This is a genomic window from Nocardioides nematodiphilus, from assembly GCF_020216525.1.
Lineage (GTDB): Bacteria > Actinomycetota > Actinomycetes > Propionibacteriales > Nocardioidaceae > Nocardioides > Nocardioides nematodiphilus.
In genome coordinates this window covers 1-57,429 of record NZ_JAIWOY010000009.1, presented here as the reverse complement: position 1 = coordinate 57,429, position 57,429 = coordinate 1, and the positions used below count along the sequence as shown (strand labels likewise).

Here is a 57,429-nt window from a genome sequence, read left to right as displayed (position 1 = left end):
GCGCTCGCGGGACGCGGGGGAGACGTGGCAGGCCCTCGGGGGTGACGGCGGCGGGCTCCCCGACCGGTTCTACGTCGGCGTGATGCGCGACGCGATGTGTGCCGAGGACGCCGGCCCCGGCACTGCGGCGGGCATCTACTTCGGCGCTCGCAACGGCGCGGTCTGGGGATCGAGCGACGCGGGGGAGTCCTGGCGGATGCTCGCCTCGGACCTGCCGGACGTGATGGTCGTCAGGGCTTCCGCGATCGGGTGAGATCACTACACTCGGGCCATGGCGAACACTGTCGTGGTCGGTGTTGACGAGAGCGAGACCGCTGTCAAGGCGGCGCGGAAGGCCGCCTGGCTGGCCGCGTCGGTCGGGGCGAGCCTGACGGTGGTGACGGCGTTCGACGACGAGGCGCTGCCCGAGCCACCCGCCGACATCGCTCCGATGAGCGTCAACGACATCGCCGCCCAGATCGCGCAGCACGTGATCGCTGGCCTCCGCGGCGAGTTCGGCGAGCTGGAGATGACGGCCCGGGCCGAGTACGGGAAACCGGCGAAGGCGCTGGTCGCCGTCGCCGAGGAGGTCGACGCCAGCATCATCGTGGTCGGCAACAAGAGGGTGCAGGGCCTGGCGGCCATGCTGGGCAGCATCGCCCGCGACGTCGCCCACCACGCGCCGTGCGACGTGTACATCGCCCACACCGTCGAGCGTTGAGACACAGGGTCGGCCCAGTGCGGCTCGCGCCGTAGGCTTGACCCATGCCCACCCTTCGCTCAGCCACCTCGACCTCGGGCCGCAACATGGCCGGCGCGCGTGCCCTCTGGCGCGCCACCGGCATGACCGACTCCGACTTCGGCAAGCCGATCATCGCGATCGCCAACTCGTTCACGGAGTTCGTGCCCGGCCACGTCCACCTGCGTGACCTCGGCAAGATCGTGGCCGAGAAGATCGTCGAGGCCGGCGGCGTGGCGAAGGAGTTCAACACGATCGCGGTCGACGACGGGATCGCGATGGGCCATGCCGGCATGCTCTACAGCCTGCCGAGCCGCGAGCTCATCGCCGACGCGGTCGAGTACATGGTCGAGGCCCACATGGCCGACGCCCTGGTCTGCATCTCCAACTGCGACAAGATCACCCCCGGCATGCTGATGGCCGCGCTCCGGCTCAACATCCCGGTCGTCTTCGTCTCCGGCGGCCCGATGGAGGCCGGCAAGACCACCGCGATCGAGGGGCTCGTCCACTCCAAGCTCGACCTGGTCGACGCGATGGTGATGGCCGTGAACGAGGACGTCTCCGACGAGCTGCTGGATACCGTCGAGCGCTCCGCGTGTCCGACCTGCGGCTCGTGCTCGGGGATGTTCACCGCCAACTCGATGAACTGCCTGACCGAGGCCCTCGGCCTCGCTCTGCCCGGCAACGGCTCCACGCTGGCCACCCACTCCAAGCGCCGCGCCCTGTTCGAGAACGCCGGCACCACGATCGTCGAGCTGTGCAAGCGCTATTACGACAACGACGACGAGTCGGTGCTCCCGCGCAACATCGCCACCCACGAGGCCTTCGAGAACGCCTTCGCTCTCGACGTGGCCATGGGCGGCTCGACGAACACCGTCCTGCACCTGTTGGCCGCCGCCCGCGAGGCCGGCATGACCTTCTCGGTGGACGACATCGACGCTGTCTCGCGCCGGGTCCCGTGCCTGAGCAAGGTGGCGCCCAACAGCCCGAAGTACCACATGGAGGACGTCCACCGCGCCGGCGGCATCCCCGCCCTGCTCGGTGAGCTCAACCGCGGCGGCCTGCTGAACAAGGGGGTCCACTCCGTGCACAGCGACTCCCTGCAGGAGTGGCTCGACGCGTGGGACATCCGTGGCGGTCAGGCCTCCGAGACGGCCCTCGAGCTGTTCAAGGCGGCGCCGGGCGGCGTCCGGACGACCCAGGCCTTCTCCACCGACAACGAGTGGGCCTCGCTGGACGTCGACCAGGCGGACGGCTGCATCCGCGACGTCGAGCACGCCTACACCAAGGACGGCGGCCTCGCGATCCTGAAGGGCAACATCGCCGAGGACGGCTGCGTGGTGAAGACCGCCGGCGTGCCGGAGGAGATCTGGCAGTTCACCGGCAAGGCGATCGTCTTCGAGTCGCAGGACGCCGCCGTCGAGGGCATCCTCTCCAAGACCGTGCAGGAGGGCCACGTCGTGGTCATCCGGTACGAGGGCCCCAAGGGCGGCCCCGGCATGCAGGAGATGCTCTACCCGACCTCCTACCTCAAGGGCCTCGGCCTCGGCCAGAAGTGCGCGCTGCTCACCGACGGCCGCTTCTCCGGCGGCACCTCGGGCCTCTCCATCGGCCACGTCTCCCCGGAGGCGGCCGGTGGCGGTGTGATCGCGCTGGTCGAGGACGGCGACACCATCACGATCGACATCCCTCACCGCTCCATCCGGCTCGAGGTCTCCGACGAGGTCCTCGACCAGCGCCGGATCGAGCAGGAGAAGCGGGACAAGCCGTACACGCCGCTCGACCGCGACCGCACGGTCTCGGCGGCGCTGCGGGCGTACGCGTCGATGGCGACCGCGGCCTCCGACGGCGCCTACCGCCGCGTCCCCGAGTGATCTAGGGCGTGACGCTGCAGAACGTCCGGACGCCCTCGCGCTGGACGGCCCTTCTGGCCGTCCTCGCGGGGGTGCTCGCTGTCGTGGCACCGCTCACCGTGCTCGTCGCCGGTCACGCCGACGGCGATCCGAGCCTCGCCCGCGCGGTGCCGGTCGCGGCCGATCCGACCGCGTCCGGTCACCCGACCGCTCCGGCCCAGGCACCGGCGACGCTCCCCGGTGGCCGGCAGACGATCTTCGGCGGCGGCCGGTTCCTGGTCGCGTACTACGGCACCGCGGGCACACCGGCGCTCGGCGTCCTGGGCCAGGGCTCGCCCGCGCAGATGCAGCACCGGCTCGCCGCGGCGGGCAGGGCGTTCGTACGCCCGGGGCGCCCCGTGCAACTGGTCTACGAGCTGATCGTCAGCATCGCCGATGCCTCACCGGGCAAGGACGGCGACTTCAGCCATGACCTGAGCCGCGCGCAGGTCGAGCCGTACCTGCGCGCCGCGCACCGCAACCATGCCCTGCTGCTGCTCGACATCCAGACCGGTCGCTCCGACTTCCTCACGGTCGCGCAGCGCTGGCGCTGGGCGCTGCAGGACCCGTGGGTCGGCCTCGCGCTCGACCCCGAGTGGCGGATGAGCGGCCATGACGTCCCCGGCCGGGTGATCGGCCACGTCGCCGCCGGCGAGGTCAACCGCACCTCGGCCTGGCTCGCTGCCCTCGTGGCCCGGCGCCACCTGCCGCAGAAGCTCTTCGTCCTGCACCAGTTCCGCACGGACATGATCCGCCACATCGACCGGATCACGCCCCGTGCGGGTCTGGCGATGGTGCAGCACGTCGACGGCTTCGGCACCCCGCGGGAGAAGCGCTCGACGTTCCATGCCGTGGTCCGGCCGCAGCGCTTCACGCTCGGCTTCAAGCTCTTCTACCGGGTCGATGTCCACCGGATGAGGCCTCGTGAGGTGTTCGCGCTGCGGCCGAGGGTGCGGTTCGTCAGCTTCCAGTGAGGACGGCTCAGGCGAGCTGCGCGTCCTCCACCCGGGCCTCCTCCTCGGTCTCGGCGATGTGCCGCTCCGTCTCCTCCGGGCTCAGGCGGTAGCGGTACGCCAGCACGTAGACGACCACCGACAGCACACCCATCAGCGCCGCCGAGGTCTCGAAGTTGAGCAGGCCACGGTTGCCGGCGCCCGGCTCCGGGAAGCTGCCGAGGTAGGAGATGACGGTGACCCCGATCAGCCACGGCAGCACCCAGGCGGCGCCGGACTTGAAGGCCATGTCGGGCAGGTGCACCTGACCGGCGAGGGTGAAGACGCCGAGCAGCACGAAGCCGATCAGGACCGCGACCATCAGCTTCCAGTCGACGTCCCAGCCGGACCAGTAGACGATCATGTTCGAGGCCCAGAACGCGAGCAGCGGGATGGCGTGGCCGCCGGCCAGGCGGAACGGACGCTCGCGCTCCGGCTGCTGGGCGCGCATCGCGGCCAGCACCAGCGGGCCGGACGCGAACGACATTACGGTCGCCGAGGAGATGAAGCCGACCAGCTGCTGCCAGCTCGGGAACGGCAGGAAGACGATCAGGCCGACGAAGAACGTGACGATCAGGCTCAGCATCGGCACGCCGCGATCGGTCGTACGGGCCAGGAAGCCCGGGGCGTTCCCGTTGCGGGCCATCGCGTACGAGATGCGGGAGGTGATGGTGGTGTAGATCAGGCCGGTGTCGCCGGGGGAGACGATCGCGTCGGCGTAGAGCAGCACCGCCAGCCAGCCCAGGCCGAGCAGGGTCGCGATCGCGGCCAGCGGCCCGAAGTCGTTCTCGAAGGAGAGGTTGGCCCAACCGTGGCCGATCAGGGAGGGCTTGAGCGCGCCGATGAACGCGACCTGCAGCGCCACGTAGATGACGCCCGTGATGAGCACGGACCCGATCACCGCGATCGGGACGTTGCGGCGGGGGTTGTCGGTCTCCCCGGCGAGCTCGATGCCCTGGCGGAAGCCGAGGAAGCTGAAGACGATGCCGCCGGTGGCGATGGCGCTGAAGATGCCGTGGATGCCGCTGGGGGCGAAGCCCTGCGAGTGGAAGTTGCTGCCGTGGAAGGCGGTCACCAGGAAGGCGATCACCACGACGGTGATGATCGCGAGCTTCCACCACACCAGGACGTTGTTGAGCCGGGCGAACCACTTGATGCCGAAGTAGTTGACCACCACGAACAGCGCCATCAGGACGACCGCGGCGACGTACCCGATCCCGGTCAGGGTGTGGACCGTGACCTCGGCGTCGGTGCCGCAGGCGGAGACGCAGTGCGGCTTGGTGAAGTCGGCGTACTTCGTGGCGTACTGGAGCGCACCGAGCACCTCGATCGGGGCGGTCGTCGCGACCGCGACCCAGGTGATCCAGCCGGCGGTATAGCTCGCGAACGACCCGAATGACAGGTGCGGGTAGCGCACCACCCCGCCCGACAGCGGGAACATCGTGCCTAGCTCGGCGTAGACCAGCGCGATCAGCAGGATCATCAGGCCGCCGAGCGCCCAGGAGATCGTCGCGGCGGGTCCGGCCTGTTGCGAGGCGTTGAGGGCGCCGAAGAGCCATCCCGACCCGATGATCGAGCCGACGCTGGCGAAGAGCAGGCCGACGATGCCGACGTGCCGTCGCAGCTGCGGTCCGTCCTCGGCGGGTTCCGTGGGTGTGGTGGTGGAGGCGGTGCTCATGTGTGGCGCGGTACCCGCGAGGTCGTCGGGCATACCCCCAGGGGTGATCGGTCGCGGGCGCACGGGGACCTGACGTGCGCCCCCGATCCCACCGATGACAGGCTGGGGCGGTGCTGTCGGAGATGTTGCGGAGCCTGCTCGCCGTCGGTCCCAGCAACGGCGCGCACCGGATAGCGCTGCGTGCGGCGCTCTCCGTGGTGCTTCCGCTGCTGGTGCTCGACGTGACGGGTCACCTCGCGTGGACGATGTACGCCGCCTTCGGCGCGTTCACCTCGCTGTACGGGCGCGAGCGGGTCGCCGGTCATCGCGTGCGGCTGCAGCTGGTGGCCGGCGCCTGGATGACGGGCTGTGTCACCGTCGGCGCACTCATCGCCTCCTCCGACCACCGGGGCTGGTTGGCCGTGCCCGCCGCCGCAGCGGTCGCCGCCGCGGCCGCCTACCGCTCGACGGTCGACGGCTGGCACCCGCCCGGCTCGCTCTTCCAGGTCTTCGGGATCGCGGCGGTCGCGTCGATACCGGGCGTTCCGGCGGACGTCCTGCCGGCGTTCCTGGTCTCGGCGAGCACCGCGCTGTTCGCCGTGCTGCTCGGGAACGCGGGGGTGTGGCTGCGACGGGTGCGGCGCAGCGATCTCATGGCAGCGAGTGCTCCGATCGGGGGGTCGGTGACCGGTGCAGGCCGCTCGGCGCTCCTCGCCGGCCTCGGGGTGCTGCTCGCGGGCAGCGTGGCCAACGGCCTGTCGATCGGGCGGCCCTACTGGGCGATGGTGAGCGCCGTGGTCCCACTCGCCGCCCAGGCCCTGTCCGCGCAGGTCATCCGCGGCGTGCATCGGCTCGTCGGGACCGCGGTGGGTCTGGTGGCCGCCTGGCTCCTGCTGGCGCTGGACCTGCGGGGCACCGCGGCGATCCTTGCGGTCGGGGTCCTGCAGGCGCTGGCCGAACTGGTCGTGGGGCGCAACTACGCACTCGCCCTGCTCTTCATCACGCCCCTGGCGCTGATGATGGGAAACGTGGTGCACCCGGTGCCGACCGGCCCCCTCCTGACCGACCGGGCGGTCGAGACCGTCATCGGCGTGGCGGTGGGGGTGGCCATCGGATGGGTCGTGCGACCGCGGGTGAGGCCGGCGCGTTCGTTTCGTGTGACGTAGGTCTCAGGTCGGTCGTCCGGATGCCGACCTCTCCTTCGTAGGACGGCGGACACCGCCGAGAAGGAGAACCCGAGATGACCATCATGGAAGACACCGCGCTGCACACCCGCGTCCTGCAGCTCGCCGCGCTCGTCGGCACCCCCGAGGGCCTGGCCGCCGTCGAGAACGTGCACCCCGACCTCGGGCACGTCAACGGCGTGTACGACGCCAACGGCGAAGCCGACCCGGCTGCGGTGATCCTCGCCGACCTCGAGCACCTGGTCGGCCCGGAGCGCCTCGTCGGCGTGCTGGATCTGCTGGTACGCCAGCGCTGCTCGCCCGAGGACGCCGAAGGCTACGCTCGCCTGCGTGCTTGAGCCTCAGCCCCACGATCCCGCGCACTTCGAGCTCGACGCCAACGGCCTCCCGGTCGGCCTGAGGGTCGAGGGCTGGGAGCCGCGCCCGGCGCCCGAGCGCATCACGCTCGCCGGGCGCTACGTCCGCCTCGAGCCGCTCTCGTCGGCGCACTACGCCGAGCTCTTCGCGACGCTGTGCAACGACGATGACGACGAGCGCTGGACCTACCTCGGCACGCGACCGGTCAGCCTGCCCGAGCTGTGGATGCTCCTTGCCGCCCGGCTCGAGAGCGACCCGGTCACGTACGCGATCATCCCGCTCGAGGGGGAGGGCGCCGGCATGCCGTGCGGACTCTTCACGCTCTACGCGATCAACCAGGCGGACGGCTCGGTCGAGCTCGGCTCGGTCCTCTTCGGGCGGCACCTGCAGCGCTCGCGGGCGGCCACGGAGGCCGTCCACCTGATGCTGTCCTACTGCCTCGACACGCTCGGCTACCGCCGCTTCGAGTGGAAGCTCAACAGCCTCAACGAGCCGTCGCACCGCGCGGCCCGCCGCTTCGGGTTCACCTACGAGGGACGCTTCCGCAATGCCCGGGTGCAGCAGGGGCGCAACCGCGACACCGACTGGTACTCGATCATCGCGGAGGAGTGGCCCGAGATCCGCGCCCGGCAGGAGCGCTGGCTCGACCCGGCGAACTTCGACGCGAGCGGTCGCCAGCTCTCCGCGCTGCGCTGAGAGCCGCGCCACATACTGGGATATCCGTCTCACATGACGGGATCCGCGGGGAACTCGGATGACGAGGGGCGCCCTGGTGGCTAAGGTGTGAGCATGCTGCACAGCATTCTTGTACGCACGCGACGCGCCTGACCTGGCTGATCGGTCGACGCGTCTCCCTCCGCTGCCCTCGGGCCGGAGGGTTTTTTATTGCAAGGAATGTCGAGCAGTGCCTGAGTGCGGAACACAGATGAGGAACGAGAGATGAGCGAGCAGCAGATCACCGGGGCCCAGAGCCTGGTGAAGTCGCTGGAAGCCGCGGGGACGGAGACCATCTTCGGCTACCCGGGTGGCGCGATCCTTCCGGCGTACGACCCGCTGATGGATTCCACGATCCGCCACATCCTCGTACGCCACGAGCAGGGCGCCGGACATGCCGCCGAGGGCTACGCCTCGGCCACCGGCCGGGTCGGCGTCTGCATGGCGACCTCCGGGCCGGGCGCGACCAACCTCGTGACCCCGATCGCGGACGCGTACATGGACTCCGTCCCGATGGTGGCCATCACCGGCCAGGTCCCGGCCAGCCTCATCGGCACCGACGCCTTCCAGGAGGCGGACATCCGCGGCATCACGATGCCGATCACCAAGCACAACTTCCTGGTCACCGACGCCGCCGAGATCCCGCAGCGCATCGCCGAGGCCTTCCACCTGGCGAGCACCGGCCGACCGGGCCCGGTCCTGGTCGACGTCGCCAAGAACGCGCTCCAGGCGATGACCACCTTCCGCTGGCCGACCGAGCTGCAGCTGCCGGGCTACCGCCCGGTGACCAAGCCGCACGCCAAGCAGATCCGCGAGGCCGCGCGCCTCATGCTGGCCTCGAAGAAGCCGGTCCTGTACGTCGGTGGCGGCACCATCCGCTCCGGCGCCCACCGCGAGCTGCGCAAGCTGGCCGAGCTGACCGGCATCCCGGTCGTCACGACCCTGATGGCGCGCGGCGCGTTCCCGGACAGCCACCCGCAGCACCTGGGCATGCCGGGCATGCACGGCACCGTCTCCGCCGTCGCCGCCCTGCAGAAGTCAGACCTGATGATCAGCCTGGGCGCCCGCTTCGACGACCGCGTCACCGGCGACCTCAAGACCTTCGCCCCGAACGCGGCGGTCATCCACGCCGACATCGACCCGGCCGAGATCGGCAAGAACCGCTACGCCGACGTGCCGATCGTGGGCGACATCCGCGAGGTCCTCGTCGACCTCATCGCGGTGCTCGAGGCCGAGCAGGCCGCGGGCCGTGTCGGTGACTACGAGGCCTGGGTGGCCTTCTGCGCCGGCATCAAGAAGCAGTACCCGCTGGGCTACGACGCCCCGACCGACAGCGGGCTGGCGCCGCAGTACGTCATCGAGCGTCTCGGCAAGATCGCCGGCCCGGAGGCCATCTACGCCGCGGGCGTCGGCCAGCACCAGATGTGGGCCGCTCAGTTCATCGGCTACGAGCACCCCAACACGTGGCTCAACTCCGGCGGCGCCGGCACTATGGGCTACTCCGTGCCGGCTGCGATGGGCGCCAAGGTCGGCCGGCCGGACGCGACCGTCTGGTCGATCGACGGCGACGGCTGCTTCCAGATGACCAACCAGGAGCTCGCGACCTGCGCGATCGAGAACATCCCGATCAAGGTCGCCCTGATCAACAACGACAACCTCGGCATGGTCCGCCAGTGGCAGACCCTGTTCTACGAGCAGCGCTACTCCAACACCGACCTGCAGAAGCACGGCGGGGGCACAGGCGCCGTCAAGCGCATCCCCGACTTCCCGAAGCTCGCGGAGGCGTACGGCTGCGTGGGTCTGTCCTGCGAGTCCGCCGAGGACGTCGACAGCGTCATCGAGAAGGCCATGTCGATCAACGACGCTCCGGTCGTCGTCGACTTCCGCGTCCACAAGGACGCCATGGTCTGGCCGATGATCGCCGGTGGCGCCAGCAACGACGAGATCCAGTACGCGCGTGACCTCGCGCCCAAGTTCGACGAGGACGACCTGTGAGCACCGACGGCAAGCACACCCTCAGCGTTCTCGTCGAGAACAAGCCGGGCGTCCTCGCGCGGATCGCGGCCCTCTTCAGCCGGCGGAGCTTCAACATCGAGAGCCTCGCCGTCGGCCCGACCGAGCACGCCGAGATCTCCCGGATGACGATCGTGGTCAACGTGCAGGAGACCCCGCTCGAGCAGGTCACCAAGCAGCTCAACAAGCTCGTCGAGGTGATCAAGATCGTCGAGCTCGAGTACGACGCCTCGGTGCAGCGCGAGTTGCTCCTGGTCAAGGTCAACGCGACCACCGAGACCCGCGGCCAGGTCCTCGAGGCCGTCCAGCTCTTCCGCGCCAAGGTGGTCGACGTGGCCACCGACGCGGTGACCATCCAGGTCATCGGCAACGCCGGCAAGCTCAGCGACTTCCTGCGGGTGATCGAGCCCTTCGGCATCCGTGAGCTCGTCCAGTCGGGCATGGTCGCCATCGGCCGTGGCCCGCGCTCCATCTCCGAGCGCTCCCTGCGCCCGGTCGTCACGCCTGCCCCGCCTGCCGTCGGCTGACGGCTCCGCCGTCCAGCGGCTGCGCGCCGTAGGCCAGAATGACGTCCTAGACCCAAGAGAACACAAGAAGGAGAAGCCCCCGTGGCTGAGATCTACTACGACGACGACGCCGACCTGAGCCTGATCCAGGCCAAGAAGGTCGCGGTCATCGGTTACGGCAGCCAGGGCCACGCCCACGCGCTGAACCTGCGCGACTCGGGCGTCGACGTCCGCATCGGCCTCCAGCCGGGCTCCAAGAGCACCGCCAAGGCCGAGGACGAGGGCTTCAAGGTCCTCACGCCGGCCGACGCCGCGGCCGAGGCCGACGTCATCGTCATCCTCGCCCCCGACCAGCACCAGCGCGGCCTGTACGCGAACGAGCTGGCCCCGCACATCACCCCGGGCAAGACCCTGGTCTTCGGCCACGGCTTCAACATCCGCTTCGGCTACATCGAGGTCCCGGAGGGCGTCGACGTCGTCCTGGTGGCCCCGAAGGCCCCGGGTCACACCGTGCGCCGCGAGTACGTCGCCGGCCGCGGCATCCCGGACATCATCGCCGTGGAGCAGGACGCGTCGGGCCAGGCGTGGGAGATCACCAAGTCCTACGCGAAGGCGATCGGCGGCACCCGCGCCGGCGTCATCAAGACGACCTTCACCGAGGAGACCGAGACCGACCTGTTCGGTGAGCAGGCCGTCCTGTGCGGCGGGGTCTCGCAGCTCGTCCAGTACGGCTTCGAGACCCTGACCGAGGCCGGCTACCAGGGCGAGATCGCCTACTTCGAGGTCCTCCACGAGCTCAAGCTCATCGTCGACCTCATGTGGGAGGGCGGCATCGCCAAGCAGCGCTGGTCGGTCTCCGACACCGCCGAGTACGGCGACTACGTCTCCGGCCCGCGCGTCATCGACCCGTCGGTGAAGCAGCACATGCAGGAGGTCCTCGCGGACATCCAGAACGGCAACTTCGCCAAGCGCTTCATCGCCGACCAGGACGCCGGCGCGCCGGAGTTCCTCGCCCTGCGCGAGAAGGGTGCCGCGCACCCGATCGAGAAGACCGGCCAGGCCCTGCGCAGCCACTTCTCGTGGAAGCAGCAGGACGCCGACTACACGGACGGCTCCGCCGCCCGCTGATCGTCTGATCGATGGCCCGTCCCGCTTGGGGCGGGCCATCGGCCATTTACTCGTCGATCCGAATGAGCACGACCGTGTCGCCGTACGCCTGACCGGCCTTGCGCTGACCCATCAGCTTGCCCATCACCTTCGTGATCGGCACCATCGCGCCGTACTTCCTCTTCCCGGCGGCGGTCACCTCGTCGAAGAGCGGGCCCGCCTGGACCATCTCCGCGGTGCCGGTCAGCACGGGGGAGCCGTCCTTGAGCTTGCCGCTGGCGGAGCAGGCCTGCACGGTGACGCGCGGGTCGTTCGCCAGCCGCTTGGTCTTGCCCGAGCCCATCGCGGTCCAGAATCCGATCCGCCCGTCGCTCACCCGGTTGACCCACACCGGGGTCACCACGCCCTCGCCCGTACGCCGGAACGTGGTCAGGGCGATGGTCTTCTCGTCAGCGATGCTCATGCTGCCGACGGTAGGACGGTTTGCCGTCCCTGGGAATGAATGCGGGCCGATCGGCCGTTGGCCTCCACATGCGCATCGAGATCTGGTCCGACGTCGTCTGCCCCTGGTGCTACATCGGCAAGCGCCGCCTGGAGTCCGCCCTGGCCGGCTTCCCGCACCGCGACGACGTCGAGATCGTGTGGCGCTCCTACCAGCTCGACCCGGGCGCGCCGACCGAGCCGACCGAGACCGCCCAGCAGATGCTCGGGCGCAAGTACGGCATGAGCCCCGCCCAGGCCGCCGCGGCGCAGCAGCGGGTGATCTTCCAGGCCGCCGAGGAGGGCATGCACTGGAAGCACGAGCAGTCGATGCACAACAACACGCGTGACGCGCACCGCCTCATCCATCTCGCCGCCGAGGTCGGCGGCCCCGCGAAGCAGGGGGAGCTGAAGGAGGCCCTGCTGCACGCCTACTTCGGCGAGGCCGAGGTGGTCTCCGACCACGACGTCCTGCGCCGCATCGCGACCGGCGTCGGCCTCGACCCGACGCGCGTCGACGAGGTGCTCAGCACCGACGAGTTCGACCACGACATCGATGCCGACGTCGCCCAGGCGGCCGCGTACGGCGCCACCGGCGTGCCGTTCTTCGTCGTCGACCAGAAGTTCGGCATCTCCGGCGCCCAGCCGACCGAGGTCTTCACCCAGGTGCTCGAGCGCGCCTGGGACGACGCGCACCCCGTCCTCGAGTCCGTCGTCGCGAGCGCCGATGGCGAGGCCTGCGGCCCGGACGGCTGCCCGGTGTGACAGAGGTCAACTGATTTAGGGCACAAGGTCCGCACTTAATTGGCCTCGCGATCTATGCGGTAAGCCTTACCTAAGGTAGCGTCGCCTTCGTGCTTCCTACCTTCGTCATCGGTCTCCGTGAGGGGCTCGAGGCCGCGCTGATCATCTCGATCCTCGCGACCTTCCTGCGCCGTAACGGCGCGAGCCTGCGCGGTCTGTGGATCGGGATCACCGCCGGCATCGGGCTCAGCGTGGCCGTCGGCGTCGTCCTGCGCGTCATCGAGCAGGGCCTCCCGCAGGCGAAGCAGGAGGCGATGGAGACGATCATCGGCGCCGTCGCCGTCTTCTTCGTCACCGGGATGATCTTCTGGATGCGCACGCACGCGCGGACCATGAAGAAGGAGCTCGAGTCCGCCGCGGGCGACGCGCTCAGGAGCGGCACCACCACCGCGCTCGCGGTGATGGCGTTCCTGGCGGTGCTGCGCGAGGGCTTCGAGACGTCGGTCTTCCTGCTCGCGACCATCCAGAGCGCCGGCAGCGCGCCGCTGGCCATGCTCGGCGCCCTGCTCGGCATCGTGGTCTCGGTCGGCCTCGGCTGGGGGATCTACAAGGGCGGTGTGAAGCTCAACCTCCAGCGCTTCTTCTCCATCACCGGGTTCTTCCTGATCCTGGTCGCGGCCGGGCTGGTCCTCAACGCGTTCCGTACGGGCCACGAGGCCGGCTGGGTCACCGTCGGCCAGGGTCGCACCGTCGACCTGTCCTGGCTCGCCCCGACGGGCTCGATCCGCTCGGCGGTCTTCAGCGGCGTCTTCGGCATCCCGCAGGACCCGCGCGTCATCGAGGTGATCGCCTGGGCCGCGTACCTGGTGCCCCTGATGCTGATCACGTTCACCCCGGCGCGGCTGCGCCCCGGCCACGCCCTCGCGCAGCGACTGCGCGCGGTCGGCGCGATCGGCGCCGTCGCAGCCGCGATCATGCTTCCGCTGGCCGTCTCGACGCCGAAGGCCGAGGTCCCGCCGGCCGCAGTGCTCACCAGCGGTGTCGCCGACTTCGCGGTCCACGGCGACTCGGCAGTGGTCGCCGTCGACGGGCAGCGGCTCACCCTCGCGCGCAACGGCGCCGGCGACACCTGGAGCGCGGCCCCGTCGACGGACCGTCCCGAGACGATCGATCTGACCGCGCTGATGAAGCTCACCGGCAACCGGATCCCGGTCGGCCTCGACGCCCACCGGGCACCCGGTCCCTACGACGCCGCCTGGTCCGGCGACCAGCAGGTCGTCGCCACCACCTATCGCGACCGCCTGATCGACCTCCAGACCACTGGCGACCTCGTCCTCACGCTGACCGGGGGCGGCCTCACCTCGCCGCGCACCTTCACCGTCGACAGCTCGATCTGGCAGATCGACCCGGAGTTCGCCGCCGAGGCGCACGCGGCCGTCGCCTCCGCGCGGACCAGCGCCCACGACCGTCTCCTCTGGACCCGTTGGGTCCCGGTGGCGCTGGTCGCCACCGCGCTCCTCCTGCTCACCCAGCTTCTTCGCTCCCGCATCGCCCGCCGCCCCGTCTCGGTGCCGGCATCCGTCACGGAAGGAACCACCACCCATGTCGACAGCCTCACGTAAGGCCGCCGTCAGCATCGTCGCTGCGCTCTCCCTCGGCTCGCTCGCCGCCTGCGGCAGCAGCAACAGCGACGACAAGGCCTCGGGCACGGGTGGCGACGCGACCCAGGCCGCGTCCCAGGGCGGTCTGAGCACCGTCGACGTCGTGCTCGCCTCGGGCGCGAACGGCGACACCTGCACCCCCTCGGTCACCGAGGTCCCGGCCGGACCGGTCACCTTCTCGGTGAAGAACGAGTCGGCCACCGGCATCACCGAGTTCGAGCTGCTGCAGGACCAGAAGATCATCGGCGAGAAGGAGTCCCTGGCTCCGGGCCTCCCGGCCGCGTCGTTCACGCTCACCCTCGGCGGCGGCAGCTACCAGCTCTACTGCCCGGGTGCCGCGACCGAGGCCATCGACTTCAAGGTCACCGGCCAGGCCAGCGCTGCGCCGACCGGCAGCGCCGCCACCCTCCTCGCCGATGGCGCCAAGCAGTACGGCGAGTACGTCACGACCCAGGTCGAGGCGATGGTCGCTGCGGTCGAGAAGCTGCAGAAGGACGTCGAGTCCGGCGACGCGTCGGCCGCCCAGATGCAGTACGGCGTCGCACGCCCGTTCTACGAGAAGATCGAGTCCGACGTCGAGGGGTTCGTCCTGCCCGGCACCGCGGCGACCGACAACAGCGGCAACCTGGACTACCTGGTCGACATGCGCGCCTCCAACCTCGACCCGGCGGTCGGCTGGCACGGCTTCCACGCCGTCGAGCGCGACATCTTCGCGGGCAGGATCACCGCCCAGACCAAGAAGCTGGCCGCCGAGCTGACCGTCAACGTCAAGAAGCTCGCAGAGCTCTCCAAGACGCTGACCTACAAGCCCGAGGACCTCGCCAACGGTGCGGCCGGCCTCCTCGAGGAGGTCCAGGCCAACAAGATCAGCGGCGAGGAGGAGAAGTTCTCCCACACCGACCTGGTCGACTTCGCCTCCAACGTCGAGGGCGCCCAGCAGGCGTTCGCCTACCTCAAGGACGGCCTCACCGAGGTCGACGCCAACCTCACCGACACCATCGGGAAGCGCTTCGAGGCGGTCAACACCATGCTCGACACGTACCGCGACCCGCACGGCGTCGGCGGCTACGTCCGCTACACGCCGCAGCTGAAGAAGACCGACGCGAACAAGCTGAGCCAGACGGTCCAGGCGCTGCAGGACTCCCTGTCGCACCTCGCGGAGAAGGTCGCGACCGCCTGATGGACGCCCCCGAGCACGGCACCGCCGGTACGTCCCGGCGGCGCCTGATCCAGGGCGCCGGCGTCGGTGCCGGCGCGATCGTCGCCCTCGGGGCGGGATTCGCCGGAGGACGCGCCACCGCGGAGAGTGGTGTCGACATCCCGGCGACCGATGACGGTGACCTGGTCGACCTCAACGTCGCGCACGAGTTCTACACCGGCGCGCACCAGGCCGGCATCGAGACCCCGCCGCAGCGGCACACGGTCTTCATGACCTTCGACCTGACCACCACCAGCAAGCAGGACCTCCAGGTGCTGCTCGCCCGGTGGTCGGCCGCGATCGCCCAGCTCCAGGCGGGTCTGCCGATCGGCTCCGTCGAGCCGACCACGCCGATCGGCGTGCCCGGCGACACGGGGGAGGCGTACAACCTCGGCCCGGCCGCGCTGACGGTCACCGTCGGCCTGGGCCCGGGCGTCTTCGACGACCGGTTCGGTCTGGCCGACAAGAAGCCTGCCCTGCTCGCCGACCTCCCGGTGCTGCCCAGCGACCGGCTCCGACCCGAGCTGACCGGCGGCGATCTGTCGCTGCAGGCCTGCGCCGACGACCCGCAGGTCGCGTATCACGCGATCCGCAACCTCGCCCGGATCGGGCGTGGCACGGTCAACACCCGCTGGACCGTGCTCGGCTTCGGCCGGGCCTCGGCCGGCAAGGGCCAGACCACGCCGCGCAACCTGATGGGCTTCAAGGACGGCACCCGCAACGTCAAGGAGCCCGAGGACGTCGCCCAGCACGTCTGGCTCGACGACGACGCGCTCGCCGACGGGGAGCAGTCGTGGATGAAGGACGGCACCTACATGGTGGCCCGCAAGATCGAGATGAACATCGAGATCTGGGACTCCGCGAAGATCCAGACCCAGGAGGGCGTCTTCGGCCGTACGAAGGGCGAGGGCGCCCCGCTGTCGGGCACGAAGGAGTTCGACACCCCGGACTTCGGGAAGTCGGTCCATGGCGAGCTCGCGATCCCGGCGACCTCCCACGTCGCCCTCTCCGCGCCGGAGAACAACAACGGCGTCCGGATCCTGCGACGCGGCTACAACTTCACCGGCGGGATCAACGAACTGGGCTTCCTCGACGCCGGGCTGCTCTTCATCGCCTACATGCACGACCCGAAGAGCTTCATCACCCTGCAGACCAAGCTCGGCAGCTCCGACAACCTCAACGAGTACATCTCGCACGTCGGCTCGGGCATCTTCGCCATCCCGCCGGCGCCCAAGAAGGGGCACTATCTCGCCGAGGAGCTCTTCCTCTAGCCGGTCCTGGTGGGGATCAGCGACGGGTCGCGATGAGCACCGAGGTGCCCGAGGCGACCATCACCTCGACCGCGGCGAAGCGCTCGTCGGTGAGCCACTGCTCGCGCAGTCCGTCCACCCGCCCGTAGGACAGCGGCGGCCACTGCTCGCACGGCTGCAGATCGTCCAGCACGACCATGCCGCCGGGCTCCACCAGGTCGACGATGCTGTCGACGCCGATGTCGCCGGGCAGCTCGGCGTCCAGGAAGAGCAGCGAGAACGGGCCCCGGTCGCGCAGGGAGGACCAGTCCACCGCCAGCACTTCGACCAACGGGTCGTCGTCGAAGATCTCATTGGCGAAGGTCGCGAGCCGGGCGTCGAGCTCGGCGCTGACGATCCGCGCCGCGTCGCCGCGCACGCCCGAGCGCAGCCACGCCGTGCCCACGCCGCAGCCCGTGCCGAGCTCGGCCATCGTGCCCGTTCGGGTGGCCGCAAGAGCCGCCAGCAGCCGGCCGGTCTCATTGCGGCAGAACGAGACGTAGCCCGCCCGGCGGGAGACGTCGAACGCCCGGGTGACGATCTCCGGCAGCTCTGGGGGTGTGCTCACCCGCCTAGCGTCTCTCATCCCGGGCGTCGATCCCGGATCGCGGACACATCGCGGGACGAGTGTCGCCGATCCGCGAGGCAAAGAATCCGGACGAATCGCAAGAAAACGCTTCCCAGTGAAGTTACTGGCCCGTAGCATCACTGTCATGTTCTCCGCCCTCGCCCTTATTACGGCCGTCGTAGCCGTGGCTCTCGTAGCCATGTGCCGCGTCGGGGCTTCCAGCATTCGCTGATGAGAGGCCACCCTGACGCGGTGGCCTCGAAGAACTAACCCCGGCCTCTCAGCCACCGAACCAGAAGCATGAGAGAACCGGAGACGACGATGAACCAGCTGCTCGAGTGGGGCCCCTCCCGCAACAACCCCGACAGCCCGCTGCACCACGACAACCTGCAGTCCGCTATCGATCTGCGGACCAGTGACGGACCGCGGCCCGACGACAACTAATCTTGGGGCCATGACCAGCCTCAAGCTTGCAGTGATCCCCGGCGACGGCATCGGACCGGAGGTGACCGCCGAGGCGCTCAAGGTGCTCGAGGCCGCGTCCCCCGTGCAGTTCGACAAGACGCCGTACGACCTCGGCGCTGAGCGCTACCTCGCCACGGGCGAGGTGCTGCCGGACTCCGTGCTCGAGGAGATCCGCGGCCAGGACGCGATCCTGCTCGGCGCTGTCGGCGGCAAGCCGAACGACCCGAACCTGCCCCCGGGCATCCTTGAGCGTGGCCTGCTGCTCAAGCTCCGCTTCGAGCTCGACCACTACGTCAACCTGCGTCCCTCCAAGCTCTTCCCGGGTGCCGTCTCCCCGCTGAGCGACGCCGTTCTGAACAAGGGCGACATCGACTTCGTCGTCGTGCGCGAGGGCACCGAGGGTCTCTACACCGGCAACGGCGGCGCGATCCGCGTCGGCACCCCGCAGGAGATGGCGACCGAGGTCTCGGTCAACACCGCGTTCGGCGTCGAGCGCGTGGTCCGTGACGCGTTCAACCGCGCCGCCAAGCGGGACCGCAAGAAGCTCACCCTGGTCCACAAGACCAACGTCCTGGTCAACGCCGGTGGCATCTGGTGGCGCATCGTGCAGGAGGTGGCCAAGGAGTTCCCGCAGGTCACCGTCGACTACCTGCACATCGACGCCGTGATGATCTTCATGGTCACCGACCCGGCGCGCTTCGACGTCATCGTCACCGACAACATCTTCGGCGACATCATCACCGACCTCGCCGCCGCGATCACCGGCGGCATCGGCCTCGCCGCGTCGGGCAACGTCAACCCCGACCGCACCTCGCCGTCGATGTTCGAGCCGGTCCACGGCTCGGCCCCCGACATCGCCGGCCAGCAGAAGGCCGACCCGACCGCCGCGATCCTGTCCGGCGCGCTCCTGCTCGACCACCTCGGCTACCCCGAGGCGGCCGCCGCGATCGACGCGGCCGTCCTCAAGGACCTGACGAACCGCGGCAGCGAGCCCCGTACGACCGCGCAGGTCGGCGACGCCATCGCAGCCCTCGTCTGAACCAACCGCCGCACTCACCGCGACACTGATCCTCACCCACCCGACCGCACCGCTCGAAAGGCCCCGCCCGCCATGGAGATCAGCACCACCCTCAGCACCAACCCGGTCTCCGACGAGCGGCTGGCCGAGATCCTGGCCGACCCGGGCTTCGGCAATCACTTCACCGACCACATGTTCACGGTGGAGTGGACGCCGGAGTCCGGGTGGCACAACGCCCGCATCGAGCCGTACGGCCCGATCTCGCTCGACCCGGCGACGGCCGTCCTGCACTACGCGCAGGAGACGTTCGAGGGGATGAAGGCCTATCGGCACGACGACGGCTCGATCTGGTCGTTCCGCCCGGACCAGAACGGCGCCCGGATGGCCCGTTCGTCGGCCCGCCTCGCGTTCCCCGAGCTGCCCGTCGAGGACTTCGTCGCGGCGGTCGACGCGCTGGTCGAGGTCGACCAGCGCTGGGTCCCGGTCTCGGCCGAGGGCGACGAGAAGTCCCTCTACATCCGCCCCTTCATGTTCGCCTCGGAGAAGTTCCTGGGCGTGCGGGCCTCGCAGCACGTCACCTTCATGGTGATCGCCTCCCCGGCGGGCGCCTACTTCAAGGGCGGCGTCAAGCCCGTCCGGCTCTGGCTCGAGCAGGACTACACCCGCGCGGGCCGTGGCGGCATGGGCGCGGCCAAGACCGGCGGCAACTACGCCTCCTCGCTGGCGCCGCAGGCCCAGGCGTACGCCAAGGGCTGCGACCAGGTCGTCTTCCTCGACGCCTCCGAGGGCACGTACATCGAGGAGCTCGGCGGGATGAACCTCTTCCTGGTCTACGCCGACGGCCGTCTCGTCACCCCGGAGACCGGCACCATCCTCGAGGGCATCACCCGCGCCTCGATCCTCGAGCTCGCCGCCCAGCGCGGCCTCAAGGTCGAGGAGCGCAGGATCGCCATCGACGAGTGGAAGGACGGCGTCGCCTCCGGTGAGGTCACCGAGGTCTTCGCCTGCGGCACCGCGGCGGTCATCACGCCGGTCGGGGAGCTGCTGTGGGACGGCGGCTCGGTCACCACCGAGGCCGGTCCGGTCACCACCGAGCTGCGCAAGAGCCTGGTCGACCTGCAGTTCGGCCGCGCCGAGGACACCAACCACTGGATGCACCGCATCGTCTGACCGTGGCAGATAGCCTCGGCGCCGTGAACTCCATCGGCGACTACACGCTGCTCAGCGTGCTCGGCGAGGGCGGGATGGGCATCGTCCATCTCGCCCGGCACGAGCCCACCGGGCAGCGTGTCGCGTTGAAGGTGCTGCGCCCGCAGGTCGTCGGCGACGAGGAGGGCCGCCGGCGTCTCGAGCGCGAGGTCGGCTCGCTGCAGCGGGTCCGTTCGCGCTGGGTCGCCGAGATCATCGACGCCGATCCGTGGGGTCCGGTCCCGTACGTCGTGATGCGGTACGTCCCCGGGCGTTCGCTGCACGACGAGATCGCCGAGGAGGGCCCGATCGCCGGGCGCGACCTGCAGTGGTTCGCCCGCTGCCTGATCGACGCCGTCGCCGCGGTCCACGCCGGGGGAGTGCTGCACCGCGACGTGAAGCCGTCCAACGTCATCATGGAGGGCCGCACCCCCGTCCTGATCGACTTCGGTCTGGCCCGCGTCGCCGACGACCCCAGGATCACCCACACCGGCTGGCTGCTCGGCACCCCCGGCTACCTGCCGCCGGAGATCCTGCGCGGCGAGGACGCCTCGCCCGCCTCCGACGTGCACTCGTGGGCCGCCACGGTCGCGTTCGCCGCCACCGGCCGTCCGCCGTACGGGCGGGGTCCGTCGGCGGCGATCATGGATCGGGCCCGCCGTGGAGAGCACGACCTGGCCGGCATCGAGGCCGGGCTGCGCGAGGTCCTCGACCTGGCGCTCTCGCCCGAGCCGGCCCGGCGACCGACGGTGGCACAGCTGCAGGAGTGGTTCCGCGACCCGGCCCTGTCCCTGGCCGCCCCGGAGCCGGTGGCTGTCGGAGCCCCCTGGGACGACGACCAACCGCCGCTGACCGCACCTCTGGCGTGGCGTGGTGGCGAGCCGCTCGACGATGACGACGACACCGAGATCGATCGGACGCTGCTCGAGGGCGACCCCACCCTGGTCGAGCCCCAGCGCGAGAGCCGGGTGCTGCGCCTGCGACGTACGGTCCTGTGGCTCCTGCTCATCGTGCTGACCGGAGCCGGCTTCGCGGCGGCGCCCGTGCCCGCCCTCGCCATCGTGCTGACCCTGGCCACCGTCCTGAGAGGGCTGTCGCTGGCGGGCACGGTGCACGAGTCGCGCCGCGAGGCGCGCGGCCCGCGCTGGCACGACAAGCCGCGGCTGGTGATCGGCACTCCGTGGCACCTGTTGCGCTCCCTGCCGAGCACGGTCGTGCTGGTGCTGTGGGCCGGCGGCCTCGCCCTGGCCGCGGGGCTGATCTGTTACGCGGTCGCGGCCACGATGACGAGCACCCTCTTCGTGTGCGGCGCGGTGCTGACCGTGATGCTGGCGACCGGCCCCGGCGCGAGCCGGGTGCGTGGGCCGCTGCGCCGGCTGACCACGCCCCCAGCGCGGCGGCTCGGCGTCTGGGGCTTCACCGCGGTGATGCTCGCCGCGCTCGTCGTGTTCTTCGTGCTCCGGGTCAGCGGCCACGGCACCGACTGGACGCCGTGGGACGGCTCGCCCTTCGGCAACGCGTTCTGACCGGGCGCGGTCAGTGGCGGTGCCAGGGGGCGACATCGCTACGACTCGACGGTGGAGAAGGGGCCCGCGGGCTCGTTCGATAACGTCGCGGCATGGCTGAGCTGATCCAGATCCCCGCAGGAGACGGCATCGCGGACGCGTTCGTCGCGCGCCCCGCCGAGACGCCGACGGGTGGTGTCCTGTTCTTCATGGACGCCATCGGGCTGCGACCGCGCATCGCCGAGATGGTCGACCTGATCGCCTCGTGGGGGTACCTGGTGCTGGCGCCGCACGTCTTCTACCGTGCCGGCAGCGCGGCGGACCTGGAGCCGAAGGTCGACCTGCGTGACCCCGAGGTGCGCTCGACGTACTTCCAGAACGCCGGGCTCGGTGGCTTCATCGCCGCCCTCACCCCGGAGCGCGTCGCGGCGGACACCGAGGCGTACGTCTCGACCCTGCAGCGGCTGCTCACCGAGGCCGGCGCCCCCGACGCACGCCTCGGCGCGACCGGCTACTGCATGGGTGCCCGGCTCTCCACGATGGCGGCGGGTCAGTTCCCGGGCCGGATCGTGGCGGTCGGCGGGTTCCACGGCGCCGGCCTGGTCACCGACGACCCGCGCAGTCCTCATCGCGGTCTTACGGCGCAGACCGAGTACCTCTACGGTCACGCCGACAACGACCCCAGCATGACGCCGCAGCAGGCGGCAGAGCTCGAGCAGGCGCTGGCGGCCGCCGGTGCCACCTACACCGCGGCCATCTACCCGGACGCGCCGCACGGCTACACGATGAACGACACGGCGTCGTGGCACGCGCCGAGCTACGAGCGGCACGTGGTCGAGCTCAAGGCGCTCTTCGAGCGCACTCTGGGCTAGTCGCCGGCGGCGGCGCCGAACTCGGCGGCGACCGCGGCCTCGGCCTCGTCGATGATCGCGCGCATCGCGCTCTCGGCTCGCGCCGCGTCGCGGTCACGTACGGCCCGGGCGACGTCGTCGTGGCGCGCGATCGCCACCGCGTTGGGGCGCGACGGCATCAGGTTGTGGTGGGTGCGGCCGGCCAGCGCGCCCTCCACCAGCTCGGCCAGCGCGGCGAGCATCTCATTGCCGCTGGCCTCGAGCAGGGTGCGGTGGAAGATCTGGTCGGCGTGGAGGTACGCCTCCAGGTCGCCGGCGCGGCCGGTGTGCACCATGTCGGAGACCGCGCTCGCCAGCCGCCGGCACTGCTCGGCGTCGGCGCGCTGCGCGGCGAGCGCGGCCGCCGCCGGCTCGAAGCCGCGGCGCAGCTCGGCCAGCGACACCATCTGCCGGGCCCGGTCGCTGCCCTCAAGGCGCCAGGCGACCACACGCGGATCGAAGAGGTTCCACGAGGTGCGGGGCTGCACGGTGGCACCGACGCGACGCCGGCTGGCGACCAGGCCCATCGACTCGAGCACCCGCACGGCCTCGCGGGCCACGCTGCGCGAGACGCCGTAGGTGCTCCCGATGCTCTCCGCGGTGAGGACGGACCCGACGGCGCGCTCACCGGCGACGATCTCGGTCCCGATCAGGTCGAGCACGGTCGCGTGCCGTGCGGTCGCGGGAGCGGAAGGAGGAGGGGAGGCAGCGGGCACCCAATCATCTTCTCAACTCAAGGGCGATCACGGAATAGGTCTACCTTTTGTTTTCTCATTGTTGCAATCGTATGACTTTTGGGCGATGCTTATGACGTGAGTCACTCTCAGGAAGCGCGCAGGCAGCCGCTGCTGGTCGTCATGGGAGTCTCCGGGTCCGGCAAGTCGACGATCGGAGCCGCGCTCGCGCAGCGCCTCCGCGTCCCCTTCGCCGACGCGGACGACTTCCATCCCGCCGCGAACATCGCCAAGATGAGCGCCGGTCACCCCTTGAACGATGCGGACCGCGGTCCCTGGCTCGACGCCGTGGGGGAGTGGCTCGCCGCCCACCCCGACGGCGCCGTGATGAGCTGCTCGGCTCTGCGCCGCGACTACCGCGACCGCCTACGGCACCACGCGTCCCGCGTCGAGTTCATCCACCTCGCCGGCAGCCGTGAGGTCATCGCCGCCCGGATGGCCGGGCGCCCCGGGCACTTCATGCCGGCCTCGCTGCTCGACTCGCAGTTCGCCACCCTCGAGCCGCTGGCTGCGGACGAGGCCGGAGTCACCATCGACATCGACCAGAGCGTCGATGACGTCGTCCAACAGTACGTCGATCAGCTCACCGAGGAGCAGCACTCATGACCCTGTCCGTCCCCGTCGCCATGGCGGCGACCAGCCTCGTCGAGCCGGTAGCCCCCGGCTGGCAGCTCCTGGTCGGCGCGCTGGCCGCCATCGCCGTGATCGTCGGCCTGATCACCTGGCTCAAGCTGCACCCGTTCCTGGCCCTGATCCTGGGTGCCGGCGTCGTGGGCGCAGCCGCCGGGCAGAACCTCAACAACGTCGTCACCAGCTTCAGCACGGGCTTCGGCAACACCGCCGCGGGAGTCGGCATCCTGATCGCGCTCGGCGCGATGTTCGCCAAGCTGCTCGCCGACTCCGGCGGCGCCGACCAGGTCGTCGACACGATCGTCGGGCGGGCCTCCACCCGCGCTCTGCCGTGGGCGATGGTCCTCGTCGGCGCGATCATCGGCCTGCCGATGTTCTTCGAGATCGGGCTCGTCCTGCTGATGCCGGTGATCTACCTGGTCGCGCGCCGCTCCGGGCTGTCGCTGATCACGGTCGGCATCCCGGCGCTGGCCGGGCTCTCCGCGATGCACGGCTTCGTGCCGCCGCACCCCGGCCCGCTGACCGCCGTGCAGGCGCTGCACGCCGACCTCGGCCTCACGCTCGGCCTGGGCGTCCTGGTCGCGATCCCGACGATCATCGTCGCCGGCCCGCTCTTCGGCGCCCTCGCGGGGCGCTGGGTGGTCGTCCCGGCTCCGGACACCTTCGGTGCCGCTGAGCGCGAGGAGCACGCCGAGCGCCCGTCCTTCGCCATCACCATCGCCAGCATCCTGCTGCCCGTCGTGCTGATGCTGGGCAAGTCGCTGGCCGACATCATCATCGACGACCCCACCCAGCGGGTGCAGCAGGTGCTCGACATCCTCGGCACGCCGCTGGTCGCGCTGCTCATCGCCGTCCTGGTCGCCATCTTCACCCTCGGCCGCACGGTCGGCATGGGCCGCGCCGCGATCTCGGGGGTCCTCGAGCGCTCGCTGCCCCCGATCGCCGGCATCCTGCTGATCGTCTCGGCCGGCGGCGGCTTCAAGCAGGTGCTGGTCGACACCGGCATCGGCACCCAGCTCGCCGACTGGGCCAAGAGCGCCAACTTCTCGGTGCTCGTCCTGGCGTGGGTCCTCGCCGTCCTCATCCGGCTGGCGACCGGCTCGGCCACCGTCGCCACCATCACCGCATCCTCGCTGGTCACCGGTCTGGTCCAGGGCATGGGCAGCACGGAGCTCTCGCTCGTCGTGCTCGCGATCGGCGCCGGCTCGCTCTTCTTCTCCCACGTCAACGACGCGGGCTTCTGGCTGGTGAAGGAGTACTTCGGGCTCTCGGTCGGTCAGACCATCAAGACCTGGTCCATCATGGAGACGCTGCTCTCCGTCACCGGCCTGGTGATGGTGCTGCTGGTCAACCTGGTCGTCTAGCGCCGCTCCCGGGCTACCCGGGGAAGATCCGCGGGATCGCGGACGCCTTCCCGGAGAACTGCGCAGGGCGCTTCTCCAGGAAGGCGGCCACGCCCTCCTTGCCGTCGCCGACCGACGCGTGCCACATCGCCAGCGAGTCCGAGAGATGGGCCTCGAGCGGGTGCGCGGCGGCGGCGTTGCGGTTGATGAGCTGCTTGGCCAGGCCGAGCGCGACCGCGGAGCGGCCCCGCACGAACGATCGGGCGAGCTCCTGCGCGGCGGCCAGGAGCTCGTCGGGCTCGTGCACGCTGCGCACCAGCCGTCCGGCAAGCGCCTGCTCGGCGGTGAGGATGTCGGCGGAGTAGACCCACTCCAGCGCCTGGGCGGTCCCGACGATCCGCGGCAGGAAGTACGAGGAGCATGCCTCCGGCACGACGCCGATCCGGCCGAAGATGAATCCGATCCGCGCCGCCGTGGAGGCGAGACGGAGGTCCATCGCGCAGGTCATCGTCGCGCCGATCCCGACCGCGGCGCCGTTGATCGCGGCGATGACCGGCTTGGGCAGCGCGTGGATCGCCAGCGTCACCATGCCGCCGGTGTCGCGTACGCCGTGCTCCCACGTCGGGTCGGCGAGGTTCTCGCGCAGCGACTCCGGCGTCGGGTCGAGGGTCTCGTCGAGACCGAAGACGTTGCCGTCGGCCGACAGGTCCATCCCGGCGCAGAAGGCGCGGCCGGCGCCGGTGACGACGACGGCGCGGATCGCGTCGTCGTAGGCGTCGGTCTCGAAGAAGCGGCGCAGCTCGGCCGCCATCGTGAGGTCGAAGGCGTTGAGCGACTCCGGCCGCGACAGCGTCAGGGTCGCGACACCGTCCTCGTCGACCTCGAGGGTGAGCGTCTCGTAGTGGGGAGCCTCGTACGTGGTCATCCGGTCACCGACTTGGGTAGGCCCGACGGGGTGCACAGCGAGTCGGGGATCTTCGAGGTGTGGTCCGTCTTGATGTAGTTGAGCAGCTTGAGGGCCCGCTCGTGGTCCCAGTGCACCGCCAGGTCGGAGATCGGCATCCCGCAGGTCAGGCCGTTCTTCCCGTTGACGTGTGTCATCGCGCTGGCCCAGTTGGCGGCGTTGAGCTTGGAGGTGCCGTCGCCGAAGGTGAAGAGGTACGGGACCGAGTGCATCAGGCGCCAGTAGCGGAACGGGTTGAGCACGGTCGCGGGGGAGGCGACCTCGTGCCCGATCGCGGAGACGACCTCGCGCTGGTGCTGCGCGCGGCCCAGGTCGCCGAGCGACTGGGTGTGCCGTGAGCGGGCGTAGCCCAGCGCCGTGACGCCCTTGACGTTCTGGCAGCCGGCCTTGATGTCGAGCCCGGCGAGCGGGTCCTTCATCGCCTCCTTGGGGCAGATCGTGATGCCGCCGACGGCGTTGACCGCCTTGACCAGGCCGCCGAAGCCGATCTCGACGTACTTGTCGATCCGCAGCCCGGTGTTCTGCTCGATCGTCTTGACCAGCAGCTGCGGACCGCCCCAGGCGAAGGCCGCGTTGATCTTGGTGCTGCCGTGGCCGGGGATCGGCACGATGGAGTCTCGCGGGATCGACATCAGCATGTTCGGGCCGCTGCCGGTGTGCAGGATCATGATCGTGTCGGTGCGCTGACCTGCGGCGTCGCCGGTCGAGAGCTTGCGCCGCTGCTTGCGGGTGAGCCCGGCGCGTGAGTCGCTGCCGACCATGAGGTACGTGGTGCCGGGCTGGTCGGCCGGGCGGGCGCCGCTGGGCGCGAAGGCGACCTGGTCGACCTTGCTCCACGCGAAGATCGGCACCAGCACCAGGTAGGCGATCCAGGCCAGGACCAGCAGCAGGATCAGCCGGACCGGCCGGAAGCGCGGGCGGCGCAGCCAGCGCCGTCCCCGGGCGCGGCCGCCGCCGTCGTCCTCGCCGGGCGTCGGCGCGATCCTCGGGGGAGTCGGCGGCACCGGCGGGCGGTTGCCGCCGTTGGCGTTGTACGTGGCGTAGGCCTCGTTCGCGCGCTGGTGGCGGGGGTCCGGGCGGTCGATCGGGATCGCGCGGGTGGCGTCCTCGGGCGGCTCGGGCTCGGTGCGCCGGGGCTGGGTCGGCTCGGGCTTGGGAGTCGCCTCCGAGGGCCCGGACTTCTTGTCCGGACCCTTCCCGAAGAGCCAGTCGTACTGGTCAGGCATGGGCCAGACGGTACCGTGCGGCCCATGACCGCTCCCGCCGAAAACCGGCCGACGTCGTACGGGCAGGTCTCCTTGGCCGTGATCATGCGCAGCGCCGAGGCCAACCTCGCGGGCAACATCCACGGCGGCGAGATCGTCAAGCTGGCCGACTCCACCGCGGGCGCCGTCAGCGCGCGTCACGTCGGCGGACAGACGGTCACAGCGGCCCTCGACGAGATGGCGTTCCTGCAGCCGGTGCACGTCGGCGACATCGTGCACACCTATGGGCAGGTCAACTGGGTCGGGCGCACCTCGCTGGAGGTGGGCGTACGGATCGAGGCCCAGCCGCACAGCGACCCGACCGCCGCCGGCCTGCACGTCGCGTCCGCGTACTTCGTGATGGTCGCGATCCACGCCGACGGCAGTCCGCGCGAGGTGCCGCAGCTGCTGCTCGAGACCGAGACCGACCACCGTCGCTGGCGCGAGGCCGAGATCCGTCGCGCACACCGGCTGGCCAAGCGGGAGGAGATCCTCCGCAGCCGCGGTCACTGAGACACCGCCACCGCGTGTCGGTGACGAATGTGGCTGTTGTGACTGGCGATACTGGCGGGGCTTGACTTCTTCCCCGTAGAGCATCGAAAGGCCCGTCGCATGCGGAGCATCGAAGAGCGCGCCGCCCGCGTCCGGTTCCGGCGCGCGCTCGCCCTGATGGCGATGACGCTGATCGTCCCGGGCTCGGCCCAGCTGGTGGCGGGCGACCGCCGTGTCGGCCTCGTCGCCGTGCGGATCTGGCTCGCGCTCCTGACCGGCGGCGCCCTGATGATGCTGGCCTCGCTGGTCTACCACGAGGCCGCGTTCTGGTTCGCGACGACGCCATGGGCCCTGCTGGTCCTGCGTTTCGGGCTGACGATCGGCGCGATCGCGTGGGCGTACCTCTTCTTCGACGCCTGGCGGATCGGCCAGCCGCTGACCCTGGCGCTCCCGCACCGGCGCATCATCGTCACCCTGACCAGCGCGGTCGCGCTGAGCACCGCCGCCGTGCTGCTCTTCAGCGCCCACCTGGTCGGCGTGCAGCGCGGCCTGGTCACGGCGATGTTCGCCGGCGACGACGTCTCGGGCAGCACCGACGGGCGCTATAACGTCCTGCTCGTCGGCGCCGACTCCGGCGTCACCCGCTGGGGCCTGCGGACCGACTCGATGACGATCGCCTCGATCGACGCCAAGACCGGTCGCACGGTGCTGATCGGCCTGCCGCGCAACATGATGAACTTCCCGTTCCCCAAGGGCTCGATCCTGGCCAAGCAGTGGCCGCACGGCTACAACTGCTCCACCTGCGAGCTCAACAGCCTCTCCACCTACGCCGCCGACCACAAGGCGCTCTTCGACCAGTTCGACCAGCCCGGCGTCGAGGCGACGATGGAGGGCATCGAGGGCATCACCGGGTTGAAGCTCAACTACTACGCGATGATCAACATGCCGGGCTTCCGCGACATGGCCAACGCGATCGGCGGCGTCGAGATCAACGTCCGCGAGCCGATCGCGATCGGCAAGACGGGGCAGATCACGGGCTGGATCAAGCCGGGCCTGCGCAAGCTCAGCGGCGAGGACCTGCTCTGGTACTCCCGCTCCCGCGCCACGTCCGACGACTACTCCCGGATGGCCCGGCAGAAGTGCGTGATGAACGCGATGCTCCACCAGGTCAGCCCGACCACGGTGATGAAGCACTTCGCCGACATCGCGAAGGCCTCGGCGGCGCTGCTGACCACCGACATCCCGGCCAGCGAGGTCGACAAGTTCGCCCAGCTCGCGCTCAAGGCCAAGTCGCAGAAGATCGCCACGCTCTCCCTGGTCCCGCCGCTGGTCAACACCAGCGACCCCGACATCGCCAAGATCCGCGACGCGATCGACAAGGCGCTCGACCCGCCCGCCCCCACGAAGGCGAGCAGCGGTGCTGCCGGGGCGAAGCCGAAGAAGTCGTCCACCCCCGCGCCGTCCAAGAACGTGATGACCGAGGGGTCGTACGGCTCGCTCCAGACCGGCTACGTCGCCAACCAGACCGACGACCTGTCCAACGCCTGCTGAGCCTGCTCCCCAAAACACGGGAAAGAGGCCGCGTCCGGGGGCCGTCCCGAGCGCGCTGGCTACGGTCGGAGTCCACGTGAGGGACGAGACCGAGGGGGCCGGATGGGACCTTCCTAGCGGATGGTGGGCCTCGACGGACTTCGTGCCCTCGCGATCGGGCTCGTGCTCCTCGACCACCTGTGGAGCGGGCACTTCGACGGGGGTGGCATCGGGGTCGTCATCTTCTTCGTGCTGTCGGGCTACCTGATCACCTCACTGCTCACCCGGGAGAGGGCACGCGAGGGACGGATAGGCCTGGGAGCGTTCTACCTCCGCCGCGCTCTGCGCCTGTGGCCGGCCCTCATCGCGATGCTGCTCGGCACGATCGCCCTCGGTGCATCGGCCAGGTCGGCGCTCGTTGCCGGTACGTATCTGACCGACCTCGCGAACATCAGTGGCCGCCTGGTGCTGCCGTACGGCCACACCTGGTCGCTCGCGGTGGAGGAGCAGTTCTACCTGGTCTGGCCGTTGTGCCTCCTCGCGATCCTGGCGTTGCCTGCCCGCTCGCGCAACGGGGTGTTGCTGGCGGGGATCCTGCTCAGCATCGCGGGCTGCGCCACCTGGACGATCTTGTCGCTACGGAACACCGGCACGATCGGTCTCGGCATCTTCAGCCCCCTGTGGCAGGGACACGGTCTGCTGCTGGGCTGTCTGCTGGCTCTGGTCGGTCAGTCGTGGCACGTACGGCGCCCAGGCGTCGTCGTCCTCGGGGCGTCCGCCATCCAGCTCGTCATCGCCGTGGTCGCCTCGGTGCTGGTGGCGCGGCACCTGGCGCTGCTGTGGAACGTGGCCGCAGAGCTGGTGGCGATGCTGATGATCGTGTGCCTGCGCAGCCTCGAGACCGGCCCGTACACCTGGCGTCCCGTGGTGTGGATGGGGCAGCGCAGCTACGCGATCTATCTGTGGCACCTGCCGCTGATCATCCTCTTCGGTCTGCACGGCTGGTGGCACGCTGCGGTGCTCGGCGTGGCAGCGTCCTTCGTCCTGGCCGAGATCTCCGGGCGCTTCGTCGAGGCGCCGTTCCTACGCCTGAAGGATCGGCTGCCGCGGAGCCGAAGAGCGGTCGCGGCCGTCACCTGATTAGGGTTGTCGCCGTGACCGAGCCCCGACGTATCGCTGCCGTGGTGGTCACCTACAACCGCCTGACGCTGCTCCAGGAGCTGCTCGAGCGGCTCGACCAGGTGTCGGAGCTCGACGAGGTGCTCGTCATCGACAACGCCTCGAGCGACGGTACGAGCGAGTGGCTGGCGGGTCTGGACGGCGCCGTCGAGCCCGACGACCACCGCTCCGTGCCCGTGCTGGCCCGCACCCTGACGTCCAACCGCGGGGGAGCGGGCGGCTTCCACGACGGCCTCGCCTGGGCGATGGAGCGCGGTGCCGACCTCGCCTGGCTGATGGACGACGACGGCCTGCCCGACGCCGACTGCCTCGCGCGGCTGCTCGAGGAGGACCACCTGGACTTCTGGGGGCCGGTCGTGGTCGACCGCGAGCAGCCCGAGCGGCTGGTCTTCCCGATCCGTCTCCCCGGCGGCACGAAGGTCGTGCACGAGCTGGCGGACGTACGCCGGTCCGCGAGCTCCACCCCCGGCGGTCGGATCGACGGCATCGTGATCCCGTTCAACGGCGTGCTGGTCACCCGCGCGCTGGTCGAGCGGATCGGCCTGCCGCGCGAGGAGTACTTCATCTGGGGCGACGACCATGAGTACCGCCTGCGTGCCGAGCAGGCCGGCGCCCGGATCGCCACCGTCGTGGACGCGCGGGTCACGCACCCCGCCGTCGGCGCGCTCGGCACGCCCATGCTCGGCGGCCGGACCACCTACAACCACACGCCCAGCGACCTCAAGCACTACTGCATGGCGCGCAACAACCTGCTGAACCTGCGTGACTACAAGGGGTGGGCGTACGCGCTGGCCTTCGTGCTCAAGACGCTGTGGTTCTACCTGTTCACCCACCCCGAGCCGAAGCGGATCGTGCTCAGCGTCCGGGCGTGGATCGCCGCGCTGCGCAGCGACTTCACCGGCCACGAGAGGTTCCTGCAGTGACCGAGTCCGTGGCGATCGTCGTCGTCACCTACAACCGCGCGGACCTGCTCGCCGTCATGCTCGAGGGTCTGGGCCGGCTCCAGCGGGCCGCCGACGCGGTGATCGTGGTCGACAACGCGTCCACCGATCACACGGCCGAGGTGCTGCAGGCGAGCGGACTGGCCGGGCTCCAGGTCGTCACCAGCCCCGAGAACCTGGGTGGTGCGGGCGGCTTCCACCTCGGCACCAGGATCGCGTACGAGCAGGGCTTCGATCGGATCTGGCTGATGGACGACGACGTCGTCCCGGCGCCGGACTGCCTCGCCGTGCTCCTCGCGCAGGACGAGGACTGCCTGATGGCGGTGCGGGAGAACACCGACGGCAGCCTCATCGAGCTGGCCGCGACCCGGTTCAACCTGACCAACCCGCTCGCGATCAAGCCCAAGCAGGCCAGTGTGCTCACCGAGTTCGGCAGTCGTGAGGCGATGCCGGCGAAGGTCCGGCTGGAGAACGTCGCCTTCGAGGGCTTCATGCTCCGCCGCCGGGTGATCGACGCGATCGGCCTGCCGGACGCCAGCTTCTTCATCTTCTACGACGACGTCGACTTCGCGCTCCGCGCCCGACGGGCAGGCTTCGACATCTGGGCGATCCGCGACGCGCGCCTGGTCCGTCAGCTCGACTTCAGCCAGCAGCACGACTTGAGCAGCTGGAAGGGCTTCTACATGTACCGCAACCTCTTCGCGGTGCACTTCCGGTACGGCGAGAACGTCCTCGTTCGGCTCAAGCCGTGGCTGATCACCCTCATGGTGGTCCTGCTCAGCCCCGTGCGCGGCGGGCGCAGCGAGGCGGGCAACGCGATCTCCGCGCTGCGCGATGCACGCGGGATGCGCTCGCTCCCGCCGGCCGGCGACGCCTAGGGCAGCCGCGCCCGGCGCGATCCGCCCGCGCTCCGGCGATCCGATGGCGGTCGACCCCGCGTGATCTGCAGCGTGAGCAGGAGGAACGCCAGGACGCGGGGGAGCCTGCGGGCCCGAGAGAAATGCGATAGGCGCCCGCCTGACCGCGCACGCCCTCGTTGCGGGAATGTGATCTGCGCCGTACCCCCGGCGCGGGCGATGCGGACTGTTCCGCCCGCGTCCGTAGACTGACCGACCGTGTCAGACAGTGCATTCACGCCGGACCTCGTCGTCGTCGGCTCGGGCTTCTTCGGCCTGACCATCGCGGAGCGGTGCGCCGCCGAGCTCGGCCTCAAGGTCCTCATCCTCGAGCGCCGCCCCCATCTGGGCGGCAACGCCTACTCCGAGTTCGACGAGGAGACGGGCATCGAGGTGCACAAGTACGGCACCCACCTGTTCCACACCTCGAACGAGAAGGTCTGGGAGTACGTCAATCGCTTCACGACGTTCACCAACTACCAGCACCGGGTCTTCGGCAAGTTCCAGGGCCAGGTCTACTCGCTGCCGATGAACCTGGCGCTCATCAACCAGTTCTTCGGTCGGAGCCACACCCCCGACGAGGCGCGCGCGCTGATCGCCGAGCAGGCCAGCGAGATCAAGACCGAGGACGCCGCCAACCTCGAGGAGAAGGCGATCTCCCTGATCGGCCGCCCGCTGTACGAGGCGTTCATCAAGGGCTACACCGCCAAGCAGTGGCAGACCGACCCCACGGAGCTCAGCGCGGACATCATCACGCGCCTCCCGGTCCGCTACACGTTCGACAACCGCTACTTCAACGACACCTACGAGGGCCTGCCGACCGACGGCTACACCGCGTGGCTGACCCGGATGGCTGAGCACGAGAACATCGAGGTCCGTACGGGCGTCGACTTCCTCGCCCCCGCTGTCAACGCCGAGTTCAAGGGCAAGCTCCCGATCGTCTACACCGGCCCGGTCGACGAGTACTTCGACAACTGCGAGGGCCGTCTGTCGTGGCGCACCGTCGACCTCAAGCAGGAGACGCTCGACGTCGACGACTACCAGGGCACCGGGGTCGTGAACGCGAACGACCCCGACGTCCCGTTCACCCGCGAGCTCGAGTTCAAGCACCTGCACCCCGAGCGCGCGGCCACGTACAAGAAGGGCCGCACCATCGTGGTGCGCGAGTTCTCCCGCTTCGCGGAGGAGGGCGACGAGCCCTACTACCCGATCAACACTGCCGAGGACCGCGCCAAGCTGCTGAAGTATCGCGACCTCGCCGCGAAGGAGCCGACGGTCCTCTTCGGTGGCCGGTTGGGCACGTACAAGTACCTTGACATGCACATGGCCATCGCCTCGGCGCTGTCGATGTACGAGAACAAGCTCAAGCCGCACTTCGTCGACGGGGCCGAGCTGAAGTCCGGAGGAGTGGACGCCTGATGACCGCACCGACCACGACGGGCACCGCGACCCGTCTGCTCCAGCGCCAGATCCTGCCGCTGGACCGCGACTTCGAGGTCTTCGCCCTCTACGTCGACCCGCACGAGGCCGTCCTCGACGAGGACAAGTACGTCGTCGGCGGAGAGCGTGCCGCCAAGGAGCTCAACAACACCGCCGTGCGCCAGGCGGTCGGCGACGGGGAGCAGATCCGCGCCGAGCAGATCCTCGACCGCACCCGGCTGCGGCTCGACGCCGGCCAGCGCCTCAGCTTCGGCAGCTACTTCAACGCCTTCCCGGCCTCGTACTGGCGCAAGTGGACGATCGTCGACGAGGTCACCCTGACCGTCACGGTCGAGGGCGCGGGCGCGACCGTGATCGTCAACAAGTCGCTCGCCAACGGCAACAGCCAGCGCGTCGACTCCGCGGTCAGCACCGACGCTGGCGTCAACACGATGACCTTCGCGCTGCCGCTCAAGCCGTTCATCGACGGCGGCTGGTACTGGTACGACGTGGTCGCCTCCGACAGCAGCGTGGTGGTGAGCGCCGAGTGGAGCGCCGAGGTGCCGGCGGACCGCGCCCAGCACGGCACCGTCGACATGGCGATCACCACGATGAACCGCCCCGACTTCTGCGCCAAGCTGCTCCAGCAGCTCGGCGAGCCGGAGCTGGCCCCGTACCTCGACACCGTCTTCGTGATGGAGCAGGGCACCCAGAAGGTGGCCGACGACGCGGGCTTCGCCGACGCCGAGAAGGCGCTCGAGGGGAAGTTGCGCATCATCGAGCAGGGCAATCTCGGCGGCTCGGGCGGCTACGCCCGCGGCCAGCTCGAGTCGCTGCGCAAGGGCACCGCGACCTACGCCCTGATGATGGACGACGACGTCGTCTGCGAGCCCGAGGGCATCATCCGCCAGGTCACCTTCGGCGACCTCGCGAAGCGCCCCACGATCGTCGGCGGCCACATGTTCAGCCTGTACGCCCGCTCGCGCCTCCACAGCTTCGGCGAGGTCGTGCACGCGTGGCGCTTCTGGTGGCGCACACCCGAGGACGCCTTCGTCCAGTGGGACTTCAACACCCGCAACATCCGCTCCGCGCGCTGGCTGCACAAGCGCCAGGACGTCGACTTCAACGGCTGGTTCTCCTGCCTGATCCCGCGCGTGGTGATCGACGAGATCGGCCTGAGCCTCCCGCTCTTCATCAAGTGGGACGACGCCGAGTACGGCCTGCGCGCCAAGGCGCACGGCTTCCCGTCCGTCACCTTCCCGGGTGCGGCCGTGTGGCACGTGCCGTGGACCGACAAGAACGACGCGGTCGACTGGCAGTCGTACTTCCACCTGCGCAACCGCTTGATCGCGGCGCTGCTGCACTCGGCCTACCCGCGCGGTGGCCGGCTGCTGCGCGAGAGCCTCAACAACCAGATCGCCCACCTGGTCGCCATGCAGTACTCCACCGCCGAGCTCCGGCTCCAGGCGATGGAGGACATCCTCAAGGGCCCGGAGGCTCTGCACGAGATGCTGCCGACCCGCCTGGGTGAGATCAACGCCCTGCGCAAGCAGTACAGCGACGCCCAGCTGGTCGCCGAGCCGGACGACCTGCCGCCGGTGCGGGTGGAGAAGCCGACCAAGAAGGACCTCACCGACGTCCCGTCGCGCAAGGCCCAGATCATCTCGGCCGGGCTCGCTCCCATCCGCCAGCTGCGCAAGCCGCGGGCGCTGTCGCAGACCAACCCCGAGGTCGTCGTGCCCGCGCTGGACGCGAAGTGGTACCGGCTCGCCTCGTACGACTCGGCCGTGGTGTCGATGAACGACGGCACCGCCGCCGCGCTCTATCGCCGTGATCCGCAGCTCTACAAGGCGATGCTCAAGCGCACCGCCGAGCTGCACACCCGTTTCCTCAAGGAGTGGCCGGAGCTCTCGAAGCGCTACCGCGATGCGCTGGGGCAGATCACCTCCCCGGCGGCTTGGGAGGAGACGTTCAAGCCGTGGAAGGAGTCCGGTGATGAGTGAGGCCACCCTGGCCCATGGCTCGACGGAGGACGCGGAGCTCCCGCCCCTCGTACCCCCGTCCTCGACGCTCGGGCTGCTGTCGGTCTTCCGACGCCGCTACCTGCTCAAGCTGCTGGTGCAGCGTGAGCTCTCGGCGCGCTACGAGCAGTCGTTCCTGGGCTTCTTGTGGTCCTACATCAATCCGCTGAGCCAGTTCTTCATCTACTGGTACATCATGGGCACGATCATGGGCGCCCATAAGAGCGTCGAGAACTACCCGGTGCACGTCTTCAGCGGCCTGATCATCGTGCACTTCTTCACCGAGACCTTCGGCGCGGGGACCCGCTCGATCGTGCGGAACAAGTCGCTGGTGCAGAAGATGCCGCTGCCCAAGGAGATGTTCCCGGTCGCGGCGATGCTGGTCTCGCTCTACCACGTCATCCCGCAGATGTTCATCCTACTGCTGGTCTGCGTCCTGACCGGCTGGCATCCCGACCTCGGTACGCTGATCGGCGGCGTGCTGGCCCTGGCGATCCTGATGTGTTTCGGCACCGCGCTGGCACTGGTCTTCTCGGTGGCCAACGTGTTCTGGCGCGACTTCGGCTCGCTGGTCGGCATCCTGACCAACTTCGTCCGCTTCGGGTGCACCATGATCTACAGCTACGACATGCTCGCGCAGCACGCCGGCAGCCTGCGGTGGCTGGTCCTCGGCAACCCGATCGCGGTCGCCTGTCTGCTCTTCCAGCGGGCGTTCTGGGCCTTCTCCACGGAGAACCCGCAGCACACGATCAAGCACGAGTTCCCGGCGCATCTGTACCACCAGGGCGTGTTCGCGCTCATCGCCGCCTTCGTGGCGCTGCTGCTCGCGCAGTGGTTCTTCAACCGGTTCGACGAGCGCATCGCGGAGCAGATCTGATGGCAGAGGCAATCGTCGCGCAGAACGTCACCAAGGACTTCGTCCTGCGCCGGCACAAGACGTTCAAGCAGATGTCGGTCGCCAAGATGCGCGGCCAGGAGACCGTCAACCGGTTCAACGCGGTCGACGACGTCTCCTTCACCATCAACGAGGGCGAGTCGGTCGGCCTGATGGGGTTGAACGGCTCTGGCAAGTCGACCCTGCTCAAGGTGATCAGCGGTGTGATGAAGCCCAACAAGGGCACCATCCTCACCCGTGGCCGGATCGCGGGCCTGATCGCCACCGGCGCGGGCTTCCAGAACTCGCTGTCCGGGTTGGACAACATCTTCCTCAACGCGGCCATCTACGGTCTGACCGAGAAGGAGACGAAGGCCGTCCTCGACGACATCATCGACTTCGCCGACATCGGCCAGTTCATCGACCAGCCCGTCGGGACGTACTCCTCCGGCATGAGCTCGCGACTCGGCTTCTCGATCGCCGTGCACGTGGACTGCGACATCTTCCTCGCGGACGAGATCCTCGCGGTCGGCGACAAGCCCTTCAAGCGCAAGTGCATGACGAAGATGGAGGAGATCCGCAACAGCGGCAAGACCATCGTCTACGTCAGTCACGCCGCGGCCTCCGTGCAGAAGATGTGCGACCGCGTGATCGCGCTGGAGAAGGGCCGACTGCTCTTCGACGGCGACGTCGACGAGGGCATCCGGATCCTCGACTACGGCGATGAGGACGGCGACGAACTCGCCGCCGATGACGCCGAGCTCGGCGCGGACGTCTAGCACCTTCGCCGAGTAGCGAGCGCCGTCAAGCGCCTCGAGACCTGCACCGCCCGGTCCCTGTGAGGGGAGCGGGCGGTTGGCATTTCGCGAATGACACGGCTGTAATTTTACTTTAATCTCGGATTCGTCGGCGTGGCGAGTGGAAATTACATCATTGTAGTTACTCACGAAACCTTCCCAAGCCGCTGTGACGGGTGTGAAAGTTGAGCCCTCGTGTGACCTTCCCCCACACCTGGAGCACTCCATGCACCTTGGTAAGACCCGCTACGTCGCCGCGTGTCAGCAGTTGCTGACCCTCGGCGTCGTCGTCGCTGCCCTCGTCCCCGCCGCCGGCGTCGTGACCCTCGACGTCGTCCGCGAGGCGCCCGCCGGATCGACGACGGCCGTGGCGCCGACGCCGACCGGCGCGCTGGCCGCGTACGCCAAGGCCGCGCTCGCGCCGTCCCTGGTCGCCGCCGCCCCGACCGACGCCTCCGTGAAGGAGGTGCAGCTCACCGCGCCGGTCCTCATCGGTCGTCGTGCCGTCGGCGCTGCGAGGCCGGGAGCGATGACCCCGAACGCCCGCAAGGCCGTGGAGGCGAGGAGCACCGTCATCACCAGCACGCCGCAGGCCGTCACCGGCTTCGGCACCGTGGGTGTCACGTGGGAGCACGGCGACGCGCTCCAGCCGAGCCAGATCCGGGTCGACCTCCGCACCCGTACGAGCGGGGACTGGAGCGGCTGGAAGAAGCTCGACTACGACATCGACGGCCCCGACGCGAACAGCCTCGAGGGCAAGCAGTCGCGTCCGGGCACGATGGAGGCCCTCGTCGGCCACGTCGACCAGGTCCAGGTCCGGATGACGATCACGGGCGCCGACGTCCCGCCGGACATGAAGCTCGCCGTGATCACCCCCGGCCAGGCGCCGACCACGATGGCACGGGCGGCGATCGACACCGCCACCCTCGACAGCGCCGCCGACCGGGCCGGCGCCGTCGACGCCACGGACGCTGCGGAGGCCGCCGGGACCGGCCAGCAGGGCGATGTGCAGGCGACGCTGAGCGCAGCCTCCGTCGTCACGCCCAAGCCGATGATCTACAGCCGGGCCCAGTGGGGTGCCGACGAGAAGGTCCGCGAGCAGACCGCCCCGACGTACGCCGAGGTGCACGGCGGCTTCGTGCACCACACCGTCAACGCCAACGACTACACCGCCGCCGAGGTCCCCGGGATCCTGCGCAGCATCTACGCCTACCACGTGAAGAGCCGCGGCTGGCGCGACATCGGCTACAACTTCCTCGTCGACCGATTCGGCCGGCTCTGGGAGGGCCGCTACGGCGGCGTCGACCGTCCCGTCGTCGGCGCGCACACCGAGAACTACAACGACTACGGCTTCGGCATCTCGGCCATCGGCAACTTCGAGACCGCCAAGCCCACCGAGGCGATGATCCAGGCCGAGGGCGCGCTCTTCGCCTGGAAGCTCTCCCTGCACGGGGTCTCCGCGGCAGCCACGAACGTCAAGATCGGCGCGAACGTCTTCTCCTCCTCGATCATGGGCCACCGCGACACCAAGGCGACGGCATGCCCGGGCAAGTACCTCTACGCCCGGATCCCCGACATCCGCACGCTCGCCGCCTCGCTGCAGAAGGGCTGGTCCGGGCGGACGCTGCAGTCCAGCTTCGCCGGTTCGCCCGACCCGGACCTGGTGGTGCGCAACGCGACCACCAAGGAGGTCTACGTCATCCCGACCGGCGGCGACGTCCCGGCGACCCCGGTGACCCCGGCCCCGCCCGCCTCCACCGACGGCCCGCAGACCGTGGTCTCCGCCGACCTGACCGGCGACGGCAAGGCGGACCTGGTCAAGGTCAACAAGGCCGGCCGGATGACCGTGAAGGCCGGCGACGGCCTGGGCCACTACCCATCGGTCGTGCGCCGCGACCCGACCGGCTTCGTCGGGCGCAACCTGATCACCAGCATCGGCGACATCAACGGCGACCACCGCAACGACCTCGCGGCCCGCATCACCCGCGGCAAGCATGTCGGCCGGCTCGCGCTCTATCTCGGCAAGGGCAACGGCTCCTTCACCCCTGCCGTGCGTGCCCTCGTCCGGTTGGGCCACGCTATCCAGATCGTCCCCGGCGACCGCAGCGCCGACCGCAAGCCCGACCTGGTCGTGCGTACCGCTTCCGGCGCGATGCTCTACCGCGGCACCGGCACCGGGCGCTTCGCGGCCGGCACGCCGTACGCGTTCCCCGTCCCTCGGACCACGACAGGCCTCGGCGTGCCGATCGACACCGGCCTCAACCTGCCCAACGCCACCCAGCTGATGAACGCCGGCGACTGGGACCGCGACGGCAACGCCGATCTGATCAGTCGCAACACCGACGGCAGCCTCTCGCTCTACCTGGGCAACGGCCAGGGCCGGTTCGCGCCCGGCACGCTCCTGGCGAGCGGCTTCGGCGGGGTCAGCCTCCTCAGCGCAGGGGGCGACATCACCGGCGACGGCTACCCGGACCTGCAGGGTCAGATCAACGGCGCCATGCGGATCTACCCGGGCCGCGGCGCCGCCGGGCTGGGCTCCTCGTACGTCTCCCACAGTGCGATCGCCGGCACCAAGCAGATCGCCGCCGGCCTGTGGACGGGCGACGGCGCCCCCGACGCGCTCTTCCTCAACGCCAAGACCACCGTGCTCTACCCGGGCAACGGTCCCGGCGGCCTGACCAACCCGGTCACCATCGGGGGCGCCCTCACCGGCTACAGCTGGGTGATCGGCGTCAGCGACGCCGGGAAGTCGGCGCTGATCGTCCGCGACACGGCCGGCTCGCTCTACCGCATCGACCCGACCAGCACCGGGATGCTCGGCGCGCCCCAGCCGCTCGGCAGCGGCTACGGCGGCTACGACCTGGCGGGCTGATCAGACAACCGAAGAAGTCAGTCCTGGACCGCTCCGCGTGGGAAGCGTCCCGTGGCCCGCTCGGCGATCGCGATCGCCTCGAGTCGGTCGGGGGCGGCGTGGGCGACCAGGACGAGTGAGCCGCCGCAGCTGAGCGGCTCGCAGAAGGAGGCGGTTCCCGGTGGGGAAGCCGGGTCCGTCTCCGAGATGAGGCGGTCGCCGCGGGAGAGGGAAGCTCCTGCGGCGGCCGCCCACAGCTCCTCCTGGGTGGTCTCCACGCCTCCCCACGAGGTGGCCGGGTCATCGGCGGTCGGCGGGTCGTACGGCCCCCAGCCGTCGGGCTGGCCCCAGACCTCGAGGCCGACGTCGTGCACCCCGGCCGGAAGTGGTGCGCTGAACCGCACGCCCAGCGGCAGCAGCGAGCAGGCGAGGGTCGGGCGCTCATCGGCCTCCGGGGCCCAGCGGGCCAGGGAGTCGGGCCCGCAGATCACGGCGTCGGGCGAGCCGGCGTCGGTGACCACCAGGCCGGCGTTCCACGCGGCCCCCAGGAAGACCAGCGAGAGCCAGTGCGGCGGCAGGTCGATCCGCAGCGAGTCGCCGCGTTCCAGGTCGTGCTCGTCGACCAGGAGCGAGGAGGCCTTGGCGACCCAGTTGGCGTACGTCGTCACCGAGAGCTCGACCCGCTCGCCGGTGATCTCGTCGTAGTAGGTCACCAGCGGACGCCCGGGGTTGGAGCGCAGCTGACGGGCGAGGATGGCGGCGAAGGTGGTCACAGGGGGACATCCTGCCTGGTCGGTGTCGTGGCTCGCCGTGTACGCCGCATCTGCCTCCCGCGCTCACGGCCTGCGCCCGAGCTCGTACCTCGCTCGCGCAGCCGCTCGCTTGGTCGCCGTGATGCTGCGCATCGGGCTCCCGCGCTCACGGCCTGCGCCCGAGCTCGTACCTCGCTCGCGCAGCCGCTCGCTTGGTCGCCGTGATGCTGCGCATCGGGCTCCCGCGCTCACGGCCTGCGCCCGAGCTCGTACCTCGCTCGCGCAGCCGCTCGCTTGGTCGCCGTGATGCTGCGCATCGGGCTCCCGCGCTCACGGCCTGCGCCCGAGCTCGTACCTCGCTCGCGCAGCCGCTCGCTTGGTCGCCGTGATGCTGCGCATCGGGCTCCCGCGCTCACGGCCTGCGCCCGAGCTCGTACCTCGCTCGCGCAGCCGCTCGCTTGGTCGCCTAGGCTGCCGCCCATGGTCGGACGCCTTGCCATCGAGAACTTCTGGGCCGTCATCCCCGCCGGGGGAGCGGGCACCCGGCTGTGGCCGCTGTCGCGCCAGGACGCACCGAAGTTCCTGCGGGACCTGACCGGCAGCGGACGCTCGCTGCTCCAGGAGACGTACGACCGGCTGCACGTGCTGGCCGAGGACCGCTTCCTGGTCGTCACCGGCGCCGTCCATCAGGAGGCCGTCCTGGAGCAGCTGCCGCAGCTCGACGGCTGTGTGCTCGCCGAGCCGACCCCGCGCGACTCGATGGCCGCGATCGGCCTGGCCGCCGCCGTCCTCGAGCTGCGCGACCCGGACGCGATCATGGGGTCCTTCGCCGCCGACCACGTGATCACCCGTGCGAAGCGGTTCACCGAGGCCGTCCGGACCGCGGTCGAGGTCGCCCGCGAGGGTTGGCTGGTCACCCTCGGCATCACCCCGACCTTCCCCAGCTCCGCCTACGGCTACATCCATGGCGCCGGCCAGCTCGAGGGGCACGACGGAGTCTGTGTGGTCGATCAGTTCGTGGAGAAGCCCTCGGAGAAGGTGGCGCAGGGCTACCTCGACGACGGCGGCTACCGCTGGAACGCCGGCATGTTCGTCGCCAAGCCGGGAGTGCTGTTGGACCTGCTCGCGGAGTCCGACCCGGGCTTCGCGGCGGCGCTGCGGGAGATCGCCGCGCTCGACCTGGGGTCGGAGTCGGGCGCGGCCAGGATGCACGAGATCTGGTCGCGGCTGCCCAAGATCGCGGTCGACCACGCGGTCGCCGAGCCGGCCGCGTCGGCGGGCAAGGTTGCGATGGTGCCGGCGCACTTCGGCTGGGACGACGTGGGCGACTTCGACTCGCTCGCGCAGCTGCTCGACGCCGCGATGACGGTGGACTCCGAGGGGCCGACGGTGCTGGGGGACAGCGCGCTGGTGCGCTCGATCGACTCCTCGGGTCTGGTGGTCCCGGCCAGCGGGCGCACGATCGCGGTGATCGGCCTGGAGGACGTCGTCGTGGTCGACACCCCGGACGCCGTCCTGGTGACCAGCCGGGCCCGCGCCCAGCAGGTCAAGCAGATGGTCGCGGGGCTCAAGGCCTCGCAGCGCGACGACCTGACCTGACCTGACCTTGCATAGTTCGAACAATTGTTCGAACATGGTGGGGTGATCCTGCACGCCGACCTCGACTCGTTCTACGCGTCGGTCGAGCAGCGCGACGACGCGTCGCTGCGCGGCCGTCCGGTGGCGGTCGGTGGCGGGATCGTGCTGGCCGCGAGCTACGAGGCGAAGGCGTACGGCGTGCGCACGCCGGTGGCCGGCTCCGAGGCCCGTCGGCTCTGCCCGGGGCTGATCACGGTCCCGCCGCGCTTCGAGGCGTACGTCGAGGCCAGCCGGCGCGTCTTCGAGATCTTCCGGGACACGACGCCGCTGGTGGAGGGCGTCTCGATCGACGAGGCGTTCCTCGACGTCGGCGGCCTGCGCCGTCTCGTGGGAGAGCCGGTCGCGATCGCGGAGATCCTGCGTCGGCGGGTGCGTGCGGAGGTGGGCCTGCCGATCTCAGTCGGCGTCGCTCGGACCAAGTACCTCGCCAAGGTCGCCAGCGCGGTGAGCAAGCCGGACGGCCTGCTGCTGGTCGAGCCTGAGCGCGAGGAGGAGTTCCTCCACCCCCTGCCCGTCGAGCGGCTGTGGGGCGTCGGTGCGGTCACCGCGGGCAAGCTGCGCGCCGACGGGATCCGCACGGTCGGGGACCTGGCCCGGCGCGAGCAGGAGGTCCTCTCCGGGCTGGTCGGCAAGGCTTCCGGGCACCACCTGTGGGCGCTGGCCAACCTCCGCGACCCGCGCCCGGTCGTCGTCGGCAAGCGCCGCGGGAGTGTGGGCGCGCAGCGCGCCCTCGGCCGCCGGCCCACGACGCCCGCCGACCTCGACGCCCACCTGGTCGCGCTGATCGACCGGGTCGCCCGGCGTCTGCGCGCCGGCGAGCGGATCGGGCGTACGGTCACGCTCCGGCTCCGCTTCGACGACTACACACGCGCCACCCGCTCCGCCACGCTCGGCACCCTGGCCGACGGGGCGAGCCAGGCGACCGGCGCCACCGATGTCTGGGTCGCGACCGCCCGCACGCTGCTGCGCGCCGCGCTCCCGCTGATCGAGCAGAAGGGCTGCACCCTGATCGGCGTCTCGATCTCGGGGCTGGCCGAGGCCGGCACCGAGCAGCTCGAGCTGCCGCTGGAGTGGACCGGCGTCGAGGGCCGGATCCGGCGCACCAGCATCCTCGACGGCGCGCTCGATGCCGTGAAAGACAAGTACGGCACGGGTGCTGTCACCCGTGCCGTACTCGTTGGTCGTGACTCAGGCTTCGAGGCACCGCTGCTTCCCGAGGCCTGAGCGGCTCACATGGCGCCCGGCTCCGGGCTGTCGGTGTAGGGGTACTTCTCCATGAAGGTCTTCAGGCCGGCGCCGGAGACGTCGGAGCAGTACTCGAACGCCCCGACCTGCTTGGTCGTGTCGGTAACGCCCGTGCCGCCCTGCGACCAGTGCGTGAAGGCGATGTGCTCGCCCTTCGGGAACTCCTTGCCGACCGCCTTCGCGTCGGAGGCCTGCCACGGCGCGGCGATGAACTTGTAGCGGAAGTTGGTGTCGCCCGGGAACTTCTTGCCGAGCGCGCGGATCTCGTCGAGCTGGCTGCCGGAGATCGTGTCGTCGTACCAGAGGATCGTGTAGCCGTGCTCGAGGTTGTGCACCAGTGCCTCGAGCGGCGGGCGGTCGTCGCTGGTGTAGAACTTGCGGCTCATCGCGGCGGGCGCGACGCCGGCCTCGTTCCAGTGCGGACCGAACGCCGGCGGAGCCGTCGTGTACTTCACCGTCTGACCGGTCGGCACGTGGTTCTGGTTGCCGTCGGCCTTGAGCGTGGTCGGCGCCTGGCAGACCGACGCCGGCTTGCCGATGTCGGCCAGCGACTTCGCGTCGTACTTGCGGTCGTCCCACCAGCCCTTGACCGGCTGGTAGGCCGCGAGGCCGACGATGAGCAGAGCGACGAACGCGCAGACGCCGACGATCGCGAAGCCCCGGGTGCGGTCGGCGCCGCGCTGCTTCTTGCGGATCTCGTCGATGACCGCGCGACGGTCGGTCTTGGACTGCTTGGCCACGTGAACCCTCGGAGCTCGGACGGTTAAGGTCGCGCAGAGTCTACGGAGTGCCCGGTCGGAGTCGTGCTTCGGCACCGTCACCCGCGTCACACGGGTCCAGCTCCAGCCGCCAGCCGTACGCGAAGGCGAGTGCGCCGAGTCGTGCTGCGGTCGCGGGGTCGATGGCGGTGATGCTCAGCCCGTCCGTCTCGACGACGGTCTCGAGTCCGCTCACCCGGATGACCGCCTCGGCCATCTCCTCGGCCGAGGCCGGCGCCCCGAAGGGCGCGCGGTCCGACTCGTCGCCGCTCAGGGCGCGGAACACCGCCTCGCGAGCGCCGAAGCCGAAGAAGTCGCCACCCTCGGCGCGGATGAGGGCCACCGCGCCGGTGCCGTCCTCCTGGCCGGGCAGGACGAGGTCGGCCCGACCGCGTACGACGGCGAACGGGCGCGCGCCGAGCTTGCCGGTGGCGAGCTCGGCCAGCCCGGCCAGCTCGTCGGCGACGGCGGGGGCGGTGACCAGCAGCGGGTTGCCGTGCGCGTCGGTACGGCCGGTGTAGTCCTCGGCGACCAGCACGCCGGCGGCCCCGATCGCGATGTCGGTCTGCCCCTCGCGCCAGGCGCGCCCGGCGGTGTCGGTGACGATCACGCCGACGGCGACGCCGGCCTCCGCGGCGAGGCGTGCCCGCAGGGCGCGAGCCGAGGCGTCCGGGTCCTCCGGCAGCAGGACGACCTTGCCGGCCTCGACGTTCGAGGCGTCGATGCCGGCGGCGGCCATCGTCAGGCCCAGCCGGTTGCGCACGATCGCGGTCGCGCCGCGGCGCGCCACCACCCGTACGGTCTCGCCGGCCAGCTCGGCCTCACGCGTCGAGACGCGGACGCGCCCCTCGGCCTTGGCGACGACCTTGCTGGTCACGACGACGATGTCGCCCTCCGTCAGCGCGAAGGATCGCGGGAGCGCGCCCAGCAGGTGCGCGGCGAGATCGTCGCCCTCGCGGATCTCGCCCACCCCGTCCGGCGCCCAGACCTGGAGCGACGGGCTCATGCGATCAGGCTGATCGCGGCCGCCGCCATCGCGGCGGTCTCGGCAGGGGAGGACATCCACAAGGGCGCGGAGGCCGCCTTCAGCCCGGCCGCCTCGAGGCGGGCGAGATCGGCTGCATCGGTGGTGTCGACCAGCCAGCCGTCGAGCACGCCGCCGGCGCTGCGGGCGCCGTAGTGCAGGCCGACGCCGGCCGCGCTCACCTCGGCCCCGACGGAGGTCAGCATCTGCTCGGCCATGCCGCGGACGTGCGCGCCGCCGATGATGGGGGAGAGGCCGACGACCGGGGCCTTCGTTGCGCGCAGCACCTCGCGCACCCCGGTGACGCCCAGGATCGTGCCGACCGAGACGATCGGGTTCGACGGCGGCACGATCACCAGATCGGCGCCGGTGATGGCCTCGACCACCCCCGGCCCGGGAGCGGCCTCGGGCAGGCCGATGAAGACGAGCTGCTCGGCGGGCACCGAGGCGTGGAGCCGCACCCAGTACTCCTGGAAGTGGATGACCTGGCGCCCCGACGGCGAGGACGGGTCGGCGATGGCCACATGGGTCTCGACCCGGTCGTCGGTCATCGGCAGCAGCCGGACGCGGTCGCCGTACGTCGGCGTCAGCCAGCGCGCGCACAGCGCGTCGGTCACCTGGGAGAGCGGGTAGCCGGCCTCGAGCATCTGGGTGCGGACGAGGTGCGTGGCGATGTCGCGGTCGCCGAGGCCGAACCACGTGTTGGGGACGCCGTACGCCTCGAGCTCGTCCTTGGCGCTCCAGGTCTCCTCGGTGCGACCCCAGCCGCGCTGGTGGTCCAGACCACCGCCGAGGGTGTACATGACCGTGTCGAGGTCGGGGCACACCTTCAGGCCGTGGATCCAGAGGTCGTCGGCGGTGTTCGCGATCACCCTCACGACAGCGTCCGGAGAGACTCCTGGGAGCGTGCCGGAGTCGATGCCGTGGAGGAGGCCCTCGATGAACTTCGCGCCGCCGTGCCCGCCGGAGAGCACCGTGATCTGCTGCATGCCGCCCAGCCTCTCAGACCGGCTGATGTGACTGGTGTGACGGGTGGTGCTATAGCAGAGTTCGGGCTTGACTTCGGGTTTCGACAGGCATGTAATTTCACTCGTGTCATACATCTGGACGAAGCTTCCTCAGACGTCCAGTCGACACGCCGAATGTGAGCGAAGCAGCACCCATGCGGGTCGCCTCGAAGGGGCCTCGCTGACGCACTGAACGAAACCAACAAGGTCACTGCTTGAAGTCGGGAAGGACTGAGAATCGATGAGGGAACTTCTTCTCCTCGAGCCGACGACCGACGACGGGGGCTGGCAGGAGCGCGCGCTGTGCGCTCAGACCGACCCGGAGGCGTTCTTCCCTGAAAAGGGTGGATCGACCCGGGAGGCCAAGAAGGTCTGCCAGACCTGCGACGTGCGGGACGACTGCCTGGAGTCGGCGCTCATGAACGACGAGCGCTTCGGCATCTGGGGCGGACTCTCCGAAAGGGAGCGCCGCAAGCTCAAGAAGCGCGCGGTCTGACCCAGCCCCAGGGCTGGCGCGGATCGATGCCGAGAGCGACATGAGTAGCAGGACCCCGGCCTCGGCCGGGGTCCGCTGCATTTCCTGCGTGATCGGGTGTGCGGGTCACGCCGTCTAGCACCCTCCGGGTGCTGCCTCCCTCGCTCGCGACCAGCGCTCGACCTCGTCCCTCGCTCGCGCTGTCGCTCGCTCGGTCGTCTAAGGTTGCCGATCGTGCGTCCCTCGGTAGCCCTGCTCGTCGTCAGCCATGACGGAGCCAGTTGGCTGCCCACCGTCATCTCGGGCATCGGCGCCCAGACCGTCGCCCCCGACCAGGTCGTCGCCATCGACACCGGCAGCAAGGACGGGTCGTCCGAGCTGCTCGAGCAGGCCTTCGGTGCGGCGCTGCGCGTGCCCGGCACGACCACCTACCCCGAGGCGGTCGCGCTCGGTCTGGAGCGTGTCGCCGAGTCGGCGCCCGAGTGGGTCTGGCTGCTGCACGACGACTCCACCCCTGCTCCCGACGCGCTCGAGCAGCTGCTCGCCGCGGCCGAGCAGCACCCTGAGGCCAGCATCCTCGGCCCCAAGCTGCGCGAGTGGCCCTCGCTGCGCCGCCTGCTCGAGCTCGGCGTCACGATCTCCGGCACCGGTCGGCGCGAGACCGGCCTTGAGCGTGGCGAGTACGACCAGGGCCAGCACGACGCCGTCCGTACGGTGCTCGCGGTCAACACCGCCGGCATGCTGGTGCGCCGCAGCGTCCTGCTCGAGCTGGGCGGCTTCGACCCGCAGCTCCCGATCTTCGGCAACGACATCGACCTCGGCTGGCGAGCAGCCTCGGCCGGCCACCGCACCGTGATCGTCCCGCAGGCCGTCGTCTTCCACGCCGAGGCCGCGCACCGCGGCATCCGGCAGACCCCGCTGACGGGCAAGCACACCCACTACGAGGAGCGCCGCGCCGCGCTCTACACGCTGCTGGCCAACAGCCGCCCGTGGGCGCTGCCGCTCCAGATGGTCCGGCTCTTCTTCGGCACCCTGCTGCGGATGCTGGGCTTCCTGGTCGTCCGCGAGGTCGGCTCGGCTCTCGACGAGCTCGCCGCCCTTCTGTCCGTCTACCGCCGGCCCGGCACCGTGCACGCCGCCCGGCGAGCCCGGCGCGAGCGCGCCACCGCCGCGCCGGCGGAGGTACGCCAGCTGCTCGCGCCGCCGTGGCTGCCGTACCGGCACGGGCTCGACTTCATCGGTGACGTCGTCAGCGCGCTCACCACCCAGGCCTCCGATGTGGCCGAGCGTCGCCGGGTGGCGGCCGCCGAGGCCGACCCCGCCTCGTTCGCCGCCCGCGAGCTGGCCGCCCGTGAGGCCGTCCGCGCCGCGGAGGAGGACGAGGTCCCGGTCGAGAACGGCTGGCTGGTCCGCTTCTTCACCAACCCCGTGTCCCTGGTGCTGACGGTGGTGGTCGTCCTCGGTCTGATCGGCAGCCGCACCGCCTGGCACGCGGTCGCCGGCGGCGGCCTGTCGCCGGCCCCGTCGGGTGTCGGCGTCTGGTGGGACCTGCAGTACCAGTCGTGGCACCCGCTCGGCCTCGGCACCGCGGTGCCGGCTCCGCCGTACCTGCTCCCGCTCGCCCTGCTCGGCACGCTGCTCGGCGGCAGTGCCTCGCTGACGATCAGCGTGGTCCTCATCGTCTCGTTCCCGCTCGCACTGTGGGGCGCCTGGCGGCTGCTGCGCGTGGTCGGCCGCCTCATCAGCCACCGCGGCGCGCCCCGTTGGCTGATCCTGTGGGGCGCGACCACGTACGCGCTGCTCCCGATCGTCAGCGGCGCCTGGGGCGACGGACGTCTCGGAGCCGTGGTCGCGACCGCCCTGCTGCCGTGGCTGGCGCATGCGGCCCTCGGCTTCGCCGAGCCTGAGGTCGACCGGCGCTGGCGCGCGGCCTGGCGTACGGGCCTGCTCCTCACCCTGATCACCTGCTTCACCCCGTCTGCGTGGCTGGTAGCACTCGTGCTCGGCGTCCTCGTCGCGATCGCCGCTGTTCGGATCGCGCCCGGCGCGATCCGGCGCCGCACCGTCTGGAGCCCTCCGGCCGCCGCCCTCGGGACCGCCCCGGTCCTGCTGCTGCCGTGGTGGCTGCCGGCACTCATCCATGGTGCCGGCGCGGGGCTGCTGCTCGACGCGGGCCGCCTGCCGAGCCCGCAGCTCACCGGTTCGCGGCTGCTGATCGGGCGTCTGTCCGAGCTGGGCGCGCCGTGGTGGGTCGGCCTGATCGTTCCGGTGCTGGCCGTGCTGGCCCTGATCCCGGCGCGCACCCGCATCCCGGTCCTGCTCTGCTGGATCGCCATGCTGGCCACCGCGATCGTCGCGATGGTGCTCGGTCTGCTCACGCTCCACCTGGCCCACGGCACCACCCCGGCCGGGCTGCTCTTCGCCCTGGTCTGCCTCAAGGGCGGCGCAATCATCGCTGCGGTCCTCGGCGCCCAGGGCGCTCTCGCGGACGGCCTCCACGCCTGGCGTCGTGGCGTCGCCGGCGCCGTGGCCGTCGTCGCGACGATCGCTCCGCTCACCGGGCTCGCCTGGTTCGTCGGGCACGCCAACGAGTCGCTGAGCTCCACCTGGCACGACGGTGTCCCGCTCTACATGGTCGAGAACGCCCAACGTGCCCCCGAGCACGGCGTCCTCGTCATCCGGGGAAGCACGTCGGCGGGCCTGCGCTACTACGTCATGCGCGGCGACGGCACCACCATCGGCGACGACGAGATCATGACGCTGACACCCGAGGACACCGCCTTCACCGCTCTGGTGCAGCAGTTCGTCTCCCAGCCCACCGACGACGTCGTCCAGCACCTGGCCGACGCGGGCGTCCAGTACGTCGTGCTGCCGCCCCGGGTCGACGCCGGTGTCGCCGCGGCGATCGACGCCAGCGGTGCCGTCACCCAGGCGAGCGCCGCCAACCGCGCCACCCGCGCGTGGCAGCTCGACGCCGAGCCGCACGGGGACATGAGCGGGCACCGGTCGTGGCTGCGGATCGCGCTGCTGCTCGTCCAGGCCGGCGGCATCGTGTTGGTCGTCGTGCTCTGCCTGCCCACCCTCGAGCGGAGGCGCCGACGATGAGCGAGACCCCTCGTACCAACCGCGCGAACCGCGCCTCCCGTCGCCCGCTGGACATCACCTTCGTGCTCGCGGTCGCGGTGCCGTTGCTGGTCGCGCTGGCGCTCTTCCTGACCAACCCCGGCTTCGGCTCGGCCTACTTCCATCAGCCGACGACGCCCCCGCTGGACCGCTCCGTGGTGGTCTGCCCGGGCTCCGTCGGGGACGGCGACCAGGTGACAGTCGGGGCGACCGGCGCCGGCGAGGCCTCCGTCGCGGACCGCTCGGTGGACCTGCCGACCCACGGCGCGGCCCTCGCGGACTCCGACAGCGACCCGGTCGTGATCACCGCGACCGGTGCCGCGGCACCGGGCCTGGTGGCCACCCGTTCCTCGACCTCGCCGGTGGCGGCGTCCGCCTGCATCACCCCGCGCGCCGACCAGTGGTTCACCGGCGTCGGCGCCGGCCCGACCCACAACTCCTACGTCGTGCTGGTCAACCCGAACCCCGGCCCCGCGGTCGCGGACCTGACCGTCCTGGGCGACACCGGGCCGATCGACGTGCCGGCGCTGCGCGGCATCGCCGTCCCCGGACACGACAGCCAGATCATCGACCTGGGCGCGGTGATGCCGACCCAGAGCGCGCTGGCCCTGCACGCGGTCGTCGAGCGCGGACAGGTCGCGGTCTCCGTCCGCGACCGCGCGGCACACCTGGTCGGCAACGCCCAGGACGAGGACTGGCTGCCCGCCCAGGGTGCCCCGGCGCGCGACGCGCTGCTGCTGGGCCTGGCCGCCGGTGACGGCTCGCGCCTGCTGACCGTGGCGAACCCCACCGATCGGGAGATCACCGCGAGCGTGCGACTGGTCTCGGCCAACTCGGTCTTCACCCCGGACGATGCGCCGACCCTCGACATCGGCCCGCAGTCGGTCTCGCGCGTCGACCTCGCCCACGTGCTCGGCTCGGCGAAGGCGGACGGCGTCGTAGGCGTCGAGGTCAGCGCCTCCGGCACGGTGACCGCGTCCCTGCGCTCGCTGGTCGGCGGCGACGTCTCCCTGCTCGCCCCCTCCTCCAGCAGCAGCGCGGCGACGACCGTCGTGGTTCCCCGCGGCGAGAAGGATCTCGTCGTCGGCGGAGCCGGCGCCGTCGGCGCGCTCACGGTCGTGGCGCGGGACGCCTCCGGCAAGGAGCTCGCCTCGAAGCGCGTCGCGCTCAGCCCGCAGCAGGGCCTGACGGTGCCGCTGCCGAGCGGCGCGGTGCGGGTCGACGTTACCCCGGAGCGGACGTCATTCCGCGGCTCTGTCCTCGTGCACGGTGCCCACGGCCTCGCGGTCGTCCCACTGCGCGCGCCGCGGCTGACCAGCCGGGTGCCGTTCGTGAAGCCCGGCCTGCCCCGCTAGCCGCCGCTGGTCAGTCCTCGTATCGGGGGTCGACCATCTCGGGGTCGATCCCCAGCAGCTCGGCGACCTGCTCCACGATCACGGTGAGCAGCATCGCCTCCAGCTCGGTGCGGTTCTCGCAGCGGTGCTCGATCGGGCGGCGGAAGACCACCAGTCGGGTCGGCGTCGTGCCACTGCCGCGGATCAGAGATGAGAGCGGGACGGTGTCGTCGCTCCAGTCGTCGGGGATCTGCGGGGTGTCCTCGACCGCGTACTCCACGAGGCCGAGTCGCTCCTGCCACCGCTCGTCGATCTCGGTGACGATGCTCAGCACCAGGTCGTCGAAGCGCTCCCGGCGGGTCCGGAGCTCGGGGCGGCCCGGGATCCGCGGAAGCACGGCCGGTCCGCGCATGCCACGTCCTCGACGATCCCGTGTGCGACTCACAACCGAGGAGCCTAGTAGGCGAGCCTCATCGTCGTGTCGCCACCGCGAAGGTACGGTGTGCCCGTGACCCCGGCCCGTCGTTGCTCGCGTACTGCCTGCACTCGTCCTGCGACGTGCACGCTCACGTACGTCTACGCCGACCAGACAGCTGTCCTCGGGCCGCTGTCGACGTTCGCCGAGCCGCACGCGTACGACCTGTGTGAGGAGCACGCCGAGCGCCTCTCCGCGCCGCGCGGCTGGGAGGTCGTCCGGCTGATCCGTGAGCACGTGCCCGCGGGCCCCTCCGACGACGACCTGCTCGCCCTGGCCAACGCCGTCCGCGAGGCCGGTCGCCCGATCGCCTCGGTCACGGCGGGCTCGCCCCGCTCGGTCGCCCAGGCCGTCGCCGAGCCGGGTGCGCGCGAGGCTCGCGAGGCCGGCGCCCGTGAGACCGGCCGCCGTGGTCACCTCAGGGTCCTGACCACCGACTGAACGCCCACCGCGCGCGACGTCGCTCCGCTACGGTGACGACGTCTGTGAGGGAGGGCGTCGCAATGAAGCAGCACATGTCCGGTCGTGGTCGCGGGAGAGTGGCGCACCGACTCGCCGCGGGTGTGGCTGTCAGCGCGTTCGCCAGCACGGGCGTGGCCGTGGTGGCGGGCCCGGCCCACGCGACCGCACCGACCACGACCGCCAGTAGCGTCAGCTTCTCCGCCGACACGGGCACCTCGGCTTCGGACTTCGTCACCCGTACGGCCGCGCAGACGATCAGCGGCACACTGTCGGCGAACCTGCTGAGTGGTGAGTCCGTGTGGGTCTCCCTCGACAACGGCGGATCGTGGACGCAGGCCGCGGCCGCGGTGGGGACCTCGGCCTGGTCCCTCGCCGGAGCGACCTTGGCGGGCAGCAACGTCTTGAAGGTCAGGGTCGAGAACGTCGACGGTCCCGGCGCGGCGTCGTCCCAGGCCTATGTCTACGACAGCACCCCGCCGGCGGCCTCCATCACCACCGATCACGCGACGCTGCGTGCCGGCGAGACGGCAACGGTCACCTTCACGTTCAGCGAGGATCCGGGACTCACGTTCAGCGCCGCCGACGTGACGGTGAGCGGCGGAACGCTGGGGTCGATCTCCGGCTCCGGCGCGATCCGCACGGCGACGTTCACCCCCACGGCCGGCTCCCAGGGGACGGCCGGCCTCGAGGTGGGGGCAGGCAGCTACGCCGACGTCGCAGGCAATGCCGGCACCGTCGCCGCCCTGTCGCAGGCGTACGACACCAGCGCGCCGTCCGTCACCTCCGTAGGGGTCCCGGCCGACGGGACCTACCACCCGGGGGAGGCTCTCGACCTCTCGGTGAGCTTCTCCGAGCCCGTCACCGTCGACACCTCCGGCGGTGACCCGTCCATCGCGCTGACCATCGGCAGCGGCACCGCCTACGCCACCTACCTCGCGGGCTCCGGTACCGGCACCGTGACCTTCCGCCACACGATCACGCCGGGGGAGGTCGACGCCGACGGCATCACGGTCGGCGCACTCTCGGCCAACGGCAGCACCCTGCGTGACGCGGCGGGCAACGACGCGGCCCTCACGTTGAACAGCGTCGGATCCACCGCGGCCGTGCTGGTGGCCGCCCGCATGCCGCAGATCACCGCGTTCGACTCGACGCCGCCCGTTCCGGCGTACGTCGGAGCCCAGTACACGCTGGTCGCCCACGACGGCGGCTCGGGGAACCCGGTCACGTACTCCTCGACCACCGCGGCTGTCTGCACGGTCTCCGGAGCCCAGGTCACCTTCCTGGCTCCCGGCACGTGCTCCGTGCGCGCCGATCAGGCGGCGAGCGCCGACTACCTGGCCGGGTCGGCGACCCAGGCGTTCACGGTCGTCGCGGCGCCGGTGGTCGTGCCTCCCGCGCCCGTCGACCCGGCGGTCACCTCGAGCGTGACGGCGCCGACGCCGGCCGCCAACGGCTGGTACCGCGGCCCGGTGCGGATCACCTTCGCGTGCACGGCGGGCAGCGCACCACTCAGCGACGCCTGCCCGGCACCGGTGACCCTCGGCGACGGGATGGACCAGTACGTCACGCGCACGGTGCTGGGCACCGACGGTGGAGCCACCACCGTGACGTACGGGCCGTTCAGCATCGACACGACCGCTCCGTCGACCTGGCTCGTCGGCGTCCCCACCGCCACGGCACTGCTGACCGGCGAGCCGAACGTGTCCTGCGCCGCGACCGACGCCACCTCGGGGCTGGCGGACTGCCAGGTCCGGGCCACGTCGGGTCGAGGATCGGTGACGTACGTGGCCACCGCACACGACCGCGCCGGCAACGCCGCCGTGGTGCGCCAGGTGGTCCGGCTGCCCCGCCAGGCGTACGCCATCGCGGGAGCCGCCACCTCCCAGGACGGCACGCTCACCCTCAGCCGCGGACGGACGTACACCGTCGTCGTCCTCGGCGCGAAGCGCCCTCGGTTCGTCGGCGCCCATGCTCCGGCCCATCGCTTCCACCACGCCGGAGCAGTCGGGGGCGTCCGCCGATGGGCCGTCAGGGTGTCGATCGACCGGCACGCCCGGCGCGGCTCGGCGTGGGAGCTCAGGGTCCGCACGGGTCGGCACACCCTGGTGATCCGCACCCGGATTCGCTGACCACTAGGCTGGGCGCCATGGCTGAGCCCGTGATCAATCCAGCGAACGTGATGTCGACCTTCAAGGCCTACGACGTGCGCGGGACGGTTCCCGAGCAGATCGACGAGGACCTCGCCCACGCGACCGGCCGGGCCTTCGCCAAGGTCGTCGGCGCACCCAGGATCGTGGTCGCACACGACATGCGGCCGAGCTCCCCGGGACTCGCCGCGGCATTTGCCGAGGGCGCCTCCGAGCTCGGCACCGACGTCGTGATCATCGGCCTCTCCTCGACCGACCAGATGTACTTCGCCTCGGGCCACCTGGGCCTCCCGGGCGCGATGTTCACCGCGAGCCACAACCCGGCGCAGTACAACGGCATCAAGATGTGTCGTGCGAACGCCGTGCCGATCGGGTTGGAGAGCGGCCTGGCCGAGATCCGCGACCTGGTCATCTCCGGCGTGCCGATCCCGCCCACCACCGTCCCCGGCGCGATCGAGCAGAGCGACGTCCTCGAGGCGTACGCCGCGCATCTGCTCTCACTGGCCCCGATCACCGGTCGTCGGCTCAAGATCGTCGCGGACGCCGGCAACGGCATGGCCGGCCACACCGCGCCGGCCGTCTTCAAGCGCGTCGGCACGGACCAGATCGACCTGATCCCGATGTACTTCGAGCTCGACGGCACCTTCCCGAACCACGACGCCAACCCGCTCGACGAGGAGACCCTCACCGACCTCAAGGCGCGTGTCCTGTCCGAGGGCGCCGACGCCGGTCTCGCCTTCGACGGCGACGCGGACCGCTGCTTCCTGGTCGACGAGCTCGGCCAGGCGGTCAGCCCCTCGGCGATCACCGCCCTGATCGCGGAGCGTGCCCTCGCCAAGGACCCGGGCGCCCACGTGATCCACAATCTGATCACCTCGCGTGCCGTCCCGGAGATCATCCGCGAGAACGGCGGCACCCCGGTCCGCACTCGCGTCGGCCACTCCTACATCAAGGCCACGATGGCCGAGACCGACGCCGTCTTCGGTGGCGAGCACAGTGGCCACTTCTACTTCCGCGACTTCTGGCGCGCCGACTCCGGCATGCTCGCGGCCCTGCACGTGCTGGCCGCTCTGGCTGAGACCGACCGGCCGCTCTCGGAGCTGATGCGCGCCTACGGGCGCTACCCGAGCAGCGGGGAGATCAACTCCACCGTCGCCGACCAGGGCGCGGCGATCGCCGCGATCAAGGCAGCGTACGAGGGCGCCGACGGCGTCGAGCTGGACGACCTCGACGGCCTGACCGTGAGCCACGAGGACTGGACCTTCAACGTCCGCGCCTCGAACACCGAGCCGCTGCTGCGGCTCAACGCCGAGGGCAGGGACCAGTCGACCATGGAGCACGCCCGAGACGGCGCGCTCGCCATCATCCGGAAGGACAGCTGATGACCGACAACACGACCCTGGGGCTCGACCCGACCCTGCTGGAGATCATCGTCTGCCCGCAGTGCCATGGCGCGCTGGAGCCGCGTGCGGCCTCGGTCTTCGCCGGCGAGCAGGGCGTCGACGGTGAGCTCGCCTGCCAGGGGGAGTGCGGCCTGGTCTACCCCGTCCGCGATGCCATCCCGGTGCTGCTGATCGACGAGGCCAAGAAGTAACCGACTCGGACCAGGGGGAGCGGCGATGAGCTATTTCGACGAGACGCGACTCGACGACGAGCAGGCACTGAACCTCGCCGACATCCGGCTGCGCGGCCTCGCCGAGTCCGGATCACGCGTACGCCGTGAGGTCGGTGCCACCGCGGAGGCCGTCGCCGAGGCGGTCGCGCGACGCGAGGGCGCCGGTCGCCCCCGCGCAGTGGTCGCAGCAGGCCCTGACTCGCGGCTGCTCCGCGCCGTGCTCGAGCCGACCTGCCCGGTGCCCTTCGTGGCGTGGCCCGCACCGGGACTGCCCGGCTGGGTGGGCTCCCTCGACCTGGTCGTCGTGCTCGCCCCGAGCGGTGGCGACCCCGGAGCGGCCGCGGCCGTCGCCGAGGCAGGCCGTCGCGGCGCGCAGGTGGTGGTCGCAGCGCCCCGTGCCTCCCTGGTGGGGGAGCACGCCGCAGGCAGAGACGTCTCCCTGCTCCCTGCCGAGACCACGGATCCGCTCGCGCTCGCCGTCGTGATGCTGTCCTTCCTCGACCAGGTCCAGCTCGGTCCCGCCACCAGTGCCGAGTCGGTCGCCGTGGCGCTCGACGAGGTCGCCGTGGCGTGCTCGCCACACCGTGACCTCGCGACCAATCCCGCCAAGTCCCTGGCGATCGCGCTCGCCGACGCCACCCCCGTGGTGTGGGGAGGCTCCGCCCTGGCCGCGCGCGCGGCGCGCCGGGTCGCGGAGGAGCTGCGCCGTGCCACCGGTCGCTCGGCCATCGCCGGCGACGTGGAGCACCTGCTGCCCGTCATCGAGGCGACCCGCCCCCGCGACGTCTTCGCCGACCCCTTCGAGAGCGCCGGCGAGGCGCGGCCCGGCGTCGTCGTGCTCGACGACCTCTCGGAGGCCGCCGAGCAGGGACACTCACTGGTGGGGGACCAACGTCGTCACCTGGTCGAGACCGCCGACGCGAAGGGCGTCCGCGTCGAGATCGTCACGGCGGAGGGGGAGGGCGAGATGGCCCGGTACGCGTCCCTCCTCCTGCAGGGCCGGTACGCCGCCGAGTACCTGCGCGTCGGCCTCGTCGCCGACTGACCGCCCCGATTTGGCGCTCCCGCTCCCGGGCCGTACTGTTCTCCGAGTCGCCACGAGCGGGGCAGGGATCCGGAAGGGTCCCGGTCCTGCGGATGGCACTTTATCGAAAAGCTCGATCGGGTCCGCCGAATTGGTGGAAACGAGGGGCTGGGATAAAGTTCAGACATAAGCCCCGCAGGGGAGAGCAGCAAGTAGCGGCTCGAGCCACGGTGCGCGTGTGATTCTTGAGAACTCAACAGTGTGTCAAATAGTCGACGAATTAATTTTG

General features: G+C 70.6%; 52 protein-coding genes (1 of these 52 only partly in view). 41 read left to right on the top strand and 11 right to left on the bottom strand.

Features of this window, described 5'->3' with window-relative positions:
* The 4 genes in view from KSO98_RS14540 to KSO98_RS14525 are tightly spaced (at most 44 nt apart) and all read left to right on the top strand, a layout consistent with a single transcriptional unit that may run on beyond the window.
* Positions 1-253: the final stretch of a WD40/YVTN/BNR-like repeat-containing protein gene (locus KSO98_RS14540; protein ID WP_225286375.1), read on the top strand. It extends 842 nt beyond the left edge of the window; the window shows 253 of its 1,095 coding nt (coding positions 843-1,095); its start codon lies off the left edge, out of view; it ends in the stop codon at positions 251-253.
* Between the two features lie 18 nt (positions 254-271).
* Positions 272-700, top strand: a complete 429-nt coding sequence (locus KSO98_RS14535; RefSeq protein WP_225286374.1) for a universal stress protein — start codon at positions 272-274, stop codon at positions 698-700.
* Between the two features lie 44 nt (positions 701-744).
* On the top strand, positions 745-2,592 hold the full coding sequence (gene ilvD, locus KSO98_RS14530; protein ID WP_225286373.1) for a dihydroxy-acid dehydratase: 1,848 nt from the start codon (positions 745-747) through the stop codon (positions 2,590-2,592).
* Positions 2,593-2,600: 8 nt separating this feature from the next.
* On the top strand, positions 2,601-3,584 hold the full coding sequence (locus KSO98_RS14525; RefSeq protein WP_225286372.1) for a hypothetical protein: 984 nt from the start codon (positions 2,601-2,603) through the stop codon (positions 3,582-3,584).
* Positions 3,585-3,591: 7 nt separating this feature from the next.
* Here the strand turns inward: KSO98_RS14525 and KSO98_RS14520 are convergent, their stop codons facing one another.
* Positions 3,592-5,280, bottom strand: a complete 1,689-nt coding sequence (locus tag KSO98_RS14520; RefSeq protein WP_225286371.1) for an APC family permease — start codon at positions 5,278-5,280, stop codon at positions 3,592-3,594.
* A gap of 110 nt (positions 5,281-5,390) precedes the next feature.
* Between KSO98_RS14520 and KSO98_RS14515 the strand changes: the two genes are divergently transcribed.
* From KSO98_RS14515 to ilvC, 6 genes are all read left to right on the top strand, one after another.
* On the top strand, positions 5,391-6,425 hold the full coding sequence (locus tag KSO98_RS14515; protein ID WP_225286370.1) for an FUSC family protein: 1,035 nt from the start codon (positions 5,391-5,393) through the stop codon (positions 6,423-6,425).
* Positions 6,426-6,499: 74 nt separating this feature from the next.
* A complete protein-coding gene (locus KSO98_RS14510) occupies positions 6,500-6,781 on the top strand; it encodes a hypothetical protein (protein WP_225286369.1) in 282 nt (93 codons plus the stop codon).
* On the top strand, positions 6,774-7,496 hold the full coding sequence (locus KSO98_RS14505) for a GNAT family N-acetyltransferase (RefSeq protein WP_225286368.1): 723 nt from the start codon (positions 6,774-6,776) through the stop codon (positions 7,494-7,496). Before KSO98_RS14510 ends, KSO98_RS14505 begins: the two co-directional genes overlap by 8 nt.
* Positions 7,497-7,739: 243 nt before the next feature.
* The gene (locus KSO98_RS14500) at positions 7,740-9,509 is read left to right on the top strand and encodes an acetolactate synthase large subunit (RefSeq protein WP_263642819.1); all 1,770 of its coding nucleotides are present in this window, start codon (positions 7,740-7,742) and stop codon (positions 9,507-9,509) included.
* Positions 9,506-10,054 carry an acetolactate synthase small subunit gene (ilvN, locus tag KSO98_RS14495; protein ID WP_225286366.1) on the top strand — a complete coding sequence of 183 codons (549 nt, stop codon included), beginning with the start codon at positions 9,506-9,508 and terminating at the stop codon, positions 10,052-10,054. Before KSO98_RS14500 ends, ilvN begins: the two co-directional genes overlap by 4 nt.
* A gap of 81 nt (positions 10,055-10,135) precedes the next feature.
* A complete protein-coding gene (gene ilvC, locus KSO98_RS14490) occupies positions 10,136-11,161 on the top strand; it encodes a ketol-acid reductoisomerase (protein ID WP_225286365.1) in 1,026 nt (341 codons plus the stop codon).
* A gap of 46 nt (positions 11,162-11,207) precedes the next feature.
* On the opposite strand, the gene KSO98_RS14485 is transcribed toward ilvC, so the two are convergent.
* Positions 11,208-11,603 (bottom strand): PPOX class F420-dependent oxidoreductase, encoded by a 396-nt coding sequence (locus KSO98_RS14485; RefSeq protein ID WP_225286364.1) that lies wholly within the window; start codon positions 11,601-11,603, stop codon positions 11,208-11,210.
* A gap of 68 nt (positions 11,604-11,671) precedes the next feature.
* Here KSO98_RS14485 and KSO98_RS14480 point away from each other — a divergent pair, with 68 nt between their 5' ends.
* The 4 genes from KSO98_RS14480 to efeB all read left to right on the top strand — a co-directional run bounded on the left by KSO98_RS14480 (position 11,672) and on the right by efeB (position 16,494).
* Positions 11,672-12,385, top strand: a complete 714-nt coding sequence (locus KSO98_RS14480; protein WP_225286363.1) for a DsbA family oxidoreductase — start codon at positions 11,672-11,674, stop codon at positions 12,383-12,385.
* Positions 12,386-12,474: 89 nt separating this feature from the next.
* Positions 12,475-13,986: an iron uptake transporter permease EfeU gene (gene efeU / locus KSO98_RS14475; RefSeq protein WP_225286362.1), complete on the top strand. Its 1,512-nt coding sequence runs from the start codon at positions 12,475-12,477 to the stop codon at positions 13,984-13,986.
* The gene (efeO, locus tag KSO98_RS14470; RefSeq protein ID WP_225286361.1) at positions 13,967-15,205 is read left to right on the top strand and encodes an iron uptake system protein EfeO; all 1,239 of its coding nucleotides are present in this window, start codon (positions 13,967-13,969) and stop codon (positions 15,203-15,205) included. The genes efeU and efeO overlap by 20 nt, the downstream gene beginning before the upstream one ends.
* Positions 15,205-16,494: an iron uptake transporter deferrochelatase/peroxidase subunit gene (gene efeB, locus KSO98_RS14465; protein ID WP_225286358.1), complete on the top strand. Its 1,290-nt coding sequence runs from the start codon at positions 15,205-15,207 to the stop codon at positions 16,492-16,494. The genes efeO and efeB overlap by 1 nt, the downstream gene beginning before the upstream one ends.
* Before the next feature lie 16 nt (positions 16,495-16,510).
* On the opposite strand, the gene KSO98_RS14460 is transcribed toward efeB, so the two are convergent.
* Positions 16,511-17,080 (bottom strand): O-methyltransferase, encoded by a 570-nt coding sequence (locus tag KSO98_RS14460; protein ID WP_225286357.1) that lies wholly within the window; start codon positions 17,078-17,080, stop codon positions 16,511-16,513.
* 321 nt (positions 17,081-17,401) lie between these two features.
* On the opposite strand from KSO98_RS14460, the gene KSO98_RS18690 reads away from it, so the two are divergent.
* The 5 genes from KSO98_RS18690 (at position 17,402) to KSO98_RS14440 (ending at position 22,128) form a co-directional block, all read left to right on the top strand.
* Positions 17,402-17,524 (top strand): hypothetical protein, encoded by a 123-nt coding sequence (locus tag KSO98_RS18690; protein WP_263642817.1) that lies wholly within the window; start codon positions 17,402-17,404, stop codon positions 17,522-17,524.
* 10 nt (positions 17,525-17,534) lie between these two features.
* Positions 17,535-18,584 (top strand): 3-isopropylmalate dehydrogenase, encoded by a 1,050-nt coding sequence (locus KSO98_RS14455; protein WP_225286356.1) that lies wholly within the window; start codon positions 17,535-17,537, stop codon positions 18,582-18,584.
* Between the two features lie 72 nt (positions 18,585-18,656).
* Positions 18,657-19,733 (top strand): branched-chain amino acid aminotransferase, encoded by a 1,077-nt coding sequence (locus KSO98_RS14450; RefSeq protein WP_225286355.1) that lies wholly within the window; start codon positions 18,657-18,659, stop codon positions 19,731-19,733.
* Positions 19,734-19,756: 23 nt separating this feature from the next.
* The gene (locus KSO98_RS14445) at positions 19,757-21,277 is read left to right on the top strand and encodes a serine/threonine-protein kinase (protein WP_225286354.1); all 1,521 of its coding nucleotides are present in this window, start codon (positions 19,757-19,759) and stop codon (positions 21,275-21,277) included.
* A 92-nt stretch (positions 21,278-21,369) separates the two neighbouring features.
* Positions 21,370-22,128, top strand: a complete 759-nt coding sequence (locus KSO98_RS14440) for a dienelactone hydrolase family protein (protein ID WP_225286353.1) — start codon at positions 21,370-21,372, stop codon at positions 22,126-22,128.
* Here KSO98_RS14440 and KSO98_RS14435 read toward each other — a convergent pair.
* Positions 22,125-22,808: a FadR/GntR family transcriptional regulator gene (locus tag KSO98_RS14435; protein WP_225286352.1), complete on the bottom strand. Its 684-nt coding sequence runs from the start codon at positions 22,806-22,808 to the stop codon at positions 22,125-22,127. The two genes, KSO98_RS14440 and KSO98_RS14435, sit on opposite strands and share 4 nt — an antisense overlap.
* 195 nt (positions 22,809-23,003) lie before the next feature.
* Between KSO98_RS14435 and KSO98_RS14430 the strand changes: the two genes are divergently transcribed.
* Positions 23,004-23,486 carry a gluconokinase gene (locus KSO98_RS14430; RefSeq protein WP_225286508.1) on the top strand — a complete coding sequence of 161 codons (483 nt, stop codon included), beginning with the start codon at positions 23,004-23,006 and terminating at the stop codon, positions 23,484-23,486.
* The gene (locus tag KSO98_RS14425; RefSeq protein ID WP_372457783.1) at positions 23,483-24,874 is read left to right on the top strand and encodes a GntP family permease; all 1,392 of its coding nucleotides are present in this window, start codon (positions 23,483-23,485) and stop codon (positions 24,872-24,874) included. Before KSO98_RS14430 ends, KSO98_RS14425 begins: the two co-directional genes overlap by 4 nt.
* A 13-nt stretch (positions 24,875-24,887) precedes the next feature.
* Here KSO98_RS14425 and KSO98_RS14420 read toward each other — a convergent pair whose 3' ends face one another.
* The gene (locus tag KSO98_RS14420; RefSeq protein WP_225286351.1) at positions 24,888-25,778 is read right to left on the bottom strand and encodes a crotonase/enoyl-CoA hydratase family protein; all 891 of its coding nucleotides are present in this window, start codon (positions 25,776-25,778) and stop codon (positions 24,888-24,890) included.
* Complete coding sequence (locus KSO98_RS14415; protein WP_225286350.1) at positions 25,775-27,043, bottom strand: LCP family protein; 1,269 nt, start codon at positions 27,041-27,043, stop codon at positions 25,775-25,777. The genes KSO98_RS14420 and KSO98_RS14415 overlap by 4 nt, the downstream gene beginning before the upstream one ends.
* A 24-nt stretch (positions 27,044-27,067) precedes the next feature.
* On the opposite strand from KSO98_RS14415, the gene KSO98_RS14410 reads away from it, so the two are divergent.
* The 10 genes from KSO98_RS14410 to KSO98_RS14365 all read left to right on the top strand — a co-directional run bounded on the left by KSO98_RS14410 (position 27,068) and on the right by KSO98_RS14365 (position 40,082).
* Positions 27,068-27,574, top strand: coding sequence for an acyl-CoA thioesterase (locus tag KSO98_RS14410; protein ID WP_225286349.1), 507 nt, complete (start codon positions 27,068-27,070; stop codon positions 27,572-27,574).
* Positions 27,575-27,673: 99 nt separating this feature from the next.
* Entirely contained in the window at positions 27,674-29,104 is a 1,431-nt protein-coding gene (locus KSO98_RS14405; RefSeq protein ID WP_225286347.1) for an LCP family protein, read from the top strand.
* 120 nt (positions 29,105-29,224) lie between these two features.
* On the top strand, positions 29,225-30,223 hold the full coding sequence (locus KSO98_RS14400) for an acyltransferase family protein (RefSeq protein ID WP_225286346.1): 999 nt from the start codon (positions 29,225-29,227) through the stop codon (positions 30,221-30,223).
* A gap of 14 nt (positions 30,224-30,237) precedes the next feature.
* A complete protein-coding gene (locus tag KSO98_RS14395) occupies positions 30,238-31,185 on the top strand; it encodes a glycosyltransferase family 2 protein (protein ID WP_225286345.1) in 948 nt (315 codons plus the stop codon).
* Positions 31,182-32,081, top strand: coding sequence for a glycosyltransferase family 2 protein (locus tag KSO98_RS14390; protein WP_225286344.1), 900 nt, complete (start codon positions 31,182-31,184; stop codon positions 32,079-32,081). The genes KSO98_RS14395 and KSO98_RS14390 overlap by 4 nt, the downstream gene beginning before the upstream one ends.
* 237 nt (positions 32,082-32,318) lie before the next feature.
* Positions 32,319-33,518 (top strand): UDP-galactopyranose mutase, encoded by a 1,200-nt coding sequence (glf, locus tag KSO98_RS14385; RefSeq protein WP_225286343.1) that lies wholly within the window; start codon positions 32,319-32,321, stop codon positions 33,516-33,518.
* On the top strand, positions 33,518-35,521 hold the full coding sequence (locus KSO98_RS14380; protein WP_225286342.1) for a glycosyltransferase: 2,004 nt from the start codon (positions 33,518-33,520) through the stop codon (positions 35,519-35,521). Before glf ends, KSO98_RS14380 begins: the two co-directional genes overlap by 1 nt.
* Positions 35,514-36,416 (top strand): ABC transporter permease, encoded by a 903-nt coding sequence (locus tag KSO98_RS14375; protein WP_225286341.1) that lies wholly within the window; start codon positions 35,514-35,516, stop codon positions 36,414-36,416. Before KSO98_RS14380 ends, KSO98_RS14375 begins: the two co-directional genes overlap by 8 nt.
* Positions 36,416-37,192, top strand: a complete 777-nt coding sequence (locus KSO98_RS14370; RefSeq protein WP_225286340.1) for an ABC transporter ATP-binding protein — start codon at positions 36,416-36,418, stop codon at positions 37,190-37,192. Before KSO98_RS14375 ends, KSO98_RS14370 begins: the two co-directional genes overlap by 1 nt.
* Before the next feature lie 244 nt (positions 37,193-37,436).
* On the top strand, positions 37,437-40,082 hold the full coding sequence (locus KSO98_RS14365) for an FG-GAP-like repeat-containing protein (RefSeq protein WP_225286339.1): 2,646 nt from the start codon (positions 37,437-37,439) through the stop codon (positions 40,080-40,082).
* 17 nt (positions 40,083-40,099) lie between these two features.
* Here KSO98_RS14365 and KSO98_RS14360 read toward each other — a convergent pair whose 3' ends face one another.
* A complete protein-coding gene (locus tag KSO98_RS14360; RefSeq protein WP_225286338.1) occupies positions 40,100-40,834 on the bottom strand; it encodes a TIGR03089 family protein in 735 nt (244 codons plus the stop codon).
* Between the two features lie 459 nt (positions 40,835-41,293).
* Here KSO98_RS14360 and KSO98_RS14355 point away from each other — a divergent pair, with 459 nt between their 5' ends.
* A complete protein-coding gene (locus KSO98_RS14355) occupies positions 41,294-42,412 on the top strand; it encodes a mannose-1-phosphate guanylyltransferase (RefSeq protein ID WP_225286337.1) in 1,119 nt (372 codons plus the stop codon).
* Positions 42,413-42,454: 42 nt separating this feature from the next.
* Positions 42,455-43,675: a DNA polymerase IV gene (gene dinB, locus KSO98_RS14350; RefSeq protein ID WP_225286336.1), complete on the top strand. Its 1,221-nt coding sequence runs from the start codon at positions 42,455-42,457 to the stop codon at positions 43,673-43,675.
* 5 nt (positions 43,676-43,680) lie between these two features.
* Here dinB and KSO98_RS14345 read toward each other — a convergent pair whose 3' ends face one another.
* Genes KSO98_RS14345 through cofD form a run of 3 tightly spaced genes read right to left on the bottom strand, consistent with a single transcriptional unit; the run spans position 43,681 to position 46,467 of the window.
* Positions 43,681-44,436: a DUF3105 domain-containing protein gene (locus tag KSO98_RS14345; protein ID WP_225286334.1), complete on the bottom strand. Its 756-nt coding sequence runs from the start codon at positions 44,434-44,436 to the stop codon at positions 43,681-43,683.
* Between the two features lie 40 nt (positions 44,437-44,476).
* Positions 44,477-45,460 (bottom strand): coenzyme F420-0:L-glutamate ligase, encoded by a 984-nt coding sequence (locus tag KSO98_RS14340; RefSeq protein ID WP_225286333.1) that lies wholly within the window; start codon positions 45,458-45,460, stop codon positions 44,477-44,479.
* On the bottom strand, positions 45,457-46,467 hold the full coding sequence (gene cofD, locus KSO98_RS14335) for a 2-phospho-L-lactate transferase (protein ID WP_225286332.1): 1,011 nt from the start codon (positions 46,465-46,467) through the stop codon (positions 45,457-45,459). The genes KSO98_RS14340 and cofD overlap by 4 nt, the downstream gene beginning before the upstream one ends.
* A 259-nt stretch (positions 46,468-46,726) precedes the next feature.
* Between cofD and KSO98_RS14330 the strand changes: the two genes are divergently transcribed.
* The 3 genes from KSO98_RS14330 to KSO98_RS14320 all read left to right on the top strand — a co-directional run bounded on the left by KSO98_RS14330 (position 46,727) and on the right by KSO98_RS14320 (position 51,438).
* A complete protein-coding gene (locus KSO98_RS14330) occupies positions 46,727-46,981 on the top strand; it encodes a WhiB family transcriptional regulator (RefSeq protein ID WP_225286331.1) in 255 nt (84 codons plus the stop codon).
* 213 nt (positions 46,982-47,194) lie between these two features.
* Positions 47,195-50,065, top strand: coding sequence for a glycosyltransferase family 2 protein (locus tag KSO98_RS14325; protein ID WP_225286330.1), 2,871 nt, complete (start codon positions 47,195-47,197; stop codon positions 50,063-50,065).
* Positions 50,062-51,438: a DUF5719 family protein gene (locus KSO98_RS14320; protein WP_225286329.1), complete on the top strand. Its 1,377-nt coding sequence runs from the start codon at positions 50,062-50,064 to the stop codon at positions 51,436-51,438. The genes KSO98_RS14325 and KSO98_RS14320 overlap by 4 nt, the downstream gene beginning before the upstream one ends.
* A 10-nt stretch (positions 51,439-51,448) precedes the next feature.
* On the opposite strand, the gene KSO98_RS14315 is transcribed toward KSO98_RS14320, so the two are convergent.
* Positions 51,449-51,829 (bottom strand): metallopeptidase family protein, encoded by a 381-nt coding sequence (locus KSO98_RS14315; RefSeq protein ID WP_225286328.1) that lies wholly within the window; start codon positions 51,827-51,829, stop codon positions 51,449-51,451.
* 96 nt (positions 51,830-51,925) lie between these two features.
* Between KSO98_RS14315 and KSO98_RS14310 the strand changes: the two genes are divergently transcribed.
* The 5 genes from KSO98_RS14310 (at position 51,926) to KSO98_RS14290 (ending at position 57,161) form a co-directional block, all read left to right on the top strand.
* On the top strand, positions 51,926-52,333 hold the full coding sequence (locus tag KSO98_RS14310) for a DUF3499 domain-containing protein (RefSeq protein ID WP_225286327.1): 408 nt from the start codon (positions 51,926-51,928) through the stop codon (positions 52,331-52,333).
* Positions 52,334-52,395: 62 nt separating this feature from the next.
* Positions 52,396-54,483: an Ig-like domain-containing protein gene (locus KSO98_RS14305; RefSeq protein ID WP_225286326.1), complete on the top strand. Its 2,088-nt coding sequence runs from the start codon at positions 52,396-52,398 to the stop codon at positions 54,481-54,483.
* Positions 54,484-54,500: 17 nt separating this feature from the next.
* Positions 54,501-55,883: a phosphomannomutase/phosphoglucomutase gene (locus KSO98_RS14300; RefSeq protein ID WP_225286325.1), complete on the top strand. Its 1,383-nt coding sequence runs from the start codon at positions 54,501-54,503 to the stop codon at positions 55,881-55,883.
* Positions 55,883-56,095, top strand: a complete 213-nt coding sequence (locus KSO98_RS14295) for a Trm112 family protein (protein WP_263642815.1) — start codon at positions 55,883-55,885, stop codon at positions 56,093-56,095. The genes KSO98_RS14300 and KSO98_RS14295 overlap by 1 nt, the downstream gene beginning before the upstream one ends.
* A 25-nt stretch (positions 56,096-56,120) precedes the next feature.
* Positions 56,121-57,161, top strand: a complete 1,041-nt coding sequence (locus KSO98_RS14290; protein ID WP_225286323.1) for an SIS domain-containing protein — start codon at positions 56,121-56,123, stop codon at positions 57,159-57,161.
* The last annotated feature ends 268 nt before the right edge of the window (positions 57,162-57,429 follow it).

Bases quoted from the DNA above. Each gene is read 5' to 3' on its own strand.
- KSO98_RS14535 (WP_225286374.1), top strand. From the start codon at position 272: ATGGCGAACACTGTCGTGGTCGGTGTTGACGAGAGCGAGACCGCTGTC.
- ilvD (WP_225286373.1), top strand. From the start codon at position 745: ATGCCCACCCTTCGCTCAGCCACCTCGACCTCGGGCCGCAACATGGCC.
- KSO98_RS14520 (WP_225286371.1), bottom strand. From the start codon at position 5,280: ATGAGCACCGCCTCCACCACCACACCCACGGAACCCGCCGAGGACGGA.
- KSO98_RS14510 (WP_225286369.1), top strand. From the start codon at position 6,500: ATGACCATCATGGAAGACACCGCGCTGCACACCCGCGTCCTGCAGCTC.
- KSO98_RS14500 (WP_263642819.1), top strand. From the start codon at position 7,740: ATGAGCGAGCAGCAGATCACCGGGGCCCAGAGCCTGGTGAAGTCGCTG.
- KSO98_RS14485 (WP_225286364.1), bottom strand. From the start codon at position 11,603: ATGAGCATCGCTGACGAGAAGACCATCGCCCTGACCACGTTCCGGCGT.
- KSO98_RS14480 (WP_225286363.1), top strand. From the start codon at position 11,672: ATGCGCATCGAGATCTGGTCCGACGTCGTCTGCCCCTGGTGCTACATC.
- efeO (WP_225286361.1), top strand. From the start codon at position 13,967: ATGTCGACAGCCTCACGTAAGGCCGCCGTCAGCATCGTCGCTGCGCTC.
- efeB (WP_225286358.1), top strand. From the start codon at position 15,205: ATGGACGCCCCCGAGCACGGCACCGCCGGTACGTCCCGGCGGCGCCTG.
- KSO98_RS18690 (WP_263642817.1), top strand. From the start codon at position 17,402: ATGAACCAGCTGCTCGAGTGGGGCCCCTCCCGCAACAACCCCGACAGC.
- KSO98_RS14455 (WP_225286356.1), top strand. From the start codon at position 17,535: ATGACCAGCCTCAAGCTTGCAGTGATCCCCGGCGACGGCATCGGACCG.
- KSO98_RS14450 (WP_225286355.1), top strand. From the start codon at position 18,657: ATGGAGATCAGCACCACCCTCAGCACCAACCCGGTCTCCGACGAGCGG.
- KSO98_RS14440 (WP_225286353.1), top strand. From the start codon at position 21,370: ATGGCTGAGCTGATCCAGATCCCCGCAGGAGACGGCATCGCGGACGCG.
- KSO98_RS14430 (WP_225286508.1), top strand. From the start codon at position 23,004: ATGGGAGTCTCCGGGTCCGGCAAGTCGACGATCGGAGCCGCGCTCGCG.
- KSO98_RS14425 (WP_372457783.1), top strand. From the start codon at position 23,483: ATGACCCTGTCCGTCCCCGTCGCCATGGCGGCGACCAGCCTCGTCGAG.
- KSO98_RS14420 (WP_225286351.1), bottom strand. From the start codon at position 25,778: ATGACCACGTACGAGGCTCCCCACTACGAGACGCTCACCCTCGAGGTC.
- KSO98_RS14415 (WP_225286350.1), bottom strand. From the start codon at position 27,043: ATGCCTGACCAGTACGACTGGCTCTTCGGGAAGGGTCCGGACAAGAAG.
- KSO98_RS14410 (WP_225286349.1), top strand. From the start codon at position 27,068: ATGACCGCTCCCGCCGAAAACCGGCCGACGTCGTACGGGCAGGTCTCC.
- KSO98_RS14405 (WP_225286347.1), top strand. From the start codon at position 27,674: ATGCGGAGCATCGAAGAGCGCGCCGCCCGCGTCCGGTTCCGGCGCGCG.
- KSO98_RS14400 (WP_225286346.1), top strand. From the start codon at position 29,225: ATGGTGGGCCTCGACGGACTTCGTGCCCTCGCGATCGGGCTCGTGCTC.
- KSO98_RS14380 (WP_225286342.1), top strand. From the start codon at position 33,518: ATGACCGCACCGACCACGACGGGCACCGCGACCCGTCTGCTCCAGCGC.
- KSO98_RS14375 (WP_225286341.1), top strand. From the start codon at position 35,514: ATGAGTGAGGCCACCCTGGCCCATGGCTCGACGGAGGACGCGGAGCTC.
- KSO98_RS14370 (WP_225286340.1), top strand. From the start codon at position 36,416: ATGGCAGAGGCAATCGTCGCGCAGAACGTCACCAAGGACTTCGTCCTG.
- KSO98_RS14365 (WP_225286339.1), top strand. From the start codon at position 37,437: ATGCACCTTGGTAAGACCCGCTACGTCGCCGCGTGTCAGCAGTTGCTG.
- KSO98_RS14355 (WP_225286337.1), top strand. From the start codon at position 41,294: ATGGTCGGACGCCTTGCCATCGAGAACTTCTGGGCCGTCATCCCCGCC.
- KSO98_RS14340 (WP_225286333.1), bottom strand. From the start codon at position 45,460: ATGAGCCCGTCGCTCCAGGTCTGGGCGCCGGACGGGGTGGGCGAGATC.
- cofD (WP_225286332.1), bottom strand. From the start codon at position 46,467: ATGCAGCAGATCACGGTGCTCTCCGGCGGGCACGGCGGCGCGAAGTTC.
- KSO98_RS14330 (WP_225286331.1), top strand. From the start codon at position 46,727: ATGAGGGAACTTCTTCTCCTCGAGCCGACGACCGACGACGGGGGCTGG.
- KSO98_RS14320 (WP_225286329.1), top strand. From the start codon at position 50,062: ATGAGCGAGACCCCTCGTACCAACCGCGCGAACCGCGCCTCCCGTCGC.
- KSO98_RS14315 (WP_225286328.1), bottom strand. From the start codon at position 51,829: ATGCGCGGACCGGCCGTGCTTCCGCGGATCCCGGGCCGCCCCGAGCTC.
- KSO98_RS14305 (WP_225286326.1), top strand. From the start codon at position 52,396: ATGAAGCAGCACATGTCCGGTCGTGGTCGCGGGAGAGTGGCGCACCGA.
- KSO98_RS14300 (WP_225286325.1), top strand. From the start codon at position 54,501: ATGGCTGAGCCCGTGATCAATCCAGCGAACGTGATGTCGACCTTCAAG.
- KSO98_RS14295 (WP_263642815.1), top strand. From the start codon at position 55,883: ATGACCGACAACACGACCCTGGGGCTCGACCCGACCCTGCTGGAGATC.
- KSO98_RS14290 (WP_225286323.1), top strand. From the start codon at position 56,121: ATGAGCTATTTCGACGAGACGCGACTCGACGACGAGCAGGCACTGAAC.